Annotated in this window: 48 protein-coding genes and 2 tRNA genes (1 of these 50 running past the window's edge); 35 read left to right on the top strand and 15 right to left on the bottom strand. The window is 62.0% G+C overall.

Features of this window, described 5'->3' with window-relative positions:
- From ACWIVK_RS10250 to ACWIVK_RS10270, 5 genes are all read right to left on the bottom strand, one after another.
- Positions 1-139 (bottom strand): GTP-binding protein (locus tag ACWIVK_RS10250; protein ID WP_448575474.1); only part of this gene is annotated, 139 nt, incomplete at its 3' end.
- A gap of 92 nt (positions 140-231) precedes the next feature.
- Positions 232-312, bottom strand: a tRNA-Tyr gene (locus ACWIVK_RS10255).
- Between the two features lie 17 nt (positions 313-329).
- Positions 330-402 (bottom strand) — tRNA-Thr (locus ACWIVK_RS10260).
- A 30-nt stretch (positions 403-432) separates the two neighbouring features.
- Positions 433-1770: a ComEC/Rec2 family competence protein gene (locus tag ACWIVK_RS10265; RefSeq protein ID WP_448576584.1), complete on the bottom strand. Its 1338-nt coding sequence runs from the start codon at positions 1768-1770 to the stop codon at positions 433-435.
- Complete coding sequence (locus ACWIVK_RS10270; protein WP_448576585.1) at positions 1767-2366, bottom strand: helix-hairpin-helix domain-containing protein; 600 nt, start codon at positions 2364-2366, stop codon at positions 1767-1769. Before ACWIVK_RS10270 ends, ACWIVK_RS10265 begins: the two co-directional genes overlap by 4 nt.
- A gap of 35 nt (positions 2367-2401) precedes the next feature.
- Here ACWIVK_RS10270 and mfd point away from each other — a divergent pair, with 35 nt between their 5' ends.
- Positions 2402-5950 (top strand): transcription-repair coupling factor, encoded by a 3549-nt coding sequence (mfd, locus tag ACWIVK_RS10275; RefSeq protein ID WP_448576586.1) that lies wholly within the window; start codon positions 2402-2404, stop codon positions 5948-5950.
- Between the two features lie 5 nt (positions 5951-5955).
- Here the strand turns inward: mfd and ACWIVK_RS10280 are convergent, their stop codons facing one another.
- Genes ACWIVK_RS10280 through ACWIVK_RS10290 form a run of 3 tightly spaced genes read right to left on the bottom strand, consistent with a single transcriptional unit; the run spans position 5956 to position 9133 of the window.
- Positions 5956-6180 (bottom strand): hypothetical protein, encoded by a 225-nt coding sequence (locus ACWIVK_RS10280; protein ID WP_448576587.1) that lies wholly within the window; start codon positions 6178-6180, stop codon positions 5956-5958.
- A gap of 9 nt (positions 6181-6189) precedes the next feature.
- On the bottom strand, positions 6190-8568 hold the full coding sequence (locus ACWIVK_RS10285) for an endonuclease MutS2 (RefSeq protein ID WP_448576588.1): 2379 nt from the start codon (positions 8566-8568) through the stop codon (positions 6190-6192).
- Positions 8561-9133 (bottom strand): hypothetical protein, encoded by a 573-nt coding sequence (locus ACWIVK_RS10290; protein ID WP_448576589.1) that lies wholly within the window; start codon positions 9131-9133, stop codon positions 8561-8563. The genes ACWIVK_RS10285 and ACWIVK_RS10290 overlap by 8 nt, the downstream gene beginning before the upstream one ends.
- Positions 9134-9234: 101 nt before the next feature.
- Here ACWIVK_RS10290 and lexA point away from each other — a divergent pair, with 101 nt between their 5' ends.
- The 14 genes from lexA to gyrA all read left to right on the top strand — a co-directional run bounded on the left by lexA (position 9235) and on the right by gyrA (position 24960).
- Positions 9235-9879 (top strand): transcriptional repressor LexA, encoded by a 645-nt coding sequence (gene lexA, locus ACWIVK_RS10295; RefSeq protein WP_448576590.1) that lies wholly within the window; start codon positions 9235-9237, stop codon positions 9877-9879.
- A 319-nt stretch (positions 9880-10198) separates the two neighbouring features.
- Positions 10199-10870: a DUF4013 domain-containing protein gene (locus ACWIVK_RS10300; protein WP_448576591.1), complete on the top strand. Its 672-nt coding sequence runs from the start codon at positions 10199-10201 to the stop codon at positions 10868-10870.
- A 149-nt stretch (positions 10871-11019) separates the two neighbouring features.
- Positions 11020-11733, top strand: a complete 714-nt coding sequence (locus ACWIVK_RS10305; protein WP_448576592.1) for a DUF4013 domain-containing protein — start codon at positions 11020-11022, stop codon at positions 11731-11733.
- A 110-nt stretch (positions 11734-11843) separates the two neighbouring features.
- On the top strand, positions 11844-12869 hold the full coding sequence (locus tag ACWIVK_RS10310; RefSeq protein WP_448576593.1) for a DnaJ C-terminal domain-containing protein: 1026 nt from the start codon (positions 11844-11846) through the stop codon (positions 12867-12869).
- Between the two features lie 70 nt (positions 12870-12939).
- Entirely contained in the window at positions 12940-14235 is a 1296-nt protein-coding gene (locus ACWIVK_RS10315; RefSeq protein ID WP_448576595.1) for an adenylosuccinate synthase, read from the top strand.
- A gap of 20 nt (positions 14236-14255) precedes the next feature.
- Positions 14256-14705 carry a 3-hydroxyacyl-ACP dehydratase FabZ gene (fabZ, locus tag ACWIVK_RS10320; protein ID WP_448576596.1) on the top strand — a complete coding sequence of 150 codons (450 nt, stop codon included), beginning with the start codon at positions 14256-14258 and terminating at the stop codon, positions 14703-14705.
- A gap of 51 nt (positions 14706-14756) precedes the next feature.
- On the top strand, positions 14757-15743 hold the full coding sequence (locus ACWIVK_RS10325; RefSeq protein ID WP_448576597.1) for a glycosyltransferase family 9 protein: 987 nt from the start codon (positions 14757-14759) through the stop codon (positions 15741-15743).
- Positions 15740-16897 (top strand): glycosyltransferase family 9 protein, encoded by a 1158-nt coding sequence (locus ACWIVK_RS10330; RefSeq protein WP_448576598.1) that lies wholly within the window; start codon positions 15740-15742, stop codon positions 16895-16897. Before ACWIVK_RS10325 ends, ACWIVK_RS10330 begins: the two co-directional genes overlap by 4 nt.
- A complete protein-coding gene (locus tag ACWIVK_RS10335) occupies positions 16894-18000 on the top strand; it encodes a glycosyltransferase family 4 protein (protein WP_448576599.1) in 1107 nt (368 codons plus the stop codon). Before ACWIVK_RS10330 ends, ACWIVK_RS10335 begins: the two co-directional genes overlap by 4 nt.
- Positions 17997-19109 carry a glycosyltransferase family 9 protein gene (locus ACWIVK_RS10340; RefSeq protein WP_448576600.1) on the top strand — a complete coding sequence of 371 codons (1113 nt, stop codon included), beginning with the start codon at positions 17997-17999 and terminating at the stop codon, positions 19107-19109. The genes ACWIVK_RS10335 and ACWIVK_RS10340 overlap by 4 nt, the downstream gene beginning before the upstream one ends.
- A gap of 439 nt (positions 19110-19548) precedes the next feature.
- On the top strand, positions 19549-20664 hold the full coding sequence (locus ACWIVK_RS10345) for an inositol-3-phosphate synthase (protein WP_448576601.1): 1116 nt from the start codon (positions 19549-19551) through the stop codon (positions 20662-20664).
- Positions 20665-20881: 217 nt separating this feature from the next.
- Positions 20882-21367, top strand: a complete 486-nt coding sequence (locus ACWIVK_RS10350; RefSeq protein WP_448576602.1) for a hypothetical protein — start codon at positions 20882-20884, stop codon at positions 21365-21367.
- Entirely contained in the window at positions 21364-22338 is a 975-nt protein-coding gene (locus tag ACWIVK_RS10355) for a lysophospholipid acyltransferase family protein (protein WP_448576603.1), read from the top strand. Before ACWIVK_RS10350 ends, ACWIVK_RS10355 begins: the two co-directional genes overlap by 4 nt.
- Before the next feature lie 126 nt (positions 22339-22464).
- Complete coding sequence (gene gyrA / locus ACWIVK_RS10360) at positions 22465-24960, top strand: DNA gyrase subunit A (RefSeq protein WP_448576604.1); 2496 nt, start codon at positions 22465-22467, stop codon at positions 24958-24960.
- On the opposite strand, the gene ACWIVK_RS10365 is transcribed toward gyrA, so the two are convergent.
- Positions 24868-25758 (bottom strand): hypothetical protein, encoded by an 891-nt coding sequence (locus tag ACWIVK_RS10365; protein WP_448576605.1) that lies wholly within the window; start codon positions 25756-25758, stop codon positions 24868-24870. The genes gyrA and ACWIVK_RS10365 overlap by 93 nt on opposite strands.
- A 77-nt stretch (positions 25759-25835) precedes the next feature.
- On the opposite strand from ACWIVK_RS10365, the gene nadD reads away from it, so the two are divergent.
- The 7 genes from nadD (at position 25836) to ACWIVK_RS10400 (ending at position 33555) form a co-directional block, all read left to right on the top strand.
- On the top strand, positions 25836-26480 hold the full coding sequence (nadD, locus tag ACWIVK_RS10370) for a nicotinate-nucleotide adenylyltransferase (protein ID WP_448576606.1): 645 nt from the start codon (positions 25836-25838) through the stop codon (positions 26478-26480).
- 43 nt (positions 26481-26523) lie between these two features.
- A complete protein-coding gene (gene secD, locus ACWIVK_RS10375) occupies positions 26524-27993 on the top strand; it encodes a protein translocase subunit SecD (RefSeq protein ID WP_448576608.1) in 1470 nt (489 codons plus the stop codon).
- 12 nt (positions 27994-28005) lie between these two features.
- On the top strand, positions 28006-28929 hold the full coding sequence (gene secF / locus ACWIVK_RS10380) for a protein translocase subunit SecF (protein WP_448576609.1): 924 nt from the start codon (positions 28006-28008) through the stop codon (positions 28927-28929).
- Between the two features lie 10 nt (positions 28930-28939).
- Positions 28940-30307 (top strand): NAD(P)/FAD-dependent oxidoreductase, encoded by a 1368-nt coding sequence (locus ACWIVK_RS10385; protein WP_448576610.1) that lies wholly within the window; start codon positions 28940-28942, stop codon positions 30305-30307.
- A gap of 135 nt (positions 30308-30442) precedes the next feature.
- Positions 30443-31903, top strand: coding sequence for an NADP-dependent isocitrate dehydrogenase (locus ACWIVK_RS10390; protein WP_448576612.1), 1461 nt, complete (start codon positions 30443-30445; stop codon positions 31901-31903).
- A gap of 60 nt (positions 31904-31963) precedes the next feature.
- A complete protein-coding gene (gene purE / locus ACWIVK_RS10395; protein WP_448576658.1) occupies positions 31964-32434 on the top strand; it encodes a 5-(carboxyamino)imidazole ribonucleotide mutase in 471 nt (156 codons plus the stop codon).
- Between the two features lie 11 nt (positions 32435-32445).
- Positions 32446-33555, top strand: coding sequence for a 5-(carboxyamino)imidazole ribonucleotide synthase (locus ACWIVK_RS10400; RefSeq protein WP_448576613.1), 1110 nt, complete (start codon positions 32446-32448; stop codon positions 33553-33555).
- A gap of 52 nt (positions 33556-33607) precedes the next feature.
- Here ACWIVK_RS10400 and ilvD read toward each other — a convergent pair whose 3' ends face one another.
- Positions 33608-35278: a dihydroxy-acid dehydratase gene (gene ilvD, locus ACWIVK_RS10405; RefSeq protein WP_448576614.1), complete on the bottom strand. Its 1671-nt coding sequence runs from the start codon at positions 35276-35278 to the stop codon at positions 33608-33610.
- 147 nt (positions 35279-35425) lie between these two features.
- Here ilvD and gpmI point away from each other — a divergent pair, with 147 nt between their 5' ends.
- Positions 35426-36997, top strand: coding sequence for a 2,3-bisphosphoglycerate-independent phosphoglycerate mutase (gene gpmI, locus ACWIVK_RS10410; protein ID WP_448576615.1), 1572 nt, complete (start codon positions 35426-35428; stop codon positions 36995-36997).
- A gap of 168 nt (positions 36998-37165) precedes the next feature.
- Here gpmI and eno read toward each other — a convergent pair whose 3' ends face one another.
- Positions 37166-38467, bottom strand: a complete 1302-nt coding sequence (gene eno, locus ACWIVK_RS10415; RefSeq protein ID WP_448576616.1) for a phosphopyruvate hydratase — start codon at positions 38465-38467, stop codon at positions 37166-37168.
- A gap of 135 nt (positions 38468-38602) precedes the next feature.
- Between eno and pheS the strand changes: the two genes are divergently transcribed.
- From pheS to hisD, 5 genes are read left to right on the top strand one after another with little or no spacing between them, the layout of a single operon-like run.
- The gene (pheS, locus tag ACWIVK_RS10420; RefSeq protein WP_448576617.1) at positions 38603-39682 is read left to right on the top strand and encodes a phenylalanine--tRNA ligase subunit alpha; all 1080 of its coding nucleotides are present in this window, start codon (positions 38603-38605) and stop codon (positions 39680-39682) included.
- A gap of 32 nt (positions 39683-39714) precedes the next feature.
- Positions 39715-42168 (top strand): phenylalanine--tRNA ligase subunit beta, encoded by a 2454-nt coding sequence (gene pheT, locus ACWIVK_RS10425; protein WP_448576619.1) that lies wholly within the window; start codon positions 39715-39717, stop codon positions 42166-42168.
- Positions 42165-43607 carry a histidine--tRNA ligase gene (locus tag ACWIVK_RS10430; RefSeq protein ID WP_448576620.1) on the top strand — a complete coding sequence of 481 codons (1443 nt, stop codon included), beginning with the start codon at positions 42165-42167 and terminating at the stop codon, positions 43605-43607. Before pheT ends, ACWIVK_RS10430 begins: the two co-directional genes overlap by 4 nt.
- Positions 43608-43611: 4 nt before the next feature.
- Entirely contained in the window at positions 43612-44628 is a 1017-nt protein-coding gene (hisG, locus tag ACWIVK_RS10435) for an ATP phosphoribosyltransferase (RefSeq protein WP_448576621.1), read from the top strand.
- Complete coding sequence (hisD, locus tag ACWIVK_RS10440; RefSeq protein WP_448576623.1) at positions 44628-45974, top strand: histidinol dehydrogenase; 1347 nt, start codon at positions 44628-44630, stop codon at positions 45972-45974. The genes hisG and hisD overlap by 1 nt, the downstream gene beginning before the upstream one ends.
- Before the next feature lies 1 nt (position 45975).
- Here hisD and ruvA read toward each other — a convergent pair whose 3' ends face one another.
- Genes ruvA through ACWIVK_RS10455 form a run of 3 tightly spaced genes read right to left on the bottom strand, consistent with a single transcriptional unit; the run spans position 45976 to position 48334 of the window.
- Positions 45976-46551 (bottom strand): Holliday junction branch migration protein RuvA, encoded by a 576-nt coding sequence (ruvA, locus tag ACWIVK_RS10445; RefSeq protein ID WP_448576624.1) that lies wholly within the window; start codon positions 46549-46551, stop codon positions 45976-45978.
- Complete coding sequence (locus ACWIVK_RS10450; RefSeq protein ID WP_448576625.1) at positions 46548-47420, bottom strand: amidohydrolase family protein; 873 nt, start codon at positions 47418-47420, stop codon at positions 46548-46550. The genes ruvA and ACWIVK_RS10450 overlap by 4 nt, the downstream gene beginning before the upstream one ends.
- Positions 47417-48334, bottom strand: coding sequence for a PP2C family protein-serine/threonine phosphatase (locus tag ACWIVK_RS10455; protein ID WP_448576626.1), 918 nt, complete (start codon positions 48332-48334; stop codon positions 47417-47419). The genes ACWIVK_RS10450 and ACWIVK_RS10455 overlap by 4 nt, the downstream gene beginning before the upstream one ends.
- A gap of 191 nt (positions 48335-48525) precedes the next feature.
- On the opposite strand from ACWIVK_RS10455, the gene ACWIVK_RS10460 reads away from it, so the two are divergent.
- Entirely contained in the window at positions 48526-48786 is a 261-nt protein-coding gene (locus tag ACWIVK_RS10460) for a hypothetical protein (RefSeq protein WP_448576627.1), read from the top strand.
- A gap of 752 nt (positions 48787-49538) precedes the next feature.
- Here the strand turns inward: ACWIVK_RS10460 and ACWIVK_RS10465 are convergent.
- Positions 49539-50243, bottom strand: a complete 705-nt coding sequence (locus ACWIVK_RS10465) for a response regulator transcription factor (RefSeq protein ID WP_448576628.1) — start codon at positions 50241-50243, stop codon at positions 49539-49541.
- 476 nt (positions 50244-50719) lie between these two features.
- Between ACWIVK_RS10465 and ACWIVK_RS10470 the strand changes: the two genes are divergently transcribed.
- The 6 genes from ACWIVK_RS10470 to ACWIVK_RS10495 all read left to right on the top strand — a co-directional run.
- The gene (locus ACWIVK_RS10470; protein ID WP_448576629.1) at positions 50720-51301 is read left to right on the top strand and encodes a hypothetical protein; all 582 of its coding nucleotides are present in this window, start codon (positions 50720-50722) and stop codon (positions 51299-51301) included.
- Between the two features lie 555 nt (positions 51302-51856).
- Positions 51857-53593 carry a biosynthetic-type acetolactate synthase large subunit gene (gene ilvB, locus ACWIVK_RS10475; protein ID WP_448576630.1) on the top strand — a complete coding sequence of 579 codons (1737 nt, stop codon included), beginning with the start codon at positions 51857-51859 and terminating at the stop codon, positions 53591-53593.
- Entirely contained in the window at positions 53587-54114 is a 528-nt protein-coding gene (ilvN, locus tag ACWIVK_RS10480; RefSeq protein ID WP_448576632.1) for an acetolactate synthase small subunit, read from the top strand. The genes ilvB and ilvN overlap by 7 nt, the downstream gene beginning before the upstream one ends.
- A 45-nt stretch (positions 54115-54159) precedes the next feature.
- On the top strand, positions 54160-55167 hold the full coding sequence (gene ilvC / locus ACWIVK_RS10485) for a ketol-acid reductoisomerase (protein ID WP_448576633.1): 1008 nt from the start codon (positions 54160-54162) through the stop codon (positions 55165-55167).
- Positions 55168-55310: 143 nt separating this feature from the next.
- Entirely contained in the window at positions 55311-55580 is a 270-nt protein-coding gene (gene rpsO, locus ACWIVK_RS10490; RefSeq protein WP_448576635.1) for a 30S ribosomal protein S15, read from the top strand.
- A gap of 191 nt (positions 55581-55771) precedes the next feature.
- A protein-coding gene (locus tag ACWIVK_RS10495) for a polyribonucleotide nucleotidyltransferase (protein WP_448576637.1) crosses the window boundary here: on the top strand, positions 55772-57671 show its 5' portion. It continues 473 nt past the right edge of the window; only the first 1900 of its 2373 coding nucleotides appear in the window; it begins with the start codon at positions 55772-55774; its stop codon lies beyond the right edge, outside the window.

Consider the following 57671-nt stretch of genomic DNA (forward strand, 5'->3'; position numbering starts at 1 on the left):
ACGGCTTGAAGTTCGCCCACCCCTTGAAGCTCAATACCTTCGTGATCGCCGCCGTCAACGTCGTCTTCCCATGATCTACATGCCCAATCGTCCCCACATTGACGTGCGGCTTCGTCCGCTCAAACCGCGGCTTGCTCATCGACGGTCCTCCTCGATCACTTTACAGATCTCCACACCAAAGAGCCCACGTGCCTCACCCGTGGGCCCATTCGCGCCATCCGCGCCTTCCGGTGGGGGGAGAGGGATTCGAACCCCCGCAGCTTTCGCACCTAGTTTACAGCCAGGCCCCTTTGGCCACTCGGGCATCCCCCCGCGCCTGGTACTGGTAGAGCCGATGGTGGGACTCGAACCCACAACCCGCGGTTTACAAAACCGCTGCTCTGCCCATTGAGCTACACCGGCCTGCGCACCGCGCCAGCACCAGCCGCAATTCTACGGCGCCCTCGCTCGCCTGTCAATCCAAGCCAGCGTGCCCGCTCCCGCCAACGCGTAGACCCACCCGATCCACTCGATGGGTGGCGGCATGCTCTTTCCAGCCCCACTCGGCAACCGCCCGGCAATGTCGCCGACCAGGACGATCCAGTATCCCAGGATCCATGCCGGCACCCCGAACGCACTCGCCAACCAGGGCATCACGCCACCGAGGAGAGCGATCAATCCAGCAGCCAAGAGCCACGGAACGACCGGTTCGACCAGCAAGTTGGCCATCGGTGCCACGAGCGAGTAGGTTCCGAAGCGAGCCAGGAGCAACGGCGTCACCGCCGCATGGACGACCACCGGCAGCAGGATGAGTTCTCCCCATCTTCGTCCAGCGACGAGCAACCGTCCGACGCTCAGTGCAGCCGTCGCCAGTGCGGAGAGCTGAAATGCCAGCGACCCCAGCAGCTCCGGTCGAACGATGAGGACGAGGACGACTGCCCAACCGAGCGTATTCAGCGGCTCGCCGGGCCACCCACGCCAGCGAGCGAGCACATACAAGCTCGCCATGGCTGCTGCCCGGATGACGGGTGGCTCCAGACCGGTCAGCGCAGCGTACCCCCATACCAGAACCAAAATCGCCAGCGACCGGATCCATCTCCGCGCACGCAGCGCCGACAGCAGTCCATCGGCGAAAGCCGTCACGACGGCAACGTTCCACCCACTCACCGCAGTCAAGTGGGAAAGTCCCGCCTCGCGCAGCGTCTGCCGCGTTCGCCGCGACAAGCCGCGGTCGTCCCCGGTCAGGATACCGAGTGCGAGCGAGCCGCTCGGCTCCGGAACAGCGCGTAGTACCGTCGCGCGCACCCAAGTCCGTACGGACTGCAGAACTCCCTCGGGCTGACCGCGTTGGACATCCGCCACCGCAACGCGGTAGATCCCAGCGACGGGAATTCCGGCCAGGCGTGTCCGGTCGACTCGGTACTCGCCACGCCACGCGATCCGCTCACCGGTCAGGAGTTCCAATCGACCGTCGACCTGGAGTCCGACCAGTCGGCCGTCGTCGCGCAACGCGACCAGTCGCTGCAGAGGAGAAGTGTCGTCGATCCAGAGTATCTTCCCTTGTCCTTGCACCACTCGATCGCTCGCAGGCGCCCATGCAGCGTACCGTGCCGCCCCGAGAGCGAATCCCAGCACGATCAGCAAACTGGTCACCAGGAGCCGACGCTCATCGCAGGCGAAGCCCCAGGCGATCGCGACGCTCGCGGCAACGATACCGAGAGCAGGCAGCACACCGACTGTTGCTCCCGCCGCTCCGATCACGAAACCGAACGCGACCCACGCGCCTGTCACTCGGTCGTTCCCACCGTGATCAGCGCAGCCCACTCGTCGACCATGCGCGGCGAGATACCGGGAACCTCAGCGAGTTGCTCGGGACGCTGGAAGGGTCCGTTCGTTTCACGGTAGCTGACGATGCGCTGAGCCAGGATCGGCCCGACCCCCGGCAGTCGTTGCAGATCCTCGACTGTGGCTCGATTGATATCGATCGGCTGTTCGGTTGAAACACTCGGCTCCGTTGGCGGAGCAGCTGTACCGCCTCGAGCGTGACCGAGATCCGGACTCGCCCGAACCGGCACGACCACCATCTGTCCATCTTGGAGACGCGCTGCCATTTGGACGCGTGCTAAATCCGCTTCGGGAAGCGGCCCGGCCTGCTCCACGACCTCCGCCACCCGCCCCTCGCTTCCCACCGTGTAGAGCCCAGGCCGAGCGACCGCCCCCGTCACATAAACGACGATCGCCGTCGGGCTCGCCAACGGCTCTACGCGGAGCACCAGATCCGGTTCGCGCTGCATGATCAGCTGCGCCAGTCCGAGGCCGACCACGACCCCCACGACGAGACCCAACCCAAATGCTCGCCGACTCGTGAACCATCGTGTCTGCGTCATGATCCTGCTCTTCCGGCATGGTATGGTTGCACAAGATGCGTCGAATACCCCGCCCGGTGACCGGGATCGGGGCGTATGGTATTGTCGTGTATCCAACGACTATTGGCCAGATGACCATCGAGCGTCTCACGAACGCACTCGTCTCTGCCCGGACGATCCGCACGGTTGCCAGCCGGTTGGCGAGCGGGCAGTCGCTCGTTGCCGAGGTACTCCCAGTCGCCGCGCGCCCAGCCGTTCTGGCGGCCCTGGCTAGCACCTTGGACACACCGCTCCTCGTCGTCGTACCGCGTCAAGCCCACGCAGACGAACTCGCTGATGCCGTCGGCCAGCTTCTCCCCGAGATCCCCGTCGAAATTTGGCGAGCCCCCGATACGCTCCCGTACGACGTCTTTGCACAGGATCGAGCGAGCGCCGCTGATCGAAGCTGGTTCCTTCAGCGGTTGGCTGAGCCGTCCCCAGGTCTCTTCATCGCACCGGCCCGCGGACTGCTCCAGTTGCTTCCGCCGAAACAATCTCTCAGGCCATGCCCGCTCACGCTACAGGTCGGCCAAAAGATCGGACTGCAAGCCGTTCTCGACTATCTGGCCGATTCCGGGTATGCGCCAGTGCCGCTCGTCCAACAGCCTGGATCCTTCAGTCGCCGGGGCGGCATCGTCGATGTGTGGCCGCCCGGGAGCGACCTGGCTGTACGGATCGAGTTTTTTGGCGACGAAATCGACTCGATCCGGCGCTTCGAGCCGACCACTCAGCGCTCGGTCGATCGCCTCCCTTCCATCATGTTCTTGCCACTCAGTGAAGCACCTCTCCCGCAGTTGCAGGCAGCAGCGGGAAAACTGCGGCGACTCGATACCGCGTCACTCCGTCCCGAAGTACAGGAAGAATGGGAACGACTCTGCCAGCAGATCGAACGCGGGGAACTGGTACCACTGCCGGAAGTCGCCCTTCCTTTTGTCTTCCCGGAAGCATCCTCTCTCCTCGATCGCTTTCCTCGATCGTTCCCAGTGGTCGTCGTCGACCCGGGAGCGGTTCGTCTGACGATCGATCAACTAAGCCAGCAAGCGGAAGAACTCCGTGAAACCAGCGAACTCAGCGGAGAACTGCCTCGAGGACTTCCTCGTCCGTATCATCCTGCCGACCACGTTTGGACTGCGCTGCAAGCTCACCCCATTCTCTGGCTAGGTACGGTCGAGCAGGGAAACACCGCGAACGACGACATACCATCCGATCTCGGTTTTACGACGGACATACCCACTCTTGCTGGACGGCTCGACACACTGCCTGCAGCGCTCGCCCCCTTCCTCGCTGAGGGCTACGCCGTCACGCTGGTGACCGAGCAAGCCGATCGCGTGGCGCACCTTCTGAGCGAAAATTCCCGGTACGAGGAGACAGCGAATATCGCAGCACTGACGATCGTGCGCGGGCGTCTTCCCGGTGGCTGGCGACATCGCGAAGCACGCGTGATCCTCTTGACCGATCGCGAGCTGTTCGGTTTGCGGCGGTTGCCTCGCCCGCGCGGTCGCCGTCGCTTTGAGGTGACGAGCGATCTTCTCAGCAGGCTCGTTCCCGGAGCATACGTCGTTCACGTCGATCACGGAATCGCACGCTACGGGGGTCTCGTCCATCTCACGATCAATGGTGTGCACCGCGAGTACCTCTTGCTCGAATACGCCGAAAACGATCGCCTCTATCTCCCCGTCGACCAGCTCGATCGGATCACGCTCTACGAGAGCCCCGACGGCGAGCCGAAACTGACGCGCCTCGGCTCGCCGGAGTGGTCACGCGTCAAGCGACGTGTCCGCGAGGCAGTCCGCGAACTCGCCTTCGAACTGCTGCAGCTCTATGCAGCGCGCGAAGCCGCTCCCGGTATTGCCTTCGGCCCCGACACCCAATGGGATCGCGAACTCGAGGAAAGTTTTCCCTACGAGGAAACCCCCGATCAATGGCGCGCCATCCAGGAAGTCAAGGCCGACATGGAGCGACCTCGACCGATGGATCGCCTCTTGTGCGGAGACGTCGGTTTCGGCAAAACTGAGGTCGCACTGCGCGCCGCCTTCAAGGCGGTCAATAACGGGTATCAAGTCGCTATCCTCGTACCGACGACTGTTCTCGCGCTTCAGCACTACAACACGTTCCGCGAGCGACTCGCTCCGTATCCCGTGCGCATCGAGATGCTCTCGCGCCTGCGCAGCAAGCGCGAACAACGAGCGATCATCGAGGGACTTCGCACTGGTACCATCGACATCGTGATCGGTACCCACCGATTGCTCCAGCGTGACGTCGCATTCAAACAACTCGGCCTCGTCATCATCGACGAGGAGCATCGCTTCGGGGTCGCGCACAAGGAGCACTTCAAGCGACTCCGCACCAACGTCGATGTCCTGACCATGACCGCCACGCCGATCCCCCGCACCCTCTATCTCGCGCTCTCAGGGGTGCGTGATCTCTCGGTCATCGCCACCCCCCCGGTCGACCGCACGCCGGTCCGCACCTTCGTGACGCCGGCACGGGATTCCGTCATCCGAGAAGCGATTCTCCGCGAACTGGCACGAGGCGGTCAGGTCTACATCGTTCACAACCGCGTTCACTCGATTCTGGATTTCGCTCAACGTTTGAGAGGCTTGGTTCCCGAGGCTCGTTTCGCGGTCGCACACGGACAAATGCCGGAACAGGAACTGGAGCGCATCATCATCGACTTCATCGAGCGGAAATACGACGTGCTCGTCTGTACCGCCATCATCGAATCGGGCGTCGACATTCCCTCCGTGAACACCATCATCATCGACCAGGCCCAGCAACTCGGTCTCACCCAGCTCTACCAACTGCGCGGGCGCGTGGGGCGAAGCCATCAGCGAGCCTATGCCTATCTCTTGTACGATGACCGGCGTCCACTGTCAGCGGAGGCACGGGCACGCCTGGAGGCGATACAAGAAGCAACGGAACTCGGGGCCGGATTCCAGATCGCGCTCCGCGACCTCGAGATCCGCGGCGCTGGTAACATTCTGGGTCCAGAGCAGAGCGGTCATATCGCAGCAGTTGGCCTCGAGCTCTATACCCAGCTCCTTGCGCGTGCGGTCCAAGAACTCCGCGAAGGTCGGCCGATCGATGAGGCGCCGAGCGTGACCATCGACTTGCCGATCGAAGCGACCATCCCCACCGAGTATTGCGGGGACGAAGCGATCCGCATGCGCTTGTACCAGCGTTTCGCTGAGATCCGGACTGATGACCAGCTCGAGGATCTCGTGTCGGAAATTCGCGATCGCTTCGGGCCGCTCCCGGACTCGGTCCAGCGGCTAGTCGACCTCGCCAAGCTCCGGCTGTGGGCGAATCGGCTCGGGCTCGCCTCGCTCATCGAACGTGACGGCGAACTCTTCATTCGACCAGTCGTCGGTACTCGTCTCGATCAAGAAGAACTCCGTCGACAAGTCGGCTCCGGTGTCTACGTGACCCCGCATCAGGTCCGGCTCGTCATCGCACGCCTCGCCGTGCCGCTCTGGGACGCGGTCACCAGTGTGCTGCGCGAGATCGAGCGTCGGCGGGCGACGGTTCTCTTGACGTCCCCCCATGCGGCCCTGACCACGTCGTGAAGACTTCATTCCTCGGCCAGCGACGCCAGAATCTCCTTGGCGCGCTCGGCGTCGCACCGGCGCACGAACAGTGCCCGATCGGCAACGAACGGTGACCAATACGCGTAGCCCAAACCCAATACCTTCACGAGTACCGGTATTCCCTCTTCCTCGAGGGCACCCTGCCAGAGAGCCGCAACGATCTCGTTGGGAGCCACTGCCACTTGCACGAGTTCATCGTCCGCTGTCACGTTACGTTCCTACACCTCGAGATAGACCACCGTGACTCCGTGACCACCTTCGTGAGGACCTGCGAGTTCCCATCTCTTCACCAATGGATGATCCCGGAGGAAGGTATGAATCGCTTGTCGCAGGGTCCCAGTTCCCTTACCATGGACGACCCGTACCCAAGGCAGGCCTGCTCGCACAGCTCGATCCAGGTAGCGGTCGAGTCGGTCTAGTGCTTCTTCCACATGCAGACCACGGAGATGGATCTCCGGCTCCACGCGTGGGATGGTCGTAATGGAAATCGGTGGTGCAAAGGTTTGACCGACCTCCTCCCGCCGAGGCCCGATGCGGCGGACGCTCGCTTGCGGTTGACGCACGCGGAACTGGCCGATACGGACCTCGACCTCCTCGCTCTCGGGATCGATCGCCACGACATCTCCCTCGAGCCCCAGCGCTGTCAACTCCACGCGGTCACCGACTGCGATCTCCGGACCTCTCTCTTGCCTCGACCGTCGCCCGCTCGCCTGTACCCGGCGTTTGACCTCCTCGAGGGCTCGTAGACTGTCCTGGGTGACTTCGATCGGGGGATAAGCAGGCGACCGTGTCGCTCGTTCGATCTTGCGGACGAGTTCACGCGCCCGAGCGAGTTCCGTCTCCAACTCCCGCAGGACCTCCTGGCGCGCCTCCCGGCGTTCTCGTTCCGCCTCGGCGAGCAGGCGCTCGGCGGCTGCCCGCAGCTGCTCGGCCTCGCGCCTGGAACGCTCCGCCTCCGCTGCCAGCAACTCGGCTTGTTCCAAACGACGTTGCATGTCCGCGATCAAGCGATCGAGTTGTGGGGTACCGCTACCGAGGAGTTCACCGGCCCTCGCGATCACGCCCTCCGGCAATCCTAGGCGACGAGCGACTTCCAGTGCATGCGACCGGCCGGGGAGGCCGATCAGTAAGCGGTAGGTTGGGCTGAGCGTGACCGGATCGAACTCGACGCTCGCGTTCTCGAGCCCTGGAGTCCCGGTCGCGAAAACCTTGAGTTCCGGATAATGGGTCGTCACGATACCGAGGACACCGATCTCGAGGAGACGCTCCAGAATCGCCCGCGCGAGTGCTGCTCCCTCCTGTGGATCGGTACCCGCTGCGATTTCGTCGAGGAGCACGAGGCTGGACGCATCCGCCTGCCGGAGCGTCGCGACGATACGACGCATGTGAGACGAAAAGGTGGAGAGATTCTGCTCGATACTTTGCTCGTCCCCGATGTCGACGAAGATCGCCGGGAAGACGCTCAGACCACTCCCTGGGGCGGCGGGTATGAAGAGCCCTGCCTGCGCCATCAATGCCAGCAACCCGACCGTCTTCAGGGCCACCGTTTTTCCGCCCGTGTTCGGCCCAGTAATGACCAAAATCCGGAAGCGCTCTCCCAGTTCCACATCGATCGGCACGGCAGTTCGTGGATCCAAGAGCGGATGACGAGCTTTTCGCAAGCGCACGCGCAGGAACGGATGTCCTCCCGGAGCGGTCGGTCCAGACGGCTCGAGCAACTCTGGTTCCACCGCATCGAGGTCGAACGCCAAACGCGCTTTGGCCAGAGCGAGATCGAGCGCCGCACCCGCCTCCACGATTTGCAACAGCTCACGAGCTGCATCGGCGACCCGTTGGGTCAAGACGCGCAAAATGCGCTCGATTTCATGAGTCTCTGCAGCTTGGAGTTCCCGCCACCGGTTATTGAGTTCCAGAGCCTCGAACGGTTCGATGAAGAGCGTCTGGCCGCTGCCCGAGACATCGTGGGTGATACCGGGAATCGCTTGGCGCCGGTCAGCCCTGACCGGAATCACGTACCGCCCGTCGCGGATCGTGACATACGCATCTTGGATAGCGTCCTGTCGCTCCGCGAGCAGTCGTCGCAATCGTTCCAGAAGCCGCTCGTGCGCCTCTTTGAGGGAACGCCGTATCGCCGCAAGTTCCGGTGAAGCCGTGTCGAGCACCTCCCCGCGCGGGCCGATGCTCCGCGCTAAGTCAGCGCGCAATCCAGGAAGGTCGACCATCGCGAGCACGAACTCGGCCAACGCGGGATACCGCTCGCTCCATCGGTCGTCCGCCATGAACTGGCGCCGCAACGAGGCTGCGGCCTCGAGCGTGTCGAGAACCGTTCGCAAGTCCGCCGGTGCCAGGATGGTGCCCCTTTGCGCCGCCTGCACGACCGACCGGAGGTCGCGGAATCCACCGATAGTGAAGCTCGGTCGCTCGTTCAACAGACGCGCCGCCTCTCGCGTCACGCGGAGGAGATAGGCCACTTGCTCCCGGTCGGCAGTCGGTGCAATCTCGTGAGCCCGCTCGCGCGCAACCGAGTACTGACAGCGCGCCGCGAGGAGTTCACGAATCTTGTCGAACTCCAGGAGACGAAGCAGTTCACTAGCCATCGTGTTCTCGCGTCCCTTTCAAGATGGTCGGTGGATCACCGGGAAGCCAATCGAGAGCGACCCGCTCGATCGCGGGTTGTGCATCGCGTGTAAGCGGCATCAGTCGCGAGCGCACCACTTCCTGGCGCAACCGGATCCCCACGCGATCAGCGGGTAACTGATCGATCGTGTTCGTGATGATATTCGCGACGGTCGCGAGCACCACGCTCGTTACCAGCAAGGCGACGACCGAGCGAAGAACGAGCAACGCCGGTCCTCCACCGCTCCCGAACCAGCGGCGCGTCGCCACCGGTGCGAGACGCCAGGACCAGATGTTGCCGAGTACCCCGAGCACGACGATCACCGCGACCACCAGCACCAGGGCGACGAACTCGCTCGCCCAGCGGGATATCCCGGGAACGATGCCACGGAATGCAGCAGCGAGCGGTGCCACGAAGAGGCCCGCCGCAGCGAGGACAACGAACCATGCAACCAGCACGAGCAGGCCGCGACCAACACCAGCCAGAAAGATCGCAGTGTAAAGCGCTACGAAGAGCAGCACGATCAGGAGATCTGCGATCGCCATGATGACCCTCGACCGCTCGACCATCCGGCTCTTGACACGAACGGATGTTCGCACCTATACTGGCACTGATGGTCGGGCCTGAGAGAGAGCGACGGAGGCGAATGGGCAAGCGACTCACCAAACGGCAACAGGAAATCCTCGAGTTCATTCGTCATTTCGTGGACGAACGCGGCTATCCGCCGACGGTGCGCGAGATCCAAGCGGGACTCGGCATCTCGTCCACTAGTGTCGTCGATTATAACCTGAATGTGCTCGAGTATCTCCGCCTCATTCGTCGCAATCGAAACATTTCGCGCGGCATCGAGCTGCTCGATCGCCGGCTCGGTCGCCACGACACGATCGTTCGCGTCCCGCTCGTCGGCACCATCGCCGCGGGTCAGCCGCTGCCCGTCCTGGAGCCGATAGAAGTCGATGGCGCTGCCGAATACGTGGAACTGGGTAGCCAACTCGTCGGGTATCCAGTGCGTGATCTGTTCGCCCTGCGCGTCAAGGGGCAATCGATGATCGACGCGCTGATCGATGATGGAGACATCGTCGTGTTGCGTCGGCAAGCCACCGCCGAGAACGGGGATACTGTTGCCGCGTGGCTGCGACGCGAACAGGAGACGACGCTCAAGCGCTTCTACCGCGAAGGCAATCTCGTGCGGTTGCAGCCAGCCAATGCTTCCCTCCAACCGATCTATACGACGATCGATAACGTCGAAATCCAGGGAAAGTTGCTGTTGGTCATCCGGCGCTTGGACTGAAGTACCCGCGCGCGGATCCAGCCTGTCCAGCTTGCGCGTCTCTCACGAGCACCGACGGTAGGCCCCCGAGATCGAAATGCCAGCTGACGTCGCAAAAGCGGTCGTACCGCGATGGCGATGAGCCGAGCCATCCCAGCCCGGCGAGATATGGTTCCTGATCGACCATTCGGCAAAGCCTCTGGGCGAGTTCGAGCGAGTACCCAGCCGAAAACCAGTCATCATTCCGATTGACGCTCACTCGCGGAGTCCCTACACTGGCATCGTGCCGTCAACGTGAGCGAACGCGATCGACGGCTGCGAGTCGGGAAGGGGCAGGTGCATGGATATCGGGCTGGCCTTCAGCTACGTTTTTCGTGATCCTCAGTGGGTCAAGAAAGCATTGATCGCCCTCGTCATGCTCATCATCCCCATCATCGGCTGGCTGATCTTGTACGGCTACGTTCTCACGATCGCACGTCGAGTGGCCCTCGGAACCGAGCCGAGCTTGCCGGAGTGGGACGACTTCGGCGCGTTCCTCTCGCTCGGCTTCCGCGGTATCGTAGTCGGTGTCGTTTGGTCGCTCCCTGCTTGGGTCATTTCCGTTTGCCAAGCGATCGTCGGCGCCCTGCCAACTGGTCAACAACAGGACGATGCGCTCTCAGCGGCTTCTCTCGCCGCGCTGTGCCTCGGATGTCTCTCCTTACTCGTCAGTGCTGCCATCAACTACCTTCTGCCCTTGCCGCTCACGCGCCTCGCCGTGACGAACCGATTGGCAGGCGCGTTCGCGATCGGCGAGATCTTCCGCGAGCTCCAGCGAGTGCCCACCGATCTCTTGATCGTTTTCGTTCTCTCGTTGGTTCTCGGCTTCCTCGCCCTTTTCGGGATTCTGCTCTGTATCGTCGGCATTCTGGCAACGCTGCTGTATGCGTTCTTGGTGCAGGCTCATCTTTGGGGACAGGTGCGCCGCCGGCTTTCGGAGGGGGATGTGTCTGCCGCAGTCGCGACCACCTGACACACCAGCGGATCGCGTGACTGCAGCGGTCGAGGACGAGCAACGCCGACTCTGCAACCATTCGTCGTGAACCATGAGAACTGTCACGCGCCGCTTTGCATGGACACGGTTGAATCATTCGCCGATCACTGCACTCGTGCGAGGGTGACGTGGATCTCGTTCGTGCCTTGAGCGCTCCATTTCGGGACGATGACTGGCCAGAGAAACTGGTGATCGCAGCCCTGCTTCTGCTGCTCCCGCTCATCGGTCCGCTTCTCGTGCTCGGGTGGGCCTTGCACTACGCCCGTGAAGTCGCCGAGCAGCGCGAGCGAGCGCTCCCCACGTGGCGGAACTGGAGCGAGCACCTGACGCTCGGTCTCTTGGGCGCTGTCGTGAGTATCGCCTGGTTTCTCCCCACTCTCGCGGTGCTCGCCCTCAGCGCTCTCGCTCTGCTACCCGCCTTGCTCGGTGACGAACGGTTCCGCATCATCTCGCTGGCACTTTCCCTCGCCGGGCTCTCGTGCTTGGCCCTCCCACTCGCCATGCTCACGACGATCGTCTTGCCTGTCCCGCTCGGACGTTTGGCTACTACGAACCAGTTATCCACAGCGCTTTCAGTGGTGGGCGCACTGCAGGAGGCTCGGCAGGTTCTTCCCAGCCTCTTCGTGACGTGGGTTGTCCTCCTGCTCCACAGCCTCGGCCAAGCCGTCCTCGTCAGCATCGCGTCACAGTTCGCGCTTTTCCTTTGTTTGCCTGGCATCGCTGCTTCGGTCATCCTGGCGACCGGACTCCAGGCACACCAGTATCTCGTGCTGGGCCATTTGACCGGCCAGATCCGCTATCGACTCGAGCATCCCGGCGAAGGTGCTCCGGGCGTAGCGTAGGGGAGATATACGGGTCTATCCTGCACGACGCAACAGGGCACGACTTGCTACGGATCGACTCAACCTCTATACTCGAAGTCGGAACGTAACAGACTGGGTGACGGGCAACGATGGAGTTCAAGGATTACTACAAGATTCTCGGCGTGCCACGCGATGCGGATCAGGAGACGATCCGCAAGGCCTACTTGCGTCTCGCGCGCAAGTACCACCCTGACGTCAACAAATCGCCGGACGCCGAGGAAAAATTCAAGGAAATCAATGAAGCGTACGAGGTTCTTCGCGATCCGGAAAAGCGTGCTCGCTACGATCGCTTCGGAGCCGACTGGGAGCGCTATCAGCAGGCCGCTGGGACACAAGGAACCACCACCGATTTCGAGGAATGGTTCTTCGGCACTCGCGGTCGAGCGCAGCGTGATCGTCGTCGAACGAGTGATTTCTCCGACTTTTTCGACCTTTTGTTCGGCGATCTAGGGGACTTCTTCGGGACGACGGGTGAGCGCATCCGGACACGCGCCCGTCCGGAGCGCGGACAGGATTACGAGCATCCGATCGAAGTGACGCTCCGCGAAGCATATCATGGTGCGACCCGCCGCATCGATGTGAAGATCGACGAGCGTTGTCCAGCCTGCAATGGCACAGGACTGAACGGACGCGGCATCTGCCCTGTCTGTGGTGGTAGCGGCTATGTGACCCGTACCAAGACGCTCGAAGTCAAGATCCCTGCTGGAGTGCGAGATGGCTCGCGCATCCGCATCGCCGGTCAGGGCGGCCCTGGCGTGAACGGCGGGCCACCGGGTGACCTCTATCTCCGTGTGCACCTGTTACCCGACCCGCAGTTCACGCTCGAGGGCGACCATGTGCGAACTGAGGTAGAAGTGCCTCTCTACACCGCGATTCTCGGCGGAGAGGTCACTGTTCCGACGCTCGATCGACCGGTCGTTCTGCGCATTCCACCGGGTACACAAAACGGGCAGGTCTTCCGCTTGCGCGGCAAGGGGATGCCGTCACTGCGCACCGGCCAGCGCGGTGACCTCCTGGTCAAGGTCAAAGTGATCCTGCCGACTGATCTCACCGAGGAAGAGCGACGCCTGTTCGAGCGACTTCGCGAACTCCGTCAGGTGCGCACGCGCGCCTGATCGTCCTGGCGATGCTATAGTTCACCGGGCAGAATCGCCCGCAGTGACCGAGCGACGAGGAGTCGACGCGATGCCAGTCACGATCGTTCTCGGCGGCCAGTGGGGCGACGAGGGGAAGGGGAAAATTACCGATGCCCTCGCCGCCACAGCCGATATCGTCGTCCGGCCGAACGGATCCACCAACGCTGGTCACACCGTCGTCACCGATGAAGGCGTCTTCAAACTCCACGTGATCCCCTCCGGCATCCTCTACCCGCACTGCACCTGCATCATCGGGGCCGGGGTTGCCGTTTCGCCGCCTGATTTCCTTCGCGAGATCGAAAGCTTGCGCGAACGACACGCTCGTCTCGGGCAGCTCTACATCAGCGACCGAGCACATGTCATCATGCCGTATCATCCCCTGCTCGATCTCTACGAAGAGCGGCGACGGGGAGCTGCCGGTATCGGCACCACTCTGCGCGGCAACGGCCCAGCCTTCACCGACAAGATCGCTCGCCGGGGCATCCGCATCGCCGACCTGTTGCCTGGAGCCGAGCGCTCGTTGCGTCACAAACTCGAGATCCTTTTGCCTGAGAAGAATGCTCTGTTCATCCATCTCTATGGCGAGTCACCGCTCGACCTCGATCAGCTCCTCGAGCAAGCGCGCGCCTGGGGTGAGGCACTCGCTCCGTACGTGATCGCGGCGGAAGTCTTCGTCCAAGACGCGCTCGATGCTGGAAAGTCAGTGATCATCGAAGCCGCCCAAGGCACGATGCTCGACCCTGACTATGGGACGTACCCTTACGTGACGTCCAGTTCCCCCACCGCAGCCGGTGCCTGCCAGGGAGCTGGGGTCGCACCGACACAAGTCGATCGAGTCGTCGGTGTCTTCAAAGCCTACACCACGCGGGTCGGCGCTGGTCCCTTCCCGACCGAACTCACTGACGAGACCGGCCAACTCATTCGCGAGCGCGGTCGCGAGTACGGCACGACGACCGGGCGTCCGCGGCGAGTCGGTTGGTTCGATGCGGTAGCCGCACGGTATTCTGCACGCCTCAACGGCATGACCGAAGCGGCACTCACGAAACTCGACATGCTCGATCCCTTGCCGGAAGTGCGTATTTGCGTCGGCTACCGTATCGGCAACCAGGAAGTCTCGGCACCGCCTGCTCAAGTGGAGCGCTACGCAGCGGTCGAACCGGTCTACGAGGTTTTGCCTGGCTGGCAGTGCGACACCAGCCAAGTAACCTCCTTCGATGATCTGCCGTCGGCAGCACAGCGCTACGTGGCTCGGATCGAGGAGTTGATCGGTGTACCCATCACGATGATCGGCGTCGGTCCAGCTCGTCGCCAGATTCTTTGGCGACCAGCTGGTGCTCTGACGTGATCGAGACCGAGGAGACCAGCATGCTGGAAGCCTGGCAAATTCAGGAGATCATCCCGCACCGCTATCCCTTTCTCCTGGTCGATCGCATCATCGAGATTGAATGGGGGCAGCGCGCCGTCGGCATCAAAAATGTGACGGTCAACGAGCCGTTCTTCGTCGGTCACTTTCCCGGGAATCCGGTGATGCCTGGTGTGCTCATCATCGAAGCACTTGCCCAGGTCGGCGCCGTTGCTCTCCTCGGTCATCCGCAGTATCGGGGTAAAACTGCCTTCTTCGCGGGCATCGATGGAGTGCGTTTCAAACGGCCAGTTCGCCCCGGCGATACCTTGCGGCTCGAAGTTCAAATCGGTAAGGTCCGTCGCAATATCGGAAACGGTACCGGGCGAGCTACCGTCGACGGAGAACTCGCCGCCGAGGGAGAGATTCTCTTCGCACTCCTGGACCCGGAAGCTGCACGGGCGACGCGCTGACCCATGCACCGCGTTCTCGTCGTCAAACCCTGCTGCCTGGGCGACGCGCTGATGGCGACGCCTGTCCTGCGAGCGCTCCGTACGACTTACCCCGACACGACGATCGATATCGCGGTCACTCCTTGGGCCGCTCCCGCCTTCGACGGTCATCCGGCTGTCCGGCGACTCGTTCCCTACCCGGAGCGCCCCTCTGTCCCGAGTTTCGTCCGTCTCGCACAGCGTTTGCGAGCCGAACGATACGACGCGGCTCTCGGCCTCGACCGTTCCCCTTGGGTAGGAATGCTGCTCTGGGCCAGCGGTATTCCCGTGCGAGCAGGTCTGGCCGTGGGCTGGCGCGGGCTCCTGTATACGCACCGCGTATCCCCTCGCCCGGGTCGACACGAGTCCGAGCAGTATCTCGCCGTCGCAGCGCAGCTCGGGGTGGTCCCACGCGGACTCGAGCCAGAGTTCATCGTGCCTGAGTCCATCGCGCGAGCGATCCGCGAGCGCGTACGCCGTTTCCGTCGACCACTCGTCGTCATCCATCCTGGCGGAGCGATCAACCCTGGTAGTCGGTTGCTGGCCAAGCGTTGGCCGCCCGAACGCTTCGCGCTGGTAGCCGACCGCCTTTATCAGGTGCATGGAAGTACGATCATCCTCGTCGGCGCTGCGACCGATCGCGATGCGACGGCTTCTGTCCTTGCTCATGCTCGTACGCCCCTCATCGACTGGACTGACCAGTTGAGCTGGCCGGAATTAGCAGCCCTCCTGGCTGAGGCCGACCTCTTCATTGGTAACGATACGGGGGCCGGCCATCTGGCTGCCGCAGTGGGGACAGCGACCGTGTCGATCTTCGGTCCGACGAGTCCACTGCTCTACCGTCCTCTCGGTCGCAAGAGCGTCGTCTGTGCCCCGTCGGCCAGCTGGGAACTGCGGGAGCCCCGTGACCTGCGTCGCCTCTCGACGATCGCAGATCGCCTGGATATCAGCCAGGTGACCGTCGACCACGTTGTCGAAGCGGCGTCTCGGCTTCTCGAAGGGAACCGTGGGACCGCATGACGCGTGACTTGGTGCGCCGGCTCGTCCGTCGACTGGGATCCACTGTCCCAGCTCCTTCCCTGACACCGAGCACTCGACGCGAGGTCATCCTGCTTCGTCCTGACCACCTGGGCGATGCGCTCCTGACGATTCCTGCCTTGCGTGCTCTCCGGGCTACCGAGCACCAGTTGTACCTGACGCTTCTCGTCGGGCCATGGGCTCGAGAGGTCTTCACGCTTCGCGGGCTGGTCGACGAGGTCCTCGTTGCTCCGTTCCCAGGCTTTCGCCGAGAGCCCACTCGAAATCCGTTCGAGCCCTATGGACTGCTTCTGCGACTCGCTGGCAGTCTCCGACGACGCGGTCCCATGGCCCTGGTCGTCCTGCGCGATGATCACTGGTGGGGAGCCTGGCTCGGCGCGCTTGCTGGTGTTCCGCTACGCGTGGGAGCGGATCATCCTGCTGTCCGCCCGTTTTTGACGCACCCGATCCCCCTCCGGAGCCGGCATGTAGCCGCGCAAAATCTCGAATTGGTCACTGCACTCTTGACAGTGCTAGGATACAGGAACGATTCGCGTCGGCTGACACCGGAAGCACATCCTCTGACATGGCCGCACGATCCAGGCGCCGCACGAACTGTCCGGAACGTCCTCGAACGCTACAGCATTGTAGCTCCCTACATCGTCGTACATCCGGGTAGTGGAGCCCCCGCCAAGTGCTGGCCGGAAGAACGGTGGGCAACGCTCGTCGACGAACTCGCTGCACGTGGTTACCGCGTGCTGCTCACCGGCTCCGCCTCCGAGTACGCGCTCCTCGCCAAAATCGTTACCGCGACGCACAGCCGTCCTCATAACCTCGCGGGGAAGCTCTCCCTTTCAGAACTAGCCGAGTTGTTGCGGGAAGCAGCGCTCGTCATCGGGACCGATACGGGCCCCCTTCACCTCGCGGTCGCCGTGGGCAGCCCGACCGTCCATCTCTTCGGTCCGACTCGACCCGAGCGGTTCGGACCGTGGGGCCCGAGAGCCCGACATCGGGTCCTCCACGCGCAGTTGTGCTGCCCGCGCTGCGGTGATATCGGACCGGATCGCGCCTGCGGGACTGGCTGTATGATGGCAATCGACGTCGGCGATGTGCTGCGAGCTGCTCTGGAGCTTCTCGAGAGTCGTTCGACACGATGAGTACTCCGCTGATCGGTATCGACGCGAGCCGCGCTTGTCGGGAACAGATGACGGGAACGGAACGATATGCGCGACGCGTGATCGACGGCTTGCTCGCGCTACCGAGCCCGGTCCGCTTCCGTCTTTATCTCGATCGGACCGATCCGATTCCCGCTGACTGGACGACAGCTGAGATCCGCCCGATACCGTTCCCTCGGCTCTGGACGCATCTCCGCCTGGCTTGCGAACTGCGGCAGAACCCAGTCTCGCTCCTCTTCGTTCCGGCCCATGTGCTGCCCTTCAGCTGCCCAGTTCCGGCCGTCGTCACCGTCCACGATCTCGGTTATCGCTACGAGCCGGACGCTCATCCACTGGCGCAACGCCTCTACCTCGAACTCGGAACGCGCCAAAGCGTTCGCCGGGCCCGGCTCGTCATCGCGATTTCACAGGCCACCGCTCGCGATCTCACACGGTTCTACCGAGTTCCCGACGATCGCATCAGGATCGTCCCGCATGGTGTCGACGAACGATTCTTCCCACGTCCTGAATCGGAACGAGCGGCTGTTCGCCAACGTTACGGTCTCGCACGGCCATTTCTCCTCTTCGTCGGCACCTTGCAACCCCGCAAGAACATCGTGCGACTCGTGCAAGCGTTCGAACTCCTCGCCCGCTCCGAGAAAGACCTGGATCTCGTCCTCGCGGGCAAGCGAGGCTGGCTCGCTGGTTCCATCGAGCAGGCACTCGCATCTAGTCCCGTGCGTCACCGAATCCACTGGCTCGGACACGTCGCGGAGGAAGACCTTCCCGCGCTCTATAGCGCAGCCGAGGTCTTCGTTTACCCATCGTTGTACGAAGGGTTCGGTTTGCCAGTCCTCGAAGCGATGGCGAGCGGTGTACCGGTCGTAACGACGCGTCGCGGCGCACTGGAAGAGATCGCTGGTCCAGCGCTCTTCTGTGACCCTTCGGATCCCCGGGATATCGCAGAAGCCATCCGCACGGCCCGCGACCCGCAACGGCGCGCGCGACTCGTCGCCGCGGGTCAAGAACATGCCCGGCGCTTTACCTGGCATCGTACAGCCACCGAAACGCTCGCAGTTCTGCTCGAAGCGGTGGGCGCTCCATGAGATCCGGACGCTTCGAACGAATGCTCCTGATCAAGATCGCTGATCTCGGTGATGCCGCCATTACCCTGCCGGCGATCTGCTCCCTCCGTCAGGCGTATCCGCAGGCGACGCTTCATGTCGTCAGTTCGCCCATCGGTGCAGAACTCTACCGGCTTTCTCCTGACATCGATCGCTGCTTCGTACTGGAGAAGTCGCGTCTCAAACGTCTCGATGGGGCCCTCGCTCTGGCTCGTCTCCTGTGGACACTCCGCCGGCAGCAATACGACGCGGTCGCACTGTTTCACCATCTCACGACGAGCGCCGGACGCTCGCTCTATCGGCTGCTTCTCGCTGCGACCGCGAGTCCAGTTCGGGCCGGTCTCGACAACGGTTTGGGGGCCTTTTTGACGCACCGGGTTCCCGACCGGGGCTTCGGCGCCTGCCCCGAGTGGGACTACGCTCGGGCCGTCGTCGAGGCACTCGGTGCGCGCTCCCTCCTCGAACGGCCACGCCTCCGACTCCCAGACGCCGCCCTCCAACGAGCCCAGCAGCTCGTCGGTCATGCACGAGATCGCCTCGTTGTCATCCATCCAGGTGTCGGCCCGTTCGCACCGGCACGACGCTGGCCGATCGAGTCGTTTACGACCGTGGCACGCGAACTCGCTCGACAGGGTTACCAGGTCGTGGCCACCGGAACAGCGAACGAGGAACCCGAAGCCAGAATGCTGCTGCAGACTCCCGGAGTGACGAGTTTGCTCGGCCGGACCGACCTCGCGACCCTGGTAGCCGTTTTGCAGCAGGCCAAACTCGTGATCGGCAACGACTCGGGAGTCACCCACCTCGCGGCCGTGCTGGGTCGCCCCACGGTGGCCATCTTCGGTCCCTCGAATCCTGACGCCTGGCGCCCATTGGAGGCCGAAATCGTCACCCCAGAAACACTGACGACGACGCAGGCTTCGGTTCTGGCTCTCACGGCTGCGCTCCCCTGCTCACCCTGCTGCTATGTCGGTTTTCGCGTCGGTCGGCCACAAGGCTGTTCCACCCGGACATGCCTGAGCGATCTCCATCCTGACGTCGTCCTACGCGCCGCACAGCAACTTCTCGACAGAGATCCTGACTCCTCCCGGTAAGAAACCGTCGACCGATGCGCAGTCGAGGTCGTTCGCTCCCGCCTTGCACGCCCGTTGGGCTGAAACAGCGTGCATCGAGCATGCTATCGCACTGACCGCGAAAGCTGTCACGAAGCCGATACCCAGCGAGGACACCAGAAGTCTCTTGGCATCCGGCAGAAGCTCCTGGCCCGCTCCATCCATCGTCCGCAAAAGTCGCTGCGAAGTGTGAACGATTTTCCCAGCATTTCCACGAATTTTTACCGCATACGGATCATGGATCGCGGATGCTCCGCGATCCACTTCCTGGCAGTTCCTCATTTTCTGTCGAACCCTGTCCCGTGCATTGCGTGCTCGCATTGACGCGCCTTCGACACGGTTTTACAATCCCACTCATGGAGCACCGGGCTCCCGTCTTTGCGTGGGGATCGCCGATTGCAGGAGAGGAATACGGTCAATCGTGGGAGAGCGAAAGATCCGCGTCGCGATCATAGGAGTCGGCAACTGCGCTTCATCCTTGGTGCAAGGTGTGCACTACTACCGGAATGCTGATCCGAACCAGTTCGTGCCTGGTCTCATGCATGTCGAACTGGGCGGCTATCACGTCGGCGATATCGAATTCACCGCTGCTTTCGACATCGACGTCAACAAGGTCGGAAAGGATCTGTCCGAAGCGATCTTCGCTCCACCCAATAACACGTACAAGTTCACCGATGTGCCGTACCTGGGCGCCCCGGTTTATCGTGGCATGACCCACGATGGCTTGGGCAAGTACCTCTCTCAGATCATCACCAAGGCTCCCGGACCGACCGCCGATATCGTGGGCATCCTCAAGGACACGAAAACGGATGTCGTCGTGAACTTCCTCCCTGTCGGAAGCGAGATGGCCACCAAGTGGTACGTCGAGCAAGTGCTCGATGCTGGCTGTGCCTTCGTCAACTGTATTCCCGTTTTCATCGCTCGAGAGGAATATTGGCAGCGGCGCTTCCGCGAGCGCGGCCTTCCGGTGATCGGAGATGATATCAAGAGCCAGGTCGGCGCAACGATCGTGCACCGCGTGTTGGCTCGCTTGTTCGCCGATCGCGGCGTGCGTATCGATCGCATGTACCAAATCAACTTCGGTGGAAATACCGACTTCCTGAACATGTTGGAGCGGGAGCGACTGGAGTCGAAGAAGATTTCCAAGACCAACGCGGTGACGAGCATTCTGGACTATCCGATTCCCGAGGAGAACGTGCACGTCGGTCCGAGCGACTACATCCCTTGGCTGAAGGACCGCAAGTGGTGTCACATTCGTATCGAGGGCACGACCTTCGGTGACGTGCCGATCAACCTCGAACTGAAGTTGGAAGTTTGGGACTCTCCCAACTCTGCCGGTGTGGTCATCGACGCGATTCGCTGTGCCAAGTTGGCCCTCGACGCAGGCATCAGCGGCGCGCTGATCGGCCCCAGCGCCTACTTCATGAAGTCGCCACCAGTCCAGTATCGCGACGAGGAAGCGCGCGAAATGGTGGAAGCGTTCATCCGCGAGACCGTCGCCCAGCGCGAGCGCCTCGCGACACCGGAGAATGCGTGACTCCGACTTCCTCTTCGGAGACGCGGGGGTGGTGACTGGTTCACACCACCCCCACACGTCTCTGCTGAGCGGCGAGAGCGAGAAAGATCAGCGAGTCTCCATTCTGTGCAGCAATCTGTCTTACGTTCTTCACGAACCCTCCTCCAGCGCGACAGTCAGACGGTTCGTCCAGCAGCTCTTCGGCAACGCTCGTACGGCTATCCGGGCATCCCGCCGGATGGAAACTTGGACCGATGAACGTTTCCTTCCGACTATCGTGGTTCGCGATGAGCGCGTGCTTTGGGACTTCCAGCGTGACGCATCCCCCATTGTCCTGACTATCGATCTCGGCGCTTCCTCCTTGTTGCATCGCGCCCTGCACCTGCTTCTCCCATCGACATCCTCGATAAGAACTCTCTGGTCGCTCGATCGCTGGTCAGCCGAAGCACGGTCGTATCGCTGCACGCTCTTTCGCGCCGAGACGACGATCGCTCTACCAGCTCCGCCCGAATTTCCCGCGTGGTTCGCTATACTCGTTTTCCGTCCGGGCTGGCGCTCGTTGTTGCTCGACTTGTCGCGCTTGTCAGTGGCAACGTTCCACCGCGATCTCGTCCGCACGCTCGAGCGCGTCATCCGCGACTACACCGATCAATGGTGGTGCTGGCGACCGTGGTGGCCTGTACCCGCCGAGGAGGCGCTGCCCGAGCTGCAGGGGGAAGGATGAGTTTGCTTTGGGCACTCCGTATCGGAGCACTTTTGACGCTCATCGTCCCAGCGCGGCTCGGCTATTGGCTTTGTCGCGTCATCGGCATCGCGGTCTTCCTCTTTCATCCTCGCGCACGACGTGCCGTCTTGGACAATCTTCGCCACGTCTGCCCTCGCTGCTCCCGTCTCTGGCGAACGCGCCAAGCCGCACGAGTCTTCGTCGCGGCCGTGATGAACTACTACGATCTCGTCCGTATCCGCACGGTAGATCGTCACCGCTTGCGTGAACTCATCGAAGTGCGCGGTTGGGACCACGTCGAAGCAGCGCTGGCTCGGCAGCAGGGGGTGATCGTCCTCTCAGCTCATTTGGGTAATTTCAACGTCGTTGCTCAGTATCCCGCCGAACTCGGCCTGGAGGCTGCAATCGTCGTGGAGCGCGTGCAGCCACCCTCGCTCTTCGCTTATCTCTGCCGGTTACGAAGCGCCACCGGCGTTCGGGTACTGCCATCCGGACCGGAAGCTGTGCCAGCGATCCTTCGGCTACTGCGCCGTAACGGGATTCTCCTCGTCGCAGGCGACCGCGACGTGACGGGGCACAGTCGCCTCGTGCGCTTCTTCGACGCGCCAGCCCGGTTGCCGATCGGTCCCATCATGCTCGCGCGACGCACCGGGGCAACGCTTCTGCCCGCCTACACGATTCGCCTCTCTCCCCGACGATCTTTGGTCGTCGTCGACCCACCTTTGGATATCGTCCACACGGATGACCAGGAACACGACCTGCAGGCGAACCTCGAGGTGGTCGCCCGCGCGCTGGAGCGGATGATCCGCACTGACCCCGGCCAGTGGGCAGTGCTCCAGCCAGTGTGGGCGGACACATCTTTACCGACTCCGCTCGCTGAGGCGCTCGGGACTGTGCCGGCCAGTGTCCCCGAAGGCACGGCACTCCAGGCCACGAGCGACCAGCCAACCGGACGTTCGCAAAACGAGTGAGCCCATAGGCGTTTTCACACTCGAATACTCGGACAAGATGGACATCCTTATCCCTACCCCTATCAGGAAGTAGGGCCACGACTCTGGTAAAATCCAGCGGGTGGGTCAGCGATGGACGGCGGAGCGATGAGCGAGCAACAAATCGGACGTATCCGCGTCATCAGTATCGAAGAAGAGATGAAGCGCTCGTATCTCGATTACGCGATGAGCGTGATCGTGCAACGAGCGTTGCCAGACGTGCGCGACGGACTCAAACCAGTCCAGCGGCGCATTTTGTACGGCATGTACGAGATGGGGCTGCGCCCTACTGCCAAGTATCGCAAGAGCGCAGGTATCGTCGGTGAGGTCCTGAAGTCTTATCACCCCCACGGGGACAGTGCGGTCTACGACGCCTTGGTTCGCATGGTCCAACCATTCACCATGCGGTACCCGTTGATCGACGGGCAGGGAAACTTCGGTTCCGTCGACGGCGATAGTGCCGCCGCGATGCGCTACACCGAGGCACGCCTCGCTCCGATCGCTGAAGAACTCCTCGCGGACATCGACAAGCAAACCGTCGACTTCGTGCCCAACTATGACGATAGCACGCGCGAACCTTCTGTCCTTCCAGCCCGACTACCGAATCTTCTCGTCAACGGGGCGAGCGGCATCGCGGTCGGTATGGCCACCAATATTCCCCCACACAATCTCGGCGAAGTCGTCGATGCACTGGTCTACCTCATCGACAATCCTGAAGCGACTGTCGAGGAATTGGTCGAACGACTGCCCGGTCCGGACTTTCCGACCGGAGGAATCATCCTGGGACGAGAAGGAATTTTGGCCGCCTACGCGACCGGCCGCGGACGCATCGTCGTCCGCGCGCGGGCCCACATCGAGGAGACTGGGCGGGGTCGGACCAGCATCATCGTCACCGAGCTACCCTATCAAGTGAACAAGGCTGCGCTCATCGAGCGCATTGCAGAACTCGTCAAGAGCGGGCGCTTGGAAGGCATCCATGATCTGCGCGATGAATCCGACCGCGACGGTCTGCGCATCGTGATCGAGCTCAAACGTGACGCACAACCGAAAGCTGTGCTCAACAATCTATTCAAGCATACCCAACTGCAAACCACGTTCGGTGTCAATATGCTCGCACTAGTCGACGGGGTTTTACCGCGCGTCCTGACCCTCAAGCGCCTGCTTCAGCTGTATTTGGAACACCGCCAACAGGTGATCCGTCGGCGCACCGAGTTCGACCTTCGTCAGGCCGAGCGGCGAGCCCACGTCCTGGAAGGTCTGAAGATCGCGCTGGATCACCTCGACGAGGTCATCAGCACGATCCGCAACGCCCGATCGGCCGAGGATGCCCGACAGCAGTTGATGGCGCGTTTCGGCTTGACCGAAATCCAGGCCAACGCCATCCTCGACATGCAGCTGCGTCGCCTTGCGGCCTTGGAGCGACAGAAGATCGAGGACGAGTATCGGGAGTTGCTCGCACGGATCGCCGAACTGCGTGCGCTCCTCGCCGACGCGGCGAAGATCTTGGCCGTCGTACGCCAGGAGCTTCTCGAGCTCAAAGAACGATACGGGGATCCCCGGCGAACCCAGATCCAGGAAGCCAGTAGCGAGATCAGCGACGAGGACTTGGTTCCCCGCGTCGATGTCATCGTCACGCTGACGTCACGGGGTTATGTGAAGCGTAGTACGAACGGCCATTTCCGTGTCCAACATCGTGGTGGCCGGGGCGTGAATGGCATGGCGGTTCGGGACGAGGACTCGATCCAGCACATCGTGCTCGCCAGTACGCATGATTCGCTCCTCTTTTTCACCAACCGTGGTCGCGTCTTCCAGCTGCCGACTTACGAACTCCCCGATGTGGGACGCAACGCGCGGGGGCTCCCGATCGTCAACTTCCTCAACCTCCAGCCGGGTGAAGAAGTCACGACCCTCCTGCCAGTACGGGACTTCTCGACCGCGATGTTTCTGTTCTTCTGCACGCGCCAAGGCCGGGTCAAGCGTGTCCGGCTCGAGGAATTCTCCAATGTCCGCACGAGTGGCCTCATCGCCATGTCGTTGGATGCGGGAGACGAACTGGCCTGGGTACGCGCCACGAGTGGCTCGGACGAGATCATTCTGATCACTGCTCGAGGCCAGGCCATCCGCTTCCACGAGGACGACGTACGACCGATGGGTCGACAGGCTGGAGGAGTCATCGGTATTCGTTTGGACGAGGGCGACGCTGTCATCGCGGCGGAAGTCGTGCGCCCGGAGGGCGACCTTTTGCTGGTCTCCCAGTACGGCTATGGCAAGCGCACCTCTCTCGACGAGTTCCGAACCCAAGGACGCGGCGGATCCGGTGTCATCGCCATGAAGGTCACACCGCGCACCGGCCACGTGGCTGCCGCGACGGTCGCCCGTGAGGAAGACACTGCCGTTCTGGTCAGCCGGCGCGGACGCATGATCCTCGTTCCGGTTGCGCAAATCCCACGCCAAGGTCGGCACACGCAGGGAGTGAGCGTCATGCGACTCCAGGAAGGGGACGAGGTCGCTTCAGTCGCGGTCGGTCTCTTGGGCGAAGCCCTCGCTCCGTCGCGGTCGTCCCAGGAAGTACTCAGCGGTGACGGTGTCGAGCGAGCGAACTAACCAGCGACGAACCCGCGAGAAGAACAGCGCCACCGCGATCAACGCCTGGCCACTCCACAAGAGGACACCGAGCGGCTGATTCTGCATCAGCCGTTCGAGTGTTCCATTCGTTCCCAGCAGGCCGAGATAGGAGACGGTTCCGCTGATGACGACCCATGAGGCGGCTCGTGCCGGAACCATGCGCGCGACGAGCGTCACGAGCGCTCCAGCCAAACACGCGAGCCCGATTGCGACCGCCAACGCGGGAGTCGTCGCATCGCGTGCCCCTGGCAGAATACCGGTCGGGCCAGCCAAGACGAGCCACAACGCCAGCACCTGGGCTAGCGGGCTCCACATCGCCCGTCTGTGCTCGACGAGGATCGCCGCGCCGATCATCACGAGAACCAGCGCCAAACCGATCTCTGTCGCCAACAGGATCGATTTCCCCGTTGACACTTCCGTCGGGAGAAGGATCCACGCTTGCACGACCGCAAGAGGCAGCGCCAAACCAATCGCAAGAGTTTCGATCAGACTCGCTGTTCGGAGACGCAACGGAAGACGGAACAGCGGCGAGGCGACCAGCGCCGTGGTACCGGCCAATGCAGGCAATACGAGGAGCGCGGTCGAACGACCGGGTTGTGTCACGGCGAGCATGGCGGCGAGCATCGCCGCCATGCGTAAAGCGATCAGCCAACCGATATCGAGGCGCAACCCCGGAGGAACCTGCTCACGGCGTGACGACTTCTCTTCTGCTTCCGAAAAGCGGGGCGGCTCCCATCTCGCTTCCGCTTCTTCTCGGTTCTCCGTTGGATGATCCATTCGCCTGCTCCTCCGTCCGAACGCAGAGTGTACGATTGCCGACGACTGAAGACGAATCGGTCGAGGAGGAGCGTTGGGTGCCACGGCTCGGGATCTTCGGTGGAACGTTCGATCCTATCCATCACGGGCATCTGATCGTCGCTGAGGTGCTCAGGGAGGAACTTCAGCTCTCGCGGGTCCTCTTCTTGCCAGCAGGGCAGCCGCCGCACAAGATCGGGCGACCGATCACCCCCATCCCTCACCGGCTCGCGATGCTCCAACTCGCCCTCCAGGGGAACCCGCATTTCGCGATTTCCTACGTCGATGTTCGCCGACCCGGTCCCTGCTATACCGTGGACAGCCTCACTGTGCTGCGTCATGAGTATCCCGATGCGGAACTCGTTTTTCTGATGGGCGAAGACTCGCTCCACGATCTTCCGACCTGGCACCAGCCGAATCGCATCGCCGAGTTGGCTCTCCTCGGGGTCGCTCTGCGCCCTGGCATCGCGGTCGATCTCGAGTCCGTTTTTGCTCGCGTTCCGGCAGCACGCGATCGAGTCATACTCGTCCCCGTGCCACTCATCCAGATCGCAGCGAGCGACATACGGCGGCGTGTCGCTCAAGGACGAACGATCCGCTATCAGGTTCCGCCCGTCGTCGAGGAGTACATCGCTCGACACGGGCTCTACCGGACGATCGAGACGGTGATACCACCGATGACGACGCGAACCTCGGGAGTATAATCCCCGCGGCGTGGTGCACCGCGCGAGTGAAAGAGAGGACCGCGTGCGTATCCGTCCGTGGCAAACGTTGATCGTCATCGTTCTCCTGAGCCTGGCAGCAGTCTGGGTCGATCTCCCCGGCCAGCAACTCGACCCATTCGGATGGAAGCGCTCGATCACGGTCCGGCTCGGCCTGGATCTCCAAGGCGGCGTCCAGCTCGTCCTCCAGGCACGCCCCCCAGCTGGTGTCACGGTGACGCAGGAAGTCCTCCAAGGAACGCGGGACACGATCGAACGCCGCGTCAATGGACTGGGGGTCAGCGAACCAGTCATACAGACACGTGGGACCGATCAGATTCTCGTAGAACTTCCTGGTTTCCAAGATCCCGAGCGCGCGGTACGCGTCCTGCAACGGACTGCTTTATTGGAAATCATCGATACCAAAGGCGAATTCTTACCGGTCGGTACGATCGTCAACACGACAGCTGGCCCTGCCAGCGATGTCGCACCGACGCCGACAACGAGCGCGAGCACACCGACGACAGCGAACGAGCCTGCGGCCGCGAGCGAGACGGTAGGCGCAACGCCCGACGCCACCCCGACTCCAGCAGCGACAACAGAGCCGACCGGCACGGTTTACGAGACCATCGTCACCGGTGCTGATCTGAAAGACGCCTATCCGACGACCGATCAGTTCGGGAATCTCGTCGTCGGTTTCGAGTTGAAACCAGAGGCAGCGGGCCGTTTCTATCAGTACACGAGCACGCATATCGGCCAGCCCATGTCGATCGTCGTCGACAAACAGGTCATCAACACGGCGACGATCAAAGATGCTATTCGCGATCGTGGTATCATCCAGGGGCTGACTGCGCAAGAAGTTCGCGATTTGGCACTTCAACTGAAGTCCGGTGCCCTCGCTGTGCCGCTCGAGGTCGTGCAGAGCCGAACCGTCGGCCCCACACTCGGCCAGGATTCGATTCGCAAGAGCATCGTAGCGGGAATCGTCGGACTCAGCTTGGTGGCGCTCTTCATGCTCTTGTACTACCGACTACCAGGATTCATTTCCGTCATTGCACTGCTCCTGTATACGGCCTACGTTTTTGCACTCTTCAAGCTGATTCCGGTGGTTCTGACACTGCCCGGCATTGCAGGGTTCATCTTGTCCATCGGTATGGCCGTCGACGCGAACGTGCTCATCTTTGCACGCATCCGCGAGGAACTTCGCCTCGGTCGCCCGATCGCTCGCGCTATCGAGGAAGGCTTCAATCATGCTTGGCCCTCGATCCGGGACTCCAACATTTCCACGATGATCTCCTGCATGATCTTGTTCTGGTTCGGACGGTATGTCGGTGCCACGATCATCCAAGGGTTCGCCTTGACGCTCTTCATCGGTGTTGCCGTCAGCATGTTCACCGCGATCGTCGTGACCCGTACGCTTCTGCGCCTGCTGTTGACGCGCCGCATTTTCCGCGACGTCCGCTGGTTCGGTATCTCACCGTCACAGGTCGCGATGGCGCCAGCACGCGGTGATTGAGAGGGAACGTCGATGCTCGATTTGGTCGGTAAGCGGTACTACTGGTTTCTTCTGTCGTTGATCGTCATCATTCCCGGGCTGCTCTCGCTGGCCGTTCACGGTGTCCGTTTGAGCATCGATTTCACCGGCGGGACGCTGTGGGAAATTCAGCTCAGCCGGCCGGTTCAGCCCGGCGATGTGCGGCAAGTGCTCGCTCAGCACGGCATCGATGACGCGATCGTTCAGACAGCCGATAACAATGTCGTCTTGATCCGTATGCGGGAGCTCAAAGAGGGTTCCCCGGAAAAGGAGAAGTTGGTTCAGGCTCTCCGCGCCTCGTTCGGAGACGTCACGGAGCTTCGCTTAGAATCGGTCGGACCGACCTTGGGAACGGCGATCCGGAACCGCGCGATCGTCGCTGTTGCCTTGACGACGGTGGGTATCTTGCTGTACATCGCTTGGGCTTTCCGGAACACGAACAATCCCTTTCTCTACGGGATAGCTGCCGTCATCGCGATGTTGCATGATGTCGCTGTCGTCGTCGGTATCTTCTCCATTCTCGGCTGGTTGCGCGGCGTCGAAGTCGATGCGTTGTTCGTGACGGCTTTGCTCACGGTGATCGGCTTTTCGGTTCACGATACGATCGTGGTCTTCGACCGTATCCGGGAAAATCTCGCCCGCCGAGCAGCTCCGACCTTCGAACAGATCGTGAACTACAGCCTCGTACAGACACTCGTCCGCTCGATCAATACTTCACTCACGGTCGTGCTGACGCTGCTCGCACTCTATCTGCTCGGAGGCGAAACGATCCGGACGTTCGTGCTCGCCCTGCTGATCGGCATCGTCAGCGGGACCTACTCGTCCATCTTCAACGCCAGCCAAATCGTCGTCGTCTGGGAAAACCGCGAACTCCATCGATTGTTCGCGCGCTTGCGACGTCAACACGCTCCTGCCTGAGGGACACCGCATGCCGACTGCGCTTCGCATCGGGATCATCGGTGGTGGTATCGCAGGCTTGACTGCAGCTTATCGTCTCGCTCACCAGGGGCATCGGGTCGTTCTCTGGGAACGACAGCGGCAGCTCGGTGGACAGGCGGCCGCTTTTCCGTTGCTCGGCACAGCGCTGGAATACTTCTATCATCACCTCTTCCTGAGCGACCGAGATATCGTTCGCTTGATCGAAGAGCTCGGTTTGGCTGATCGGCTCGTTTGGCTACCCTCGCGAGTCGGCTTCTTCGCTCGCGGACGCATCTATCCGCTCTCCAGTGCGCTCGATGTCTTACGACTAGGCGTCGTTCCCTTGCCCGATCGATTGCGTATCGGCTTGGTGACCCTCTATCTCCAGCACGTCCACGATTGGCAACGCTTCGAGTACGTGACCGCGGAACAGTGGTTACGCCGCTGGATCGGAGACCGCGCGTTCGAACGTGTCTGGGGCGCGCAGCTCCGCGCCAAGTTCGGACCGCGCGCCGGGGACGTCGCCATGGCCTGGTTCTGGAACAAGATTTATCTTCGAACCCAGTCCCGGCGATCGCTCTTCGAGCGCGAGCGGCTCGGCTACATTCTCGGCAGTTTCAACGTCCTGATCGATCGGCTCGCACGAGCGATCCAGGAAGCTGGCGGAGCGATCCACCCGGGAGTCGGGGTCGAGGTGATCGAACGGCATGAGGACAGTTGGCTCGTGCGCGACTCGAGTGGGGCGACCACGCTGGTCGACATCGTCGTGGCCACCGTCCCGAGCCCGCTCGTCGCAAAACTCTTTCCGCAACTTCCTGAGACCTACCGGCACAAGCTGCTGGGTACCGCTTACCAAGCAGCCGTCACCCTCCTCCTCCAGTCGCGCCACCGACTGAGCGAGATCTACTGGCTGAATATCGGCGATCCTGATCTCCCGTATACCGGCATCATCGAACATACGAACTTCATACCACCGTCCTATTACCAGGGCCGCCACCTCATCTACGTGAGCAAATACGTCGATCAGAGCCATCCCTATCTCGCGCTTCGTGACGAGGAAGTTCTCGCGGCCGCACTGCACCACTTGCCGAAAGTCAACCCGTCGTTCTCATCCGAGTGGATCGAGGACTACTGGGTTTTTCGAGAGCGAGCTGCCCAGCCGATCGTCACCTTGCGCTACAGTGAGCAGATCCCGGAGCATCGGACACCGTTGCCGGGTGTCTACGTCGCCAATACCGCGCAGATCTATCCGGAGGACCGTGGCACCAATTACAGCGTCCGCCTCGGCAACGTCGTCGCTACAATGATCGCAAATGACTTGCGCGAGGGCCGAATCGCACCGCCCACCAGAGTCAGCGGTACCACCGACGATCGCTAGACGAGGATCGCGATAACCTTCAGCAATGGAAGCGATAAACCAGCGGTTGACAACGGGCCGGTCTCTCGAGTATGGTGCCCGATCAGGCTGGGCAGACCGCCAGCGATCGAGCAGTCGAGAGGAAGCGGTGCAACGATGAAGTACGTCGTGACCCCGAATGGGAAAAAACTCGTGACCTTGATACCAGGCGATGGCGTCGGGCCAGAGATCGTGGAAAGTGCTTGCCGACTCATCGAGGCAGTTGGTGCACCGATCGAGTGGGAAGTCCGGCGAGCCGGTGCGAGCGTCTTCCGCGAAGGGATCGCGAGCGGTGTACCGGATGACACGATCGAGTCGATCAAACGCACCCGGGTGGTCCTGAAGGGACCACTGGAAACACCTGTCGGCTATGGCGAGAAGAGTGCCAATGTGACGTTGCGCAAGCTCTTCGAGGCCTTCGCGAACGTCCGCCCGGTGCGCGAACTCCCCTCGGTTCCCACTCCCTATCGCGGACGCAACATCGATCTCGTCGTCGTACGGGAGAATATCGAAGATCTCTACGCTGCTATCGAATACCGCGAAACTCCTGGAGTGACTATCGCCCATAAGCTGATATCCTATAAAGGAAGCGAAAAGATCATCCGCTTTGCATTCGAACTTGCCCGCGCTGAAGGCAGAAAGAAAGTTACGTGCGCGACCAAGTCCAATATTTTGAAACTGACCGAAGGGTGGTTTCAGCACATCTTTGAGGAAGTCGCTTCCGAGTATCCGGACATCGAAGCGAACCACCTCATCATCGATAACTGTGCACACCAGCTCGTCAAGGCTCCTGAGCAGTTCGAGGTCATCGTCACGACCAATCTGAACGGCGATATCGTCTCCGATCTCGCCTCGGGTCTGGTCGGCGGGCTCGGCTTCGCTGCCTCAGGTAATTACGGCCACGAGGTAGCCATCTTCGAACCAGTTCACGGCACAGCACCCAAGTATGCTGGGAAGAACGTCATCAATCCCACCGCCATGATCCTTACTTCAGTGATGATGTTGCGCTACATCGACGAGTTCGAAGCAGCGGAGACGATCGAGCAAGCCCTCATCGTCACGCTCGAAGAAGGGAAAGCGCTCACCCGCGATGTCGTCGGCGACGAGCGAGCCGTCTCGACGACGGCCTTCACCGATGCGATCATTGCCAATCTCGGCCGTCGTTCCGCAACGTGGCAGTCACGCCCTTACCAACCGATTCGTATTCCGGCACAGCGCCCGGAACTCGATCCGATTCGTCCCAGTCGACGCCGTGTGGTGGGCATCGACCTCATCATCGAAGGTACCGAACCACCTCACGTCTTGGGACCCAATCTCGAACACCTGGTGGGCGATCTCCCTCTACGGCTTCACCTCATTTCGAGTCGTGGTCTTCAGGTCTATCCTGACGTCGGTACCACTATCGATTATGTCGACCACTGGCGCTGCCGATTCTTGAGCCGTGACGAGGAAATCTCCACAGCAACGGTCACTGCCCTGCTCGAACGAGTCAGCGCTCGCTATCGTTGGAGTCGAGTCCAACTGCTTCACGAACTCGATGGGGAGCCTGGTTTTACCCGTGCCCAAGGCGAGGACTGAGAGAGGGATCGCGCCGTGCAGGCATCGAACGTTTTCTCGCGCCCGCTCGTCGGCATCATCATGGGCTCGCGATCCGACTGGGAAACCATGAGTCATGCCGCCAGCACGCTCGATCGGTTGGCTATCCCGTACGAGGTCCGTGTCGTGTCAGCCCATCGGACTCCGGACCTCATGTTCGAGTACGCGGTGACAGCCGAAGCGCGCGGCATCGAGGTCATCATCGCCGGAGCTGGGGGCGCTGCCCATCTGCCCGGTATGACCGCCGCCAAGACGGTCTTGCCGGTTCTCGGCGTACCGGTGCAGAGCCAAACGCTGCACGGACTCGATTCGCTGCTCTCTATCGTCCAGATGCCAGCCGGAGTACCGGTCGGCACACTGGCCATCGGTCGTGCCGGTGCGGTCAATGCTGCGCTCCTGGCAGCAGCGATCCTCGGGACGAAGTACCCCGAGATCCGCGAGCGTCTCCGCAGCTTCCGAGACGAGCAAACCCGCGCGGTTTTGGAAAACCCTGACCCGAGACAGGCACCGTGAAGGAGCGACCGATGCGTCTCGGGATTCTCGGCGGAGGGCAACTCGGGCGAATGCTGGCGCTCGCCGGGTATCCGCTCGGTCTGCACTTTCGCGGTCTCGATCCATCTCCCGAGGCCCCGCTCGGTCACGTCGCCGAACTGCTCGTGGCCTCCTACGACGATCGCCTGGCCCTCGAGCAGTTCGCAACCGGGTTGGACTGCGTGACGTATGAATTCGAGAACGTCCCGGGCACGACGGCCGAATTCCTGGCGACACGGTTGCCGGTTTTGCCGCCACCAGAGGCCCTGTTCCGTGCTCAAGACCGGCTGGAAGAAAAGCGATTGTTCGAATCGTGTGGCATTCCCGTCCCACGCTACGCGCCGATCTCGTCCCCCGAGGACTTCGGTCCGGCCATCGAAACAGTCCCGTTTCCAGCCGTTCTCAAGACGCGACGCTACGGTTACGACGGGCATGGGCAAAAGCGAGTACGCGTGCCTGCAGAACTCCCGCGAGCTTGGGAAGAGCTGGGTCGCGCCTCGTGCCTGCTCGAGGAGCTCGTACCGTTCGACGACGAAGTCTCGCTCCTCGGAGCACGTTCACGCACCGGTGAAATCGCGTTCTTCCCACTCGTCGAAAACCGCCATACCGATGGCATTCTCGCGCTCTCACGCGCACCGGCCCCACGCGCGAGCCGCACCCTGCAAGAACAAGCCGAACGCTCGGTAGCAGCGCTCCTCGAAGAACTGTCCTACGTGGGCATCCTGGCTGTCGAGTTCTTCGTCGTCGGTGAGACGCTCCTGGCCAACGAAATGGCACCTCGCGTGCATAACAGTGGCCACTGGACGATCGAAGGAGCGGAAACGAGTCAGTTCGAGCAGCACCTGCGCGCTCTCCTGGGATGGCCCCTCGGCTCGACAGCGATGCGCGGCTATGCGGCGATGATCAATTTGCTCGGTTCCGTACCACCGATCGAGGCGCTCCTCGCGATTCCCAATGTGCACGTGCATCTCTATGGAAAAACCCCGCGACCGCGTCGAAAGCTCGGGCATGTCACGATCCGGGCCGAGACGCCGGAAGAACGAGACGAACTGGTTCGTCTCGTCCTTTCGATCGTCGAATTCCCCGAACCGGTCACGATCTAGCGAAACCGGTGGGGCCGGGTTTTGTCCCTGCCCCACATCTCTTGCCACGATCTCATTGCCAGGCAGGTGTCCGCAAGACAGCACCCTGCGAGGCAGAACTGACGAGCGCAGCGTAGCGGGCGAAGACCCCATTGGTGAACCGTGGAGCGGGCGGCGACCAGCGCGAACGCCGCTCGGCAAGTTCCGCTTCTGGCACCTCGAGATCGATCCGCCGCTTCTCCACGTCGATCACGATGGTGTCACCATCCTGGACGAAGGCGATCGGCCCACCCACTGGCGCCTCGGGCGCTACGTGGCCGATCATGAGTCCCTTGGTACCGCCTGAGAACCGGCCATCGGTGACCAAAGCGACATGTGGACCGAGCCCCTCGCCCACGATCGCTGCCGTGATCCCCAGCATTTCCCGCATGCCTGGACCACCCTTGGGCCCCTCGTACCGAATGACCACCACATCGCCTGGCTTGATCTGCTGGTTGAGGACCGCTTGCATCGCCTGCTCTTCGGCATCGAAGACGCGAGCCGTCCCACGGAAGTACATCTGCTCCGTACCGGCAACTTTGAGAACGGCACCCTCGGGCGCGAGCGATCCGCGCAGAATGACCAGACCACCATGCGGTTTCAACGGAGCGGACGGATGATAGACGACGGGCTGACCAGGAGCCTCCTGAGCGTCAGCGACCGCCTCGGCCAGGGTCTCACCCGTCACCAAACGAGCATCCCCCTCGACGAGTCCAGCCTCGAGGAGCCGCTTCACAACGAGCTTGGTTCCACCAGCCTTATAGAGACTCCACGCCACGTACTTTCCCCACGGCTTCAGATCAGCGATGATCGGCGTTCGCTGGCTGATCTCATCGAACTCGTCGATGCTCAGCGGAATACCCAACTCGTGCGCGATGGCCAAGAGGTGCAGAACCGCGTTGGTCGATCCGCCCGTCGCGGCCACTGCAGCGATCGCGTTCCGCAGCGAGGTCTTGGTCAGGAAATCGCGGGGCGTTCGGTTCGCACGGACGACCTCCATGAAACGGCGGCCAGCCTCCCGGGTCGCCGGAGCCTTTTCCGGCGCGATCGCCGGTATCGCGTTGTAGCCCATCGGCGACAGGCCCATCACTTCGAGTGCCATCGCCATCGTGTTCGCCGTATATTGTCCACCACAGGCGCCCGGCCCCGGGATCGCTCGCCGTTCGATCTCCTGCAGTTCCTCCAACGTGATCTTCCCGGCCGCGTAGGCCCCAACTGCCTCGAAGACTTCCACGATCGTCAGTTCGCGGTCACGCCAGTGTCCGGGAGCGATCGAGCCTCCGTACAACACCATGGCAGGAACCCCGGCACGAATCACCCCCATCGCTCCCCCTGGAATCGTCTTGTCACAGGAGACGATGGCGACCAGGGCATCGAACTGGTATCCATATGCCATCAGTTCGATCGAGTCAGCGATCACCTCGCGACTGATCAGCGAGGCCTTCATCGCTTCGGTTCCCATCGAGATAGCATCGTTCACTGCGATCGTGTTGAACTCGACCGGTACACCGCCAGCCTCGCGGATACCCTCGCGCAAGTGCTGTGCGAGTTCCCGTAGGTGGTAGTTACACGGCATGGCATCGGTCCACGTATTGGCGATCGCGACGATCGGCTTGTCGAAGTCCTCGTCGCGAAAGCCGACTGCTCGCAGCATGGCACGAGCCGGCGCTCGATCGATCCCGTGCGTAATCCGCTCGCTACGCATCGCCTTCTCGACTCCTCTCCCGTCAGCCCTTCGACTACGCCCCGGATTGTACCGCGAGCGTCTCGTGAAGCGATTTGTCAGGTATGCCAGTGAGGTCTACTATCAGCGCGAGGGTGATGGCACCCATCGATGGGGGAGGGGACTCTCGTGAAGCAGCCGCCGATGGTTTGTCTCGTCATCCTGGACGGCTGGGCGATCGGCCCGGACTATCCCGGTAATGCGATCCGGGCTGCCCACACTCCGGTCATGGATCGTCTCCAAGCGACCTACCCGATGACGACACTCCGCTGCTGGGGTCGCGACGTCGGCCTGCCCGATGACCAAATGGGAAACTCTGAAGTCGGGCACCTCAATCTGGGTGCTGGACGAATCGTCTACCAACTCATCACGCGCATCGATCTTGCGATCGAAGACGGTTCGTTCTTCGAGAATCACGCATTCCAGCGAGCGCTCGACCGCGCGCGCCAGCCAGGACGCACACTCCATCTCATGGGCCTGATCGGTGATGGAGGTGTGCACAGCCATCAACGACACCTTCTTGCCCTGTTGGAACTCGCTGCTCGTGCTGGGATTTCCCGCGTCGCCGTTCATGCCTTCACCGACGGCCGGGATACCGCTCCGACGAGCGGTATCGAACACCTGCGCGAGCTACTAGCCGCGCTGGATCGCCTTCGTACCGGTTTCGTCGCGACCGTGAGCGGTCGCTATTATGCGATGGACCGAGACAAACGCTGGGAGCGAACCAAGCTGGCCTACGACGCCATCGTCTGCGGGCTCGGACCGACCGCGCGCTCGCCGCTCGAAGCGGTCGAGCGAAGCTACGCACAGGGCATAACCGACGAGTTCATCGTTCCAACGGTCATCGTCGATGCAGAAAAGAAGCCCCTCGCAACGATCGAGGACGGGGATGCGGTGATTTTCTTCAATTTTCGTGCTGACCGCGCTCGGCAGCTCACGCACGCGCTCACTGACGCGAACTTCACTGCTTTCCCACGCTGTCGTTGGCCGCGTGATCTCCTCATGGTGACGATGGCCGAGTACGAACCTCACTTTCCGGTACTCGTCGCCTTCGCTCCCGATATCGTGCGCGTCCCTCTCGCCCGAGTACTCTCCGATGCCGGACTCCGGCAGTTCCATACCGCCGAAACGGAAAAATACGCGCACGTGACCTATTTCTTCAATGGTGGCCGCGAAGAACCGTTCCCTGGCGAAGATCGACTCCTCGTCCCCTCACCCAAAGTACCCACCTACGACCTCCAGCCTGAAATGAGTGCTCCCGAAGTGACCGCTGCTGCGGTCGAGGCGATCGACTCGCAACGTTACGCCTTCGTCCTCGTCAACTACGCCAATCCCGATATGGTCGGACACACGGGTGTCTTCGCAGCAGCGGTCGCTGCGGTCGAATGTGTCGACCGTTGTCTCGGACGGATCGAGCAGGCCGTGCGTTCGGTCAACGGCTATCTCGTCGTCACGGCCGACCACGGAAATGCCGACGAGATGCTGGTTCCCGGAACGAACGAGGTGTGGACCGCCCATACGAAGAATCCGGTACCGTTCATCCTCGTTGCACCGGACCGCTCGCCATTTCGCTCGGTGCCCCTACGAGCCGGTGGACGCCTGGCCGATGTTGCGCCGACCATCCTCGAGGTCATGGGCCTTCCCCAACCGGAGGAAATGACCGGTCGGAGTTTGATCGTCGCACCTCACGTCGGCAGGTGATCGCAGCGAGCTCGATTCACCGTCAGTGAGCACGTGGAGCCGAATCGAGCGTGCGCTTCGGCGTCATCTGTGTCCGACACACACCGGCCTCGCACGACGTGCAGGGCTGCCTTCTCCTGCGTGTCCGCAGAGTCGTCATCAGGCATGCTCAGCGATATGGGACATCGCTCAGCCGAAGCGACGCAAGCCTGCCGGGAAACCGCTCCAGCCAGCATAGGTGCCAGCCGAACCGAGTTCTTCCTCGATGCGTAGCAGCTGGTTGTACTTCTCGACGCGATCCATCCGCGCTGGGGCACCTGTCTTGATCAAGCCGGCGTTGACCGCGACCGCGAGATCAGCAATGAAGGCATCTGCGGTCTCACCGCTCCGGTGCGAAATCACGGTCGCGTACCCATGCGTCTGAGCGAGGTGGATCGCCTCGAGCGTTTCCGTGAGCGTCCCGATCTGGTTCGGTTTGACCAGCACCGCGTTGGCGACACCGAACAGGATACCCTGGCGAATCCGCTGCGGGTTAGTGACGAACAGGTCATCCCCGACGAGTTGCACGCGATGACCGAGCCGGGCTGTCAGGCGCTGCCAATGATCCCAGTCATCCTCTGCGAGTCCGTCCTCGATCGAAACGATCGGATACCGCTCGACCCACTCCGCCCAGAAGTCGATGAGCTCGTCCGGCGAGAGTGTGCGCCCCTCGCCTGGCAATTGGTAGGTTCCATCCCGATAGAGTTCGGTCATCGCCGGATCCAGCGCCAGCACCACCTGCTCACCGATTCGGTAGCCAGCGCGGTCGATCGCACGGAGAATCACCTCGATCGCATCCTGGTTACCAGGCAGACGCGGAGCGTAACCGCCCTCGTCACCGATGGTGGTCGCCGCACCGCGCTCGGCCAGCACCGAGCGAAGAGTCTGGTAGATCTCGCTGGCCCAACGGATGGCCTCGGCGAAGGACGGTGCCCCGACCGGAACGACCATGAATTCCTGCATGTCGACACCGGATCCAGCGGCATGCTTACCGCCGTTCAAGATGTTCAGCATAGGTGTCGGAAGAAGATGAGCGTTCGGTCCTCCGAGGTACCGGTAGAGTGGGAGTCCCACTGCCGCAGCCGCGGCACGGGCGACGGCGAGCGAGGCCCCCAGGAGCGCATTGGCACCCAAACGGCCTTTGTTGGGCGTGCCATCCAGCTCGATGAGTACTCGATCGATCGCTCGTTGATCGAGCGCGTCCATTCCGCAAATCGCCGAGGCGATCGGTCCATTGACGTGCTCGACCGCGCGCCGCACTCCCTTGCCGGCATAACGCTGCTCGCCATCGCGCAGCTCCAGGGCCTCATGGTGCCCAGTCGAGGCACCGGACGGCACCGCCGCCCGACCGACAGCCCCGCAGGAAAGTCGCACGTCCACTTCGACGGTCGGATTGCCGCGCGAGTCGAGAATCTCCCGTGCCCGGACTGCTGCGATCGTCGTCTGGCTCATCGCTCCGACCTCCTGTCCTGCCCGTTTCTTTCCGGCGAAGTGTACCCGGCACCGGTGACCTCGACCCTCGCTTGACACGAGCCATCACGCATCCTTATGCTCAGGCCGCGCCCCGACGGGCGCACCAGCGCGGGGATGAGCGCGACGACTCCGAAGCAGGAGGTATCCGTGAACACCGATCGGATCGAGGAACTCCGACAGCGTGCCAAACGAGAACTTCTTGCGAGCACGACTCAGGCTGCGCTCGCCGAATGGTACGCTCGATACCTCGGCCGACGCGGAGAGCTGACGCAACTTTTGCGAGCATTGGGCACGCTGCCACCAGAGCAACGGCCGATCATCGGTCGACTCGCCAATGAACTTCGGGATGAACTCCAAACCGCCTACGAGGAACGCGAACGCGAGGTGCGTGAGATCGAGCTCGCGGCCCGCATCGCTGCGGAAGCGATCGATGTGACACTTCCTGGCCGGCGCCCACGCATCGGGACGCTCCACCCTGTTACGCAAATGATTCGCGAGGTAACCGACATCTTCGCTCATCTCGGTTTTCAGGTGGTCGAGGGCCCGGAAGTGGAATATGGCTATTACGCGTTCGATGCGCTCAATATTCCACCGGAGCACCCGGCTCGCGACGTGTGGGACACGATCTTCATCGAGTCCGACCAAAAGGAGATCGTCCTGCGTCCGCACACGTCCCCGATGCAGATCCGCGTGATGGAGCGCAGAAAGCCACCGGTGCGCGTCGTGGTGCCTGGTCGCTGTTATCGGTACGAAGCGGTCGATGCGACGCATGAGTGGCATTTCCATCAGATCGAGGGGCTCGCTGTCGACGAACAGATCACGATGGCTGATCTCAAGGGAACATTGGCTGAGTTCGCACGCCAGCTTTTCGGTAAAGAACGACGCGTCCGCTTTCGCTGCGATTTCTTCCCCTTCGTCGAACCGGGGGTCGACTTCGCCATCGACTGCATGTTTTGCCGTGGCGAGGGCTGCCGCGTGTGCGGCGAAAGCGGCTGGATCGAGATCCTGGGTGCAGGGATGGTTCACCCGCAGGTGCTCCGCAACGTGGGATACGATCCCGACCGGTATACCGGTTGGGCATTCGGCATGGGTGTCGAGAGACTCGTGATGCTCCGCTATGGTGTCCCTGACATCCGGTACTTCTATCAAGGCGATCTCCGTTTTCTTGCCCAGTTCGACCGCATACCGTTCTGATCGAGCCGAGAACGAAGGGCAGGCCCGCCACCATGAAGGTTCCGATGCGCTGGCTCCAGGAATTGGTCGCGACCGACCGCTCTGCAGACGAAATCGCCGAACGGCTGACACTCGCCGGGCTCGAGGTCGAGTCGATCGAGCGGATCGGTGCACATTGGGACAAGATCTATGTCGGCGTGGTCGAGAAGATCGAACCCCATCCGAATGCTGATCGACTCGTTTTGGCCACGGTCGATGCGGGAGCCCATCGTTTGACCGTGGTGACGGGAGCGCCGAACATCGCCGTCGGCCAGAAGGTCGCGCTGGCCCTCGCCGGCGCAACGCTCTACGATGGGCACAGCCCAGAGCCCCGGCTAACCACGCTGAAACCTGCCACCATCCGGGGGGTCCGCTCGGAGGGAATGGTGTGTTCCGAGAAGGAACTCGGCCTTTCCGAGGAGCACGAGGGCATCCTGGTTCTCGATCCGGATGCTCCGGTCGGTATCCCGCTCCGTGATTATCTCGGTGACGAGATTCTGGAACTCTCCATCACACCGAATCGGGTCGACGCCTACTCCATCATCGGGATCGCCCGCGAGGTCGCTGCGCTGACGAATTCACCGCTCCGGCTTCCCGAATTGCCGCCGATCCAGGCACCCGTCGACCCGACCCTGGCGACGATCGAGGCGAGCGACCTCTGCGCTCGCTTCGTCGGTATCGCGCTCGAGGGGATCCGCGTCGCCCCCTCGCCTTGGTGGTTGCGCCGCCGACTCCAATTGGTCGGTCTTCGCCCGATCAACAACGTGGTCGATGTCACGAACTACGTCATGATCGAATGGGGACAGCCGCAACATGCTTTCGACCGATCCCGCCTCCGCGGCGGCCGGTTGATCGTGCGGCGAGCCCGGCCCAGTGAGGAAATCGAGACACTCGATCACGTCCGGCGTCCACTCGCCCCCGACATGCTCGTCATTGCCGACGCCGAGCGCCCAGTCGGGATCGCTGGCGTGATGGGTGGTCTCGAGAGCGAGATCAGCGACGAGACGACCAGTGTCCTCTTGGAAACCGCGAATTTCGACATGCTCAGCATCCGACGCACCGCGCGTACGCTCCGGTTACGGACCGAGGCCTCCGCTCGCTTCGAGCGCGGGCTGGATCCCAATCTCTGCTGGCCCGCCGCCCAGCGCGCAGTGCAGTTGCTGAGCACACTGATCCCGACCTGCCGCGTCGTCGCGACGGTCGACCATTATCCGGCCCCGCGCCGACCGTGGCAGATCCGATTCCCGCGCAGCGAGATTCCACGCCTCCTCGGAGTGGACTATCCGGACGAACGCGTGATCAGCGTCTTCGAAAGCTTGGGGCTATCGGTCGAACGCGGAGGGGAAAATGGGCGCTCGGTGTGGTTGGTCACCGTCCCGACGTATCGCAGCGACTTGACGATTCCCGCTGACCTCGTCGAGGAGGCAGCGCGCGTTATCGGTTACGACACGATCCCCGAACGCCTGCCGGTGGGACAAACCGTCCCCGTCGAAATCGATCCGGAATTGCGCCTCGTGCGCCAAATCCAAAACGGGCTCGTCGCTGCCGGACTCCACGAAGTGATCACCTACCCGATGGTCGATGATGAATCGCTCAGGGCACTTGCACCGTCGGGCGACCAGCTACCGGAACGCTTCGGTTTTTTCGAGCGGCCAACTCAGGAGTTGGTGCGGGCCCGCAATCCGATCCGGCCGGAATGGTCCATCATGCGACCGTCCTTGTTGCCGACGCTGTTGCGCAACGCTGCCGAACAGCTCAAATTCAACGAAGCGGTTGCCATCTTCGAGACCGGAAAGGTCTACTTACCGCGACAACGAGACGAATTGCCCGACGAGCGACGGGTGGTCGGCTGTCTGCTCGCGGGGCTCGCGACACTGCGTGATCTCTATCAGGACGAACGTCCGGTCGATTACTTCGATCTCAAGGGCATTCTCGAGACGATCTTGCCGCGGGTCGGCGTCGCAGACGTGGCATTCTGCGCGCTGACCCATCCGACACTCCAACCTGGCCGGAGCGCCGAGATCAACGCACGAGGCCGTCCGATCGGCGTGCTGGGTGAAGTACTGGTGACCGTCGCAGAGCGGTTCGGGATCCCGCCACAGACTCGTGTCGTCGTGGCCGAAATCGATATCCCGACGATCCTGGAGATCGGTCTGGCGCCCATCAGTGTCCGACCGGTTTCGCGCTATCAGCCGGTCGATCAGGACTTCGCGATCGTCGTCGACGAGTCGGTCCCAGCTGCCGATGTCGCGGCAGCCATTCGGGCTGGAGCAGGGCCACTGGCTACTGAGATCAGGTTGTTCGACGTCTACCGTGGTCCAGCCATACCTGCCGGGAAGAAGAGCCTCGCGTTCCGGGTCATCTTCTCGGCTCCCGACCGCCCATTGAGCGAGGAGGAACTGCAGCGCCTGCGCCAACGGATCGAGCAACAGATCCATCGACGGGTCAAGGGAGAGTTCCGCCGGTGACCATTCACCAGCTGACCGAAACACCTCAACCCTTAGAACGCTTGCGCGGCATGCAAGACGCTCCTCCTGCTCTTTATCGGCGGCGACAAGCGGTTTTCCATCGCATCGCTCGCGTGCTCGAGCGTCACGGGTACGAATTCATCGAAACACCGATCTTGGAGCCCACCGAACTGTTCCTTCGCAAGTCCGGTCCCGAACGGATCGCTCAGCTCTACGCCTTCAGTTTTCGGAATCGCGATATCGCTCTCCGGCCCGAGCACACGGCATCGATCCTTCGCTACTACGTGGAGTCCAGACAGAACGATCCCTTACCGCTGCGCTTCGCGTATGCTGGTCCGGTTTTCCGCTACGAGCGACCGCAAGCTGGGCGCACACGTCAATTTACCGAGGTCGGCTGTGAACTGCTCGGTGCCCCGGGGCCGAGCGGTGACGCAGAAGTGATCCACCTCGCTGCTGAGATTCTCGAAGCACTCGGGATCGTGCCCCGTGTCGTCATCGGTCACGTCGGTATCGTGCTGGACTATCTCGCTCATCTGCCCCTCCGTCAACGTGCGCGGGATTGGCTCCTCTGGAGCATGGAGCGACTGCGCAAGGGGCAAGCGGTCGACGTCGAGAGCGAACTCCCGGCATTAGTCGATTCCACCGACATCGTGCAGATTACCCAGGAAGTCCGGGCAAAACTCGCCTTGACCACGGAGGAACTGGAACGGTTGATTCTCGCACTTCTGCGAGAGGTCGGCGTACCGATGACCGGCGCCTCCCGCCAGCCCGAGGAGATCGTTCGCGGCGTCCTGACAAAGCTCCAACGCAGCGCCGATCCTCACGCATTGCGCCAGGCGCTCGCTTTCGCCCGCGAACTTGCGTCGCTCTCGGGTCCACCGGACGAGGTACTCTCGGCACTCCGCCGGATAGTCGAGCGCTATGGCCTCGATCCCGCACCACTGCATCGAATCGACGAGGTGCTCGATCAGCTCGCCGCCTATGGACTGGGAACCGACCGGATCGTGCTCGCACCGGGAATGGCGCGCGGACTGCACTACTACACTGGGATCCTCTTCGAAATGTATTCCCAGGCTGACGAAGGACTGCAACTGTGCGGCGGCGGCCGCTACGACGATCTCGCTCAACTGCTCGGCGCGCGCCAGCCGCTCCCAGCCTGCGGCTTCGCCGGTGGCCTCGAACGGATCGCTGACGCCTCAGCCTTGCCGCTGAAGAGCGAGCCCCGCCTCCTCGTCATGGCAGCCGATCGCTCCGCCATCGCAGCCGCCACGCGTTTCGCTGAGCGGCTGCGGGCCAGCGGCGCGATCGTCGAACTGGACGTCCGCCACCGATCGCTTTCTGCGAACCGTCGTTACGCTCGCCGGCGCGGGGTCACCGAAATCCTGGTCGTCGACGCGACGAGTTCCGTTCGCCGCATCGACCTCACCACCGAGGAATGACCTGATGGTCGAACCGCTCCGAATCGCCATCGCCTCTAAGGGAGAATACGAGCAAGCAACCCTGCGTTTTCTCGACAGTGCCGGTCTCAGCGTCTGGCGACCGAACCCACGTCAGTACGTCGGGCGGCTGGCTGGATTCGAGGACGTCGAGGTTCTTTTCCAGCGGACGGCCGATATCGTTCAGCAGGTCGCCAGCGGGGGCGCTGACCTCGGTATCACCGGTTACGATCTAGTCGCCGAACTCGCCGGTGACGATCCCGATGTCCTCGTTGTTTTCGACGATCTCGGCTTCCGGCGCTGTCAACTCGTTCTCGCCGTCCCCGAGAGCTGGTTGGACGTCACGACACTGGCTGACCTCGCCGACCTCGCTGTCGATTGGAAGCGACAGGGGCGCACCTTGCGCATCGCCACGAAGTTCCCCAATCTGACACGCGAATTCCTGTTGCGTAACGGCATCAATTACTTCACGCTCGTCGAAGGACATGGCGCGCTCGAAATCGCTCCCGCGCTCGGCTACGCTGACCTGATCGCCGATCTCACCGAAACAGGCGTGACCTTGCGCGAGAATCGGCTCAGGGTACTGGAAGGGGGAGTGATTCTCCGCGCCCAGGCCTGCCTCATCGCGAGTCGTCGAGCGCTCCGTTCAGCACCGCAAAAACTGCAGCAGGCTCGCGCCATCATCGAGCTGATCGAGGCGCGTCTCCGCTCGCGACGCTATCGCCTCGTCACAGCGAACATTCGCGGATCGAGCGAGGACGATGTCGTCCGTCACGTCATGGCGCACGCGGCAACGACCGGCGAACGCGGACCGACCGTCGCTCGTGTCTATCCGAAGACGACTGAGGAGGGCCCCGGTTGGTACGAAGTGACGATCATCGTTCCACAGCACCTCTTGCTGGAGGCTGTCGACCATTTGCGCTTGGCCGGAAGCTCGGGTATCACTGTGACCTTCCCTGAGTACGTTTTCGATTCTCGCTCCCATGCCTTCGCCCGCCTCTGCCAGGCCTTGGAGGAGAAATGATGACGACCAGGATCCGCGTGATCGAGAACATCGCTGAAGCCGAACGCTTCCTGTCCCGCTCCCGTCAAATCCCAACCCACCTCCCGGCCGCCGTGCAGGAACGCATCCGGACCGTTTTCGGTGCCGATTTGACGCCGCTTCAGGTCGTCGAGCGAATCATCCAGGAGGTCCGTTCCCAGGGAGACGATGCTGTCCGCCGGTATACGCTCGCCTTCGACGGTCTCCATCTCGATACGTTCCTCGTCAGTCCGGAAGAGTTCCAGCACGCACGTCGAGCGATCACGCCCGAGCTCGAGGCAGCGCTCCGCTTCGCCCGCGACCGCATCGAGGCATTTCATCGGCGAGCGATCCCGCGCTCCTGGATCGAGTTCGACGAAACGGGCGCCTTTGGACAACTCGTACGACCGGTGGATCGCGTCGGCATCTACGTGCCAGGGGGCCGAGCCCCGCTTCCCTCCTCGCTCCTCATGACGGCGATTCCAGCCCAATTGGCCGGTGTGCGCGACATCGTCGTCTGTACGCCGCCAAGCCGCGACGGGACGATCGCGCCTGTTGTCCTGGCTGCAGCAGAACTGCTCGGTATCGAACGCGTCTTCAAGATCGGTGGCGCCCAGGCGATCGCCGCACTCGCCTATGGCACACAGACGATTCCAGCGGTCGATATTGTCGCTGGCCCGGGCAATCTCTTCGTCATCCTCGCCAAAAGACTCGTATACGGGGATGTCGGAATCGATCAACTACCAGGACCAACAGAAACATTGCTGATCGCTGATGAGCAGGCTGATCCGGTTCTCTGTGCCGCTGACTTGCTCGCCCAGGCCGAACACGATCCCCTCGCCTGCGCGATCTTGATTACCCCGGCGCGCATGCTCGCCCACAAGGTGGCGCAGGAACTGGAACGGCAACTCGCGCAGCTGGACCGGAGCGAGATCGCTCGCACCGCCTTGGAAGCCAATGGAGCCATCATCATCGTGCCCGATCTCGAGCGCGCCTTCGACCTGGCCAATCTCTTCGCACCGGAACATCTTTGTCTTCTCGTCCGCGATCCCTGGCACTATCTCGACCGGGTACGTCATGCTGGTGGTGTGTTTCTCGGCGAGACTTCACCTGAGGTCATCGGCGATTACACCGCTGGCCCCAGCCACGTCATGCCCACCGGCCGAACAGCCCGCTTCGCTTCACCGGTGACCGTTCAGACGTTTCTGAAGGTGACGAGTCTCGTCGCGGTCGCGCCGAAGGCGCTGGAACTGCTCGGAAGCCCCGCTCTTCAACTGGCCATGAGCGAGGGGCTCACCGCACATGCAGCTGCCATCGAGCATCGCCTGGAACGCACGCGGCCAGATTGATTCAGGGCGGTGCCAATTGACGGAGCGCTGCCACGATACGCTCCTCGAGGGACGGGGCGCGCCGCACCTCGGGATGCGTTGCGGCTTGTCGTGCCTCCTGCGCCGTATAGCCGAGCGCTTGAAGCGCGGCAACGAGTTCCTGGTCGATCGGCTCTCCCGCCTGCACCTCGGCGAGAGCGGGTAACCGTCCCCGCAACTCGAGTACGATACGGCTGGCGGTTTTCTTCCCGATACCCGGGGCGCGAGCGAGTTCCTCGATCCGTTCTCCACGGATCCATTCGGCCAACCGATCCGGTGCTGCCAAGGAAAGCAAGCTCAATGCCCCACGTGGTCCGACGCCGCTCACAGCCAAGAGCGAAAGAAAGAGTTCCAGCTCCGCTTCGGTCGCGAACCCGTAGAGCGCCAATTCATCCTCGCGCACGATCAGGTGCGTGACCAACGACACCAGGTCTCCTGGCTCGCCGAGTTCCTGGAGCGTGGTCGCTGATGTCTGCACGCGCAAGATCACACCGTGCACGTCGACGAGGACTTCGCCCGAACGTTTCGCGACCAACGTACCACGCACGCCCCGAATCACTGGCCATCCCTCTCGGAAGGACGAGCCAGACCATAGACGCGCCGAGCGTTCTCGCTGAGAACGGGAACGAGTTCCTGTTCGGTCAAACCGCTTTCCGTTCGTACTCGTTCGAGAAACCGGCCTTGCTTCAAGACCGGAAAGTCGCTCGCGAAAAGCACCCGTTCGACACCTACGAGGTCGACGACAATCCGAAACACGGAAAACCGGTAGAGATACGTGCTGGCAGCCGAGTCATAGACCAGATTGCGCGTCACCGCAGCGACCTCTGGCATGAGCTCGTAGAACGGCAGGCCCCCACCCCAATGGGCCGCTACGACGACGACCTCAGGAAAGCGTGCGAGGAAGCGCACGAAACGGTGCGGCCAGGCGGTCCCCTTGCCAGGATAGTCATGGCCCAGAGGCTCACTCACGTGCGCCATGATCGGTCGTCCTGCCGCACGACACGCTTCGACGAGCTCGGTCAGCTGGTCGGGTTCTGACCAGTCGAAGCCTTGGGCATCGGCATTCAGCTCCCCGATTCCGCACGCCCCGGCCGCAAAACTGCGGGCCGCCTCTGCGAGAGCCGTGCGATGGTGCGGCACGACCGTCGCTAACCAGGCAATTGTCCCCCCGCTCGCACGGGAAGCATCGGCAAGATAGTCGTTGTGATAAGCGCAGAGCCCTGGATCGGCCCAGGGAAAGCCAGCAGCAATCGAAACGCTGATTCCCGTCTCCTCCATCGAGCTCGCGAGTTCCTCCGCCGTGACGAGGCGAGCCCGTGGGTTACCGTAGAGGAGCCCGAACCAACGGTCCCGCTCACAGTACGCGGCCCGACTTCGGACGATGTCCGGTGGGAAGATATGGACATGCGCATCGACGACCGCGATCATCCACCGGGACCCAAGACGAGAATGACACCGATCAGCGCGATGAAGACGAGGAGACCGATGATCAACAGAACGATCATCCAGCGGCTGCTGGCTTCCTCTGTCGCCGGGGATGGTTCGACCGGTAGATCCGCTGGCTTGAGCCAGGCGACGACGGCTGTTGCGTTGTCTTGCGTACCAGCGGCGAGAGCCTTTTCCACCAGTGTCCGAGCGGCACGGTCCGGCGACTCGGCCAGCACGACCGATGCGATCTCGTCTTCCTTGACCACATCGTGAACACCGTCAGTCGTGAGGACGATCCGATCATCGCTCATCAGGCGAACTTCAAAAATGTCGACATCGATGCGAGGTCGATAGCCGAGTGCCCTCGTGATCACGTTCCGGTACGAGCTCCCGCGTGCCTCGTCCGGCGTCAAGAGCCCTGCTTCCACCTGCTCGGCTACCAGCGAGTGGTCACGCGTGATCTGGGTGGCACGACGCGCGCGTACGAGATACGCCCGACTGTCTCCCACATTGGCAACGGTCAGACTGTCACCCCGGATCACCGCTGCCACTAATGTGGTTCCCATGAGATGCGTTTCGCCGTGCGGTTCCCATTCTCGATAAATTCGCTCGTTGGCGGCACGGAAGGCTTGTTCCAGCCGTTTCGCAACCTCGGCTGGCTGGACAGGTGGGGCGTAGAACTGCGCGCGCAGCGTCTCCACCGCGAGTTGCGCAGCGACCTCACCTCCGCGATACCCGCCCATCCCATCGGCGACGGCCAAGAGGACGCCACACTCCTGAGCCTCTGGCGAAGTTGGATCGGTGATCAGGACCGCATCCTCGTTCTGTTCGCGAATCGGTCCGGGATCGGTCGCTGCTCCGACCAACAGCGTGGTCTCTCGGATCCGTGTGCGGGCACTCACGTTCGACAGCACCCTTCCGCTCGTCCGGACCAAGTATGTGCGGCCCTTTCGCCACTCGCAACTCCGCTGTGCTCTCGTGCGACCTGCACAATGAGTCGCCAGTGACCGCAACTCTTTCTGTCACATTGTTGTAACGATGAGCCTCGACCAACGGTCTATCATGCAAGTAGCGGGCAGTTTCACCCGTGGGAGGGAGTGCAACGATGCAACCCCAACCCGCCTCCGAACAGTGGCAGTGCGAAGTCATCGGCGAACTGATCCTGCGGTATTACTTCCTACAGCCAGCTCCGACGCAATGGGTCGCCGTCGGCTTGCTGGAAATAGAAGCAGGTACGATCTTCCGCGTCGGCTGCGGCAGCGAGCCGGAGACTGCGCTGGTCGATCTCCGACAGCGGCTGATTCGTGCTCTCGGCGAACTCCCGGAGCGATCGGTGCCCCCTCGGCTGGTCAGTTGCGCTGCCTGATGAGTCCTCGCTGCTGTTCGGGGTTTGGAACTGCAGTGCCTCCGCTCATCCCCAAGCCCCAGAGAGTTGTTCGACGCACGTTAGTGTCCTGAGCCTGGCTCGAACGCTCGACTGCATTACACGCGGCACAACAGAGCGCTCCCGCAGGCCCTGTTTTGCGGCGTACGATACACCCAAGCTGCGGCGGCCGACAGCTCCCATCCCCAACCTCCCCACGAGGTCAGCAGCCACCGAATGGCGCAGTCAACTCCCGTAGGCTGCCCCGCTTCTCGTGGTCTCGCCGGAGACCGATGGTCTGACCGGCCATCACGACACCGTTGCGGTTCCGCACCCCAATTCCCCGAGGTGCCGAACTGGTTCCGGCTCTGAAGACCGAGTTCCCGCATCGGTGCCCGGGGCCCCAAGACCGAACGTGACGACTGTGCACGAACGTTCGAGCGACCGCCGAACATTCATGAGGGGCCCACCTCCCGGGTCGCTGCCGGGGCAGTCGCGCGGGACTAGCCAGAGATCACTCGCCCATCCAAGCAACAAAAACGCACCCGTGCGCCAGCCCCTGTGCGTGAATCAGGAGGGGTTTCTCGGATGCCGACTGACCGCGCGAAACAGACCACGGCACTGGCAGACAGGCCCGAATGCAGGAAATCCAGCGGTCACCGATCGAACCCGGTGAGACTCCATTCGACTCGGACCGGCACGAGATTCAGGCGGCCGATCAGGGAGATACTTTTTCAGGCTCGAGCTGGCCGCCATCACGCTGTGACAGGAACAACTGGATCGGCCAGTCGATAGCCGAGTCCCGGTCGAGTCTCGATGATGCGATGGGGCTCCTCGTCGTCGCGCAATTTAGCCCGTAGCCGGCTCACCCACGTACGCAGGTAATAGGTCTCGCGGATGAACTCGGGACCCCAGATATGACTGAGGAGTTCACTGTGGCGCACCACCCGACCGGGTTGACGGGCCAACTGTTCCAGAAGCGACCACTCGGTTCGGCTGAGTCGGACTTCCTGCCCATCGACGAAGACCCGTCGATTCGCTAGGTCGATGGTCACGCGATCGTATTGCAAAAGTGTCGATCGATCCACAGTTGGAGAGGTGCGGCGCAGTATAGCCCCGATACGCGCGACGAGTTCATCGAGGTGAAACGGCTTGGCGACGAAGTCATCGGCACCCAACTCGAGCCCTCGGATCCGATCCTCCGGTGCGGCGCGAGCGCTGACGATGATGACCGGAACGGCTGATCGCAGGCGGATATCCTGCAGCAACTCGAAACCGCACCGATCCGGAAGCACGATATCCAAGAGCACGAGATCTGGCTCATGCCGATCGAGCGCACCCATTGCCGCCTGCGCCGTCGCCGCGGTGACGAGGCTATAGCCGCGCGTCGGCAAGGTTGCCCGGAGCAAACGCTGGATGACGGGATCACCATCGACGAGAAGGACGAGTCTTCTCCGCATGCCAACCCCCATCGCCCCGGTGATCATCCCGGGACAGGATCATCCCCATCGTCGACCTGATCCGCAGCAGTTCCATAGTAGTCGTTTCTGTCCTGTTCGTCAAGGAGTCTTGCTTGCCCTTCCACGACGTCGATGCTGCGGCTCTCTATCGTGCTGTACCGGCACCGATGAACACGCGCGATCGTTTCCGGACTGCGGTTCCCCAAATAACCGTCTGCTCACAGTCGTGGGCACGGAGGGGTGATCCGATTTCCCAAATCCTGGAGGAGCGCAGGTCGATCGTCCGATACCACCCGCTTATGGAACAGCGGTGAGGCAGGACGAGCGACCTCGATCCCCCTTTTGCGGAAAGACGCGACGCAAGTCGTGAGAATCGAAGGCATCGCGTCATCCCCCTGATTCCTCGACATGCCACCACCAGGCTTGCAGCCTGCTCGAGTACGCGTCATACTTCGCCGGGAGCGAAGGACAGCGACGTGAACGATCCGGACCGATCGACTTTGCCCAACGAGCAGCAGATCGCGAGTCGATTGGCGGGTGCCCGCGAGCAACTCGCCATCTTGACCGACGCGCTCCGCGCGCGGCGTCCCGTTCTCGCCGAGGCTGCCGCCTGCGCCGTGATCGACCAGGCACTCAAGGCAGTCACGGCAGCCCTACACGGCTTCAATCTTTTGCTCCCTCAGCCACTTCCAGCCGAACGAGTGAGTTGGCGGAACCTCCGTGCTCGCTTTGTTGCTGTGCAGGTCGAGAGTGCGGTGTTGGATCTCGTCGAAGAACAGCTCAGGCCACGTTCCGGTTGGCTGTGGTGGCTCGACCGGAAGGAGCATGCCAGCACCTTTGCACCACTCCTCCGCTTCGACAGCGAAGCTGGATCAGTGGCCATCTGGCGCGACCCGCTCGATCCTACTGCTGATGTGGAGCCGGGAACTCCGGAAGACTATTTGGCGACCGTCCTGCAGCGGATCGAAGAACTGACGCGCGAAATCGGTCGCCTCGCACGCAGGGATGCCGAGGCTTACCGGCAGGCGGCTCGACGGCAGCCGGGGCGAATGCTGTGACTCCTCACGCTACCGATCCTGGTCATCGAGAGCCCGTGCGCCCGAGTGCTCATGGTGCGAGAGATCTCCTTTCGTTCCGCCAGCAGCGCGATCGGTCAGCCGACGTTCCCGTTGCGCACGCACTCCCCTCTAGTGAGGTACTCGACATGGGTCATCGAAAAGCAGGAACTCATACCCCGATCGCGTGATCGGGTACGCGGTCTGCTGCCGAGATACTCGATCACCCTGCCAGCAACCCTTGACATGAGAGCGATCGTCTGCTAGTCTGAATCCGAGTGGAATGCCTCGGGAGGGCCAGCAGGTGGGCGCAGCGGATCACAATCGGGTGCAGCTCATCACACCGGGCCAGCCTCGGATGTCGTGCTGGTATCCTCTCGTCGCGTGGCGTTCGCCCGGCATCATTCTTCAGGTAGTACTCGTACTTACGAGCCTGCTGCTGGTGGGAGGCTGAGCGAACGCGATCGAGTAACCGGCAAGGAACGAAGCGTATCGCGAGCCTCCCCTAGCGGGAGGCTCGCGATGTATCGAGGAACGTCGAGAAGGGAGGGCGAACTGATGGCGATCGAGACGAAGGAACGACGAACAGTCGAGGAAGCGCCACAACGCGAACCGCTACTCGGCGCGCACCTGGTAATGCAGGCACTGGTGCGCGAAGGGGTGGAAGTGATCTTCGGGTATCCCGGCGGGGCGATCCTCCCGGTCTACGACGCATTGCCGAGTTACCCGATCCATCATGTGCTCGTCCGTCATGAACAGTCGGCGGCGTTTGCTGCCGATGGTTACGCTCGGGCAACCGGCAAAGTCGGCGTCTGCATGGCAACCTCTGGCCCCGGTGCCACCAACCTCGTCACTGGCATCGCCAACGCGATGATGGATTCCATTCCCATCGTGGCGATCACGGGACAAGTGCCGCAACACGTGATCGGGATGGACGCATTTCAAGAGACGGACATCACGGGGATTACCCTACCCATCACGAAGTACAACATGGTCATCCGGAGTGTCGAAGAGATCGGGCCAGCCATTCAAAAAGCCTTCTATCTTGCGCGCAGCGGTCGGCCAGGGCCGGTTCTGATCGATATCCCAAAGGACGTGCAGCTGGCCAAGGGGTATTTGGCGCCGAGACAGGAATTGCATCTGCCGGGTTACCGACCGACCATCGTGCCGCATCGCCGACAAATCCGGCGGGCAGCGGAACTCATCCGGCAAGCCAAGCGCCCGCTCATCTTAGCTGGTCACGGCATCATCATCAGCGGTGCCACCGAAGAACTCGTTCGGTTCGCCGAGCGGACGCAGATTCCCGTTGGATTGACGCTCCTCGGGATCAGCGGTTTCCCCGCGTCTCACCCGCTCTGTCTCGGCATGGTCGGTATGCACGGACTCGCGCATGCCAATCGAGCGATCCACGAAGCGGACCTCATCATCGGCATCGGAATGCGTTTCGATGACCGAGTGACTGGTCGACCGAGCGAGTTCGCTCCACACGCGAAGATCATCCATATCGATATTGATCCCGCCGAGATCGGCAAAGTCCTCAAGACCGAAGTGCCGGTGGTGGGCGATGCCCGCGAGGCCCTGCGCCTCTTGCTCGAGGAACTGGAACTGCTCGAGCACGACGACTGGCTCAGTACGATTCGCAGTTGGTACCGACCGATCCGCACCGAGCCCTCGGGACCCGACGGAGCCCTGCAGCCGCAATACGTGATCGCGCGGCTCCATGCTCTGACCGAGGGAAAGGCGATCGTGACGACCGACGTCGGTCAGCACCAGATGTGGACAGCCCAGCTCTACCGCTGCGACATTCCCAAACAGTGGATCAGTTCCGGCGGATTGGGTGCTATGGGTTTCGGTGTGCCGTCAGCGATGGGCGCAGCGATCGGGCGACCGGACGCCGAAGTGTGGGCGGTCGTCGGCGACGGCGGCGTCCAGATGACGCTCAACGAGTTCGCCACGATCGTGGACGAGCAACTCAACGTCAAAGTGGCTATCATCAACAACGGGTATCTCGGCATGGTGCGGCAGTGGCAACAGTTATTCCACAACCGCAACTACTCCGAGACGCCCATCTCCAGCCCGGATTACGTTTTGCTCGGCCAGGCCTACCGCATGGCAGCCCGTCGCGTGACGCGACCCGCCGAGGTCGACGATGCGATCAGCTGGGCACGCTCGTTCCGCGGCCCGGCCCTCATCGAGTTCGTGGTGAACCAGGAAGAGAACGTGTTCCCGATGATTCCATCGGGGGGATCGTTCCGCGACATGATCGATGATTACCGGATCGAGGGGGAATGGTGAGCGTGCGGAGCCATACGCTGGTCGTCTTGGTCGAAGACAAACCGGGCGTCATGAACCGGATCGTCAGCCTGTTTCGCCAGCGCGGATTCAATATCGACTCGATCGCCGTCGGCCACTCGGAGACGCCCGGCTTGTCCCGTATCACGCTCGTCGCGCAGGGTGACGATCGCAAGATCGAACAACTCGTCAAACAGCTGTACAAGATTCTCGAGGTGATCAAGATTACCGATGTGACGGACGAAAACTTGATTCAACGCGAACTCGCCTTGATCAAGGTCACAGCAACGGACCGGAATCGGAGCGACATCATGCGCTTGGTGACTGACGTCTATCAGGCGCGCATCGTGGACGCGACTCCCGACTCACTCATCATCGAGGTCACCGGACCACCGGACAAGATCGATTCCTTGATCACGATGGTGCGGTCATACGGGATCAAAGAGCTCGCCCGCTCCGGAGTCATCGCCATGGCCCGCGGTGCGCGAGTGGTTGCGACGACTGCACAGCCCGTTGTAGCATGAGACAGGGAGACGCGGTGATCGAGGAGCTGGAGGGTAAAGGGACTGATGGCGACAATCTATTACGACTCTGATGCTGATCTCATGTTCCTCGCTGGCAAGACCGTCGCCGTTTTGGGTTATGGCAGTCAGGGTCACGCCCATGCCCAGAATTTGCGTGACAGTGGCGTCCAGGTGGTGGTTGGCCTGCATGAGGGGAGCCGCAGCCGCGAGCGAGCGAAAGCCGACGGATTCGAGGTCCTGACGCCGCGCGAAGCGGCCGCTCGTGGCGACATCATCTCCATGCTGATGCCTGATCACGTCCAGAAGGGGGTCTACGAGGAGAGCGTCGCGCCGGAGCTCCGTCCAGGAAAACTCCTCATGTTCGCTCATGGTTTCAACATTCACTATGGACGCATCGTGCCTCCGTCGGACGTCGATGTCGCGATGGTCGCACCGAAGAGCCCCGGGCACATTTTGCGCGATCTGTATGTCCAGGGGATCGGCGTACCTGCACTCTTGGCCGTTCATCAGGACGCCAGTGGCCAGGCCAAACAGATCGCGCTGGCTTACGCGAAGGGACTCGGCTGTACCAAAGCAGGTGTCATCGAGACGACCTTCAAAGAAGAGACGGAGACTGACCTCTTCGGCGAACAAGCGGTCCTCTGTGGTGGCGTCAGTCACCTGATCCAAGCCGGCTTCGAGACGTTGGTCGAAGCAGGGTACCAGCCCGAGGTCGCCTACTTCGAAGTGCTCAACGAACTCAAGTTGATCGTCGACCTGATCTATGAGGGCGGCCTCAAATTCATGCGCTACTCGGTCAGCGATACCGCGGAATACGGTGACTACGTGAGCGGCCCCAAAGTCATCGACGATCATGTGCGCGAAACGATGCACCAGCTCCTCCAAGATATCCAGACGGGACGGTTCGCTCAGCAATGGATCGCTGAGAACGAGGCTGGTCGTCCCAACTTCTACCGGATGCGCCAAGAGCATCTGCAACACCCGATCGAGGAAGTAGGAAACCGCCTCCGAGCGATGATGCCCTGGCTCAAGCGACGCGAAATTCCGTCCTGACAACTGAGCTACCCGGAGACAAGAAGGGGTATTCGGCGAACGGTCGAATACCCCTTCCCATTCTCGGTGGGCACCGTTTGCTATACTCTCGGTGTTGTGCATGGAAGCGCTGATCGCCTGGAGATCGGGGGATTTGCAAAGCGATGGCATTGTACAAGGCGCAAAAGGCAGCGATCATCGAACAGTTCCGTCAGCATGAGCACGACACAGGATCGACCGAAGTGCAAGTCGCGCTGTTGACTGAGCGAATCAACATCCTGACCGAGCATCTGCGCGAGCATAAGCATGACTATCATTCCCGGCGTGGACTCATGAAGCTGGTCGGTCAGCGCCGACGCCTGCTGCGGTACTTGAAGCGGACCGATGCGCAACGATACCAGGCCCTCATCCAACGACTCGGGCTCCGCGGATAATCGCGGTGTCGATCACGACCATCCCGGCCCGGTCGGTACCGGCCGGGTACTGCAGCGTACCCCGCACGAGGTCGATCGGTGCGATCTCGAGATGGCCCAGGGAACAAAACCCTGGGCCATCTCGGTGCAGCGAGCGAGAGCACGACAGTGCGTTGCCACGAGACGATCACGAACGGAGGAGAGTGGGAGCCATGCCACCGATCATCCATGAGCGCTCCATCGAGATTGCCGGTCGTCTCCTGACGATCGAAACCGGCCGTGTGGCGGAGCAAGCCGATGGTGCCGTCCTCGTTCGCTACGGCGAAACCGTCGTTTTGACCACGGTCGTCGGCGCCAAACAGCCGGTCGAAGGGATCGACTTCTTCCCCTTGACGGTCGAGTACGAGGAGAAAATGTACGCTGCTGGCAAAATCCCCGGCGGCTTCTTCAGACGCGAGGGTAAGCCATCCGAGGCCGCGATTCTCGCCGCGCGGCTCACCGACCGCCCGATCCGGCCACTCTTTCCCAAAGGCTACCGGAACGAGGTCCAAGTCATTTCAACGGTTCTTTCCGCCGATCAAGAGAACGAACCAGATGTCCTCTCCATCATCGGCGCGTCAGCTGCCCTCACCTTGTCCGACATCCCTTGGTACGGCCCGGTCGGCGCTGTCCGAATCGGCGAACTCGATGGTGAACTCGTGATCAATCCGACGAGCCATCAGCTCCTCGAAAGTCGGATGGACATCGTTGTCGCTGGCACAGCCGATGCCATCCTGATGGTCGAGGGGCAGGCAGACGAGATCTCGGAAGATCGCTTCATCGAAGCCGTTGTCCTCGCGCATCAGGAGATCAAGCGGATCGTTGCTCTGCAGCTCGAACTCCAGGCTGTGGCTGGCAAACCGAAACGTGAATTCGTGCCACCGCAAGAAAATCTCGAACTCAAACAGCAGATCGCTGACTATCTCGGTGATCGACTGCGTGAGGCCGTCTTCAATCCAGACAAGACACTGCGAGTCCAGGCCACCGCTGCACTGCGCGAGGAAGTCATCGCTCACTTCGTCCCGAACGAACCACTGGCCCTTGGCACTCCCCAGCCTGGTCTCCCGACCGCCAAGGAAGTCGGCGACTTGTTCGATTCCCTGGTCAAGGAGTTGGTGCGCCGTACGATCCTCGAACAGGGCGAACGCCCCGATGGTCGCAAGCCGGACGAAATCCGCGAGATCTGGATCCAGGTCGGTCTGCTCCCGCGACCGCATGGCTCTGCACTGTTCACGCGCGGCCAAACGCAAGTCCTCACGGTCTGTACGCTGGGAACCAAAGAAGAAGAACAATTTCTCGATTCCCTGGGAATCGAAGAAACCAAGCGCTACATGCACCACTACAACTTTCCACCCTTCAGCACTGGTGAAGTCCGGCGGTTGCGCGGTCCGAGCAGACGAGACATCGGCCATGGCGCGCTTGCCGAGCGCGCTCTTCTCGCAGTCCTACCGAGCGAAGACGAATTTCCCTACACGATGCGGCTCGTCTCGGAAGTGCTCAGCTCCAACGGCTCGACCTCGATGGCGAGTGTCTGCGGCTCCAGTCTCGCCTTGATGGATGCCGGCGTCCCCATCCGCAAGCCCGTCGCCGGTGTCGCGATGGGACTCGTCACCGACCAGACGACCGGCCGCTATACCATTCTCACTGACATCCAGGGAATCGAAGATGCTCTCGGCGACATGGACTTCAAAGTTGCGGGCACGCGCGACGGAATCACTGCTATTCAAATGGATATCAAGGTGATGGGAATCACCCCGGAAATCATGCGCGACGCGCTCGAACAAGCGCGCCGCGGCCGTCTCTTCATTCTCGACAAGATGTGCGAGGTGATCGATGCTCCCCGTCCGGAGATGTCGCCGTATGCACCGCGCGTCCTGCGGATCAAGATCAAGCCGGAACAGATCGGTGAAGTGATCGGGCCGGGCGGACGAGTCATCCGCGCTATTCAGGAGCAAACCGGAGCCAAGATCTCGATCGAAGAGGACGGCACTGTCTTCATCAGTGCCGCTAACGAGGACGCTGCGCGCCGAGCGGTTCGGGAGATCGAGCGCCTGACCCGCGTACCGGAGGTCG

It is taken from the genome of Thermomicrobium sp., from assembly GCF_053493975.1.

Coding starts and splice junctions, on each gene's coding strand:
- ACWIVK_RS10390 (WP_448576612.1), top strand. CDS start 30,443: ATGAAGTACGTCGTGACCCCGAATGGGAAAAAACTCGTGACCTTGATA.
- ACWIVK_RS10450 (WP_448576625.1), bottom strand. CDS start 47,420: ATGATCGCGGTCGTCGATGCGCATGTCCATATCTTCCCACCGGACATC.
- ACWIVK_RS10355 (WP_448576603.1), top strand. CDS start 21,364: ATGAGTTTGCTTTGGGCACTCCGTATCGGAGCACTTTTGACGCTCATC.
- ilvB (WP_448576630.1), top strand. CDS start 51,857: ATGGCGATCGAGACGAAGGAACGACGAACAGTCGAGGAAGCGCCACAA.
- rpsO (WP_448576635.1), top strand. CDS start 55,311: ATGGCATTGTACAAGGCGCAAAAGGCAGCGATCATCGAACAGTTCCGT.
- ACWIVK_RS10310 (WP_448576593.1), top strand. CDS start 11,844: ATGGAGTTCAAGGATTACTACAAGATTCTCGGCGTGCCACGCGATGCG.
- lexA (WP_448576590.1), top strand. CDS start 9,235: ATGGGCAAGCGACTCACCAAACGGCAACAGGAAATCCTCGAGTTCATT.
- ACWIVK_RS10340 (WP_448576600.1), top strand. CDS start 17,997: ATGAGATCCGGACGCTTCGAACGAATGCTCCTGATCAAGATCGCTGAT.
- ACWIVK_RS10285 (WP_448576588.1), bottom strand. CDS start 8,568: ATGGCTAGTGAACTGCTTCGTCTCCTGGAGTTCGACAAGATTCGTGAA.
- ACWIVK_RS10290 (WP_448576589.1), bottom strand. CDS start 9,133: ATGGCGATCGCAGATCTCCTGATCGTGCTGCTCTTCGTAGCGCTTTAC.
- purE (WP_448576658.1), top strand. CDS start 31,964: ATGGGCTCGCGATCCGACTGGGAAACCATGAGTCATGCCGCCAGCACG.
- fabZ (WP_448576596.1), top strand. CDS start 14,256: ATGCTGGAAGCCTGGCAAATTCAGGAGATCATCCCGCACCGCTATCCC.
- ilvD (WP_448576614.1), bottom strand. CDS start 35,278: ATGCGTAGCGAGCGGATTACGCACGGGATCGATCGAGCGCCGGCTCGT.
- ACWIVK_RS10460 (WP_448576627.1), top strand. CDS start 48,526: ATGCAACCCCAACCCGCCTCCGAACAGTGGCAGTGCGAAGTCATCGGC.
- ACWIVK_RS10365 (WP_448576605.1), bottom strand. CDS start 25,758: ATGGATCATCCAACGGAGAACCGAGAAGAAGCGGAAGCGAGATGGGAG.
- ACWIVK_RS10325 (WP_448576597.1), top strand. CDS start 14,757: ATGGCGACGCCTGTCCTGCGAGCGCTCCGTACGACTTACCCCGACACG.
- ilvN (WP_448576632.1), top strand. CDS start 53,587: ATGGTGAGCGTGCGGAGCCATACGCTGGTCGTCTTGGTCGAAGACAAA.
- pheT (WP_448576619.1), top strand. CDS start 39,715: ATGAAGGTTCCGATGCGCTGGCTCCAGGAATTGGTCGCGACCGACCGC.
- ACWIVK_RS10385 (WP_448576610.1), top strand. CDS start 28,940: ATGCCGACTGCGCTTCGCATCGGGATCATCGGTGGTGGTATCGCAGGC.
- pheS (WP_448576617.1), top strand. CDS start 38,603: ATGAGCGCGACGACTCCGAAGCAGGAGGTATCCGTGAACACCGATCGG.
- ilvC (WP_448576633.1), top strand. CDS start 54,160: ATGGCGACAATCTATTACGACTCTGATGCTGATCTCATGTTCCTCGCT.
- ACWIVK_RS10315 (WP_448576595.1), top strand. CDS start 12,940: ATGCCAGTCACGATCGTTCTCGGCGGCCAGTGGGGCGACGAGGGGAAG.
- ACWIVK_RS10335 (WP_448576599.1), top strand. CDS start 16,894: ATGAGTACTCCGCTGATCGGTATCGACGCGAGCCGCGCTTGTCGGGAA.
- ACWIVK_RS10330 (WP_448576598.1), top strand. CDS start 15,740: ATGACGCGTGACTTGGTGCGCCGGCTCGTCCGTCGACTGGGATCCACT.
- hisG (WP_448576621.1), top strand. CDS start 43,612: ATGGTCGAACCGCTCCGAATCGCCATCGCCTCTAAGGGAGAATACGAG.
- eno (WP_448576616.1), bottom strand. CDS start 38,467: ATGAGCCAGACGACGATCGCAGCAGTCCGGGCACGGGAGATTCTCGAC.
- ACWIVK_RS10400 (WP_448576613.1), top strand. CDS start 32,446: ATGCGTCTCGGGATTCTCGGCGGAGGGCAACTCGGGCGAATGCTGGCG.
- gyrA (WP_448576604.1), top strand. CDS start 22,465: ATGAGCGAGCAACAAATCGGACGTATCCGCGTCATCAGTATCGAAGAA.
- ACWIVK_RS10300 (WP_448576591.1), top strand. CDS start 10,199: ATGGATATCGGGCTGGCCTTCAGCTACGTTTTTCGTGATCCTCAGTGG.
- ACWIVK_RS10350 (WP_448576602.1), top strand. CDS start 20,882: ATGGAAACTTGGACCGATGAACGTTTCCTTCCGACTATCGTGGTTCGC.
- hisD (WP_448576623.1), top strand. CDS start 44,628: ATGACGACCAGGATCCGCGTGATCGAGAACATCGCTGAAGCCGAACGC.
- ACWIVK_RS10270 (WP_448576585.1), bottom strand. CDS start 2,366: ATGACGCAGACACGATGGTTCACGAGTCGGCGAGCATTTGGGTTGGGT.
- ACWIVK_RS10465 (WP_448576628.1), bottom strand. CDS start 50,243: ATGCGGAGAAGACTCGTCCTTCTCGTCGATGGTGATCCCGTCATCCAG.
- secF (WP_448576609.1), top strand. CDS start 28,006: ATGCTCGATTTGGTCGGTAAGCGGTACTACTGGTTTCTTCTGTCGTTG.
- mfd (WP_448576586.1), top strand. CDS start 2,402: ATGCGTCGAATACCCCGCCCGGTGACCGGGATCGGGGCGTATGGTATT.